The organism is Flavobacterium frigoris PS1 (assembly GCF_000252125.1).
Classification (GTDB): domain Bacteria; phylum Bacteroidota; class Bacteroidia; order Flavobacteriales; family Flavobacteriaceae; genus Flavobacterium; species Flavobacterium frigoris_A.
Map to the genome: position 1 here is coordinate 1 of NZ_AHKF01000031.1, position 57,671 is coordinate 57,671.

At 34.2% G+C, this 57,671-nt stretch carries 53 protein-coding genes (1 of these 53 running past the window's edge); 24 read left to right on the forward strand and 29 right to left on the reverse strand.

From position 1 onward, the window contains the following. Positions 1-521: 521 nt before the first annotated feature. Positions 522-1,193 carry a DUF4294 domain-containing protein gene (locus tag HJ01_RS15975; protein WP_007139537.1) on the reverse strand — a complete coding sequence of 224 codons (672 nt, stop codon included), beginning with the start codon at positions 1,191-1,193 and terminating at the stop codon, positions 522-524. Between the two features lie 81 nt (positions 1,194-1,274). On the opposite strand from HJ01_RS15975, the gene HJ01_RS15980 reads away from it, so the two are divergent. Next, positions 1,275-2,363 carry a M42 family metallopeptidase gene (locus tag HJ01_RS15980; RefSeq protein WP_007139538.1) on the forward strand — a complete coding sequence of 363 codons (1,089 nt, stop codon included), beginning with the start codon at positions 1,275-1,277 and terminating at the stop codon, positions 2,361-2,363. Between the two features lie 160 nt (positions 2,364-2,523). On the opposite strand, the gene HJ01_RS15985 is transcribed toward HJ01_RS15980, so the two are convergent. The 5 genes from HJ01_RS15985 to HJ01_RS16005 form a co-directional block, all read right to left on the reverse strand. After that, positions 2,524-3,477 (reverse strand): phosphoribosylaminoimidazolesuccinocarboxamide synthase, encoded by a 954-nt coding sequence (locus HJ01_RS15985; protein ID WP_007139539.1) that lies wholly within the window; start codon positions 3,475-3,477, stop codon positions 2,524-2,526. A 90-nt stretch (positions 3,478-3,567) separates the two neighbouring features. Beyond that, the gene (locus HJ01_RS15990) at positions 3,568-5,916 is read right to left on the reverse strand and encodes a S9 family peptidase (RefSeq protein ID WP_040474078.1); all 2,349 of its coding nucleotides are present in this window, start codon (positions 5,914-5,916) and stop codon (positions 3,568-3,570) included. Positions 5,917-5,986: 70 nt separating this feature from the next. Next, the gene (locus HJ01_RS15995; protein ID WP_040474073.1) at positions 5,987-6,814 is read right to left on the reverse strand and encodes an HAD family hydrolase; all 828 of its coding nucleotides are present in this window, start codon (positions 6,812-6,814) and stop codon (positions 5,987-5,989) included. Positions 6,815-7,004: 190 nt separating this feature from the next. Further along, positions 7,005-7,820 carry an SDR family NAD(P)-dependent oxidoreductase gene (locus HJ01_RS16000; RefSeq protein WP_007139542.1) on the reverse strand — a complete coding sequence of 272 codons (816 nt, stop codon included), beginning with the start codon at positions 7,818-7,820 and terminating at the stop codon, positions 7,005-7,007. 207 nt (positions 7,821-8,027) lie between these two features. After that, on the reverse strand, positions 8,028-8,978 hold the full coding sequence (locus HJ01_RS16005; protein WP_007139543.1) for a PhoH family protein: 951 nt from the start codon (positions 8,976-8,978) through the stop codon (positions 8,028-8,030). Between the two features lie 195 nt (positions 8,979-9,173). On the opposite strand from HJ01_RS16005, the gene HJ01_RS16010 reads away from it, so the two are divergent. The 5 genes from HJ01_RS16010 to dnaN all read left to right on the forward strand — a co-directional run bounded on the left by HJ01_RS16010 (position 9,174) and on the right by dnaN (position 14,072). Further along, positions 9,174-10,004 (forward strand): S-adenosyl-l-methionine hydroxide adenosyltransferase family protein, encoded by an 831-nt coding sequence (locus HJ01_RS16010; protein ID WP_007139544.1) that lies wholly within the window; start codon positions 9,174-9,176, stop codon positions 10,002-10,004. 55 nt (positions 10,005-10,059) lie between these two features. After that, the gene (locus HJ01_RS16015; RefSeq protein WP_007139545.1) at positions 10,060-10,356 is read left to right on the forward strand and encodes a putative quinol monooxygenase; all 297 of its coding nucleotides are present in this window, start codon (positions 10,060-10,062) and stop codon (positions 10,354-10,356) included. A gap of 76 nt (positions 10,357-10,432) precedes the next feature. Then, positions 10,433-11,158 (forward strand): gliding motility-associated ABC transporter permease subunit GldF, encoded by a 726-nt coding sequence (gene gldF / locus HJ01_RS16020; RefSeq protein WP_007139546.1) that lies wholly within the window; start codon positions 10,433-10,435, stop codon positions 11,156-11,158. Further along, the gene (gene gldG / locus HJ01_RS16025; RefSeq protein ID WP_007139547.1) at positions 11,158-12,843 is read left to right on the forward strand and encodes a gliding motility-associated ABC transporter substrate-binding protein GldG; all 1,686 of its coding nucleotides are present in this window, start codon (positions 11,158-11,160) and stop codon (positions 12,841-12,843) included. The genes gldF and gldG overlap by 1 nt, the downstream gene beginning before the upstream one ends. Before the next feature lie 110 nt (positions 12,844-12,953). After that, positions 12,954-14,072 carry a DNA polymerase III subunit beta gene (dnaN, locus tag HJ01_RS16030; RefSeq protein ID WP_007139548.1) on the forward strand — a complete coding sequence of 373 codons (1,119 nt, stop codon included), beginning with the start codon at positions 12,954-12,956 and terminating at the stop codon, positions 14,070-14,072. Between the two features lie 181 nt (positions 14,073-14,253). Here dnaN and HJ01_RS16035 read toward each other — a convergent pair whose 3' ends face one another. The 3 genes from HJ01_RS16035 to HJ01_RS16045 all read right to left on the reverse strand — a co-directional run bounded on the left by HJ01_RS16035 (position 14,254) and on the right by HJ01_RS16045 (position 17,937). Further along, complete coding sequence (locus tag HJ01_RS16035) at positions 14,254-16,026, reverse strand: MutS-related protein (RefSeq protein WP_007139549.1); 1,773 nt, start codon at positions 16,024-16,026, stop codon at positions 14,254-14,256. A gap of 97 nt (positions 16,027-16,123) precedes the next feature. Beyond that, positions 16,124-16,957 (reverse strand): universal stress protein, encoded by an 834-nt coding sequence (locus HJ01_RS16040; RefSeq protein ID WP_007139550.1) that lies wholly within the window; start codon positions 16,955-16,957, stop codon positions 16,124-16,126. A 146-nt stretch (positions 16,958-17,103) separates the two neighbouring features. Then, on the reverse strand, positions 17,104-17,937 hold the full coding sequence (locus HJ01_RS16045; protein ID WP_007139551.1) for a universal stress protein: 834 nt from the start codon (positions 17,935-17,937) through the stop codon (positions 17,104-17,106). Between the two features lie 170 nt (positions 17,938-18,107). On the opposite strand from HJ01_RS16045, the gene mnmE reads away from it, so the two are divergent. The 5 genes from mnmE to HJ01_RS16070 all read left to right on the forward strand — a co-directional run bounded on the left by mnmE (position 18,108) and on the right by HJ01_RS16070 (position 23,720). Beyond that, the gene (gene mnmE / locus HJ01_RS16050) at positions 18,108-19,508 is read left to right on the forward strand and encodes a tRNA uridine-5-carboxymethylaminomethyl(34) synthesis GTPase MnmE (protein WP_007139552.1); all 1,401 of its coding nucleotides are present in this window, start codon (positions 18,108-18,110) and stop codon (positions 19,506-19,508) included. Between the two features lie 232 nt (positions 19,509-19,740). Beyond that, on the forward strand, positions 19,741-20,304 hold the full coding sequence (locus tag HJ01_RS16055; protein WP_040474079.1) for a helix-turn-helix domain-containing protein: 564 nt from the start codon (positions 19,741-19,743) through the stop codon (positions 20,302-20,304). Then, positions 20,301-21,443, forward strand: a complete 1,143-nt coding sequence (locus tag HJ01_RS16060) for a tyrosine-type recombinase/integrase (RefSeq protein WP_007139554.1) — start codon at positions 20,301-20,303, stop codon at positions 21,441-21,443. The genes HJ01_RS16055 and HJ01_RS16060 overlap by 4 nt, the downstream gene beginning before the upstream one ends. Positions 21,444-22,215: 772 nt before the next feature. Further along, positions 22,216-22,608: a single-stranded DNA-binding protein gene (locus HJ01_RS16065; RefSeq protein ID WP_007139555.1), complete on the forward strand. Its 393-nt coding sequence runs from the start codon at positions 22,216-22,218 to the stop codon at positions 22,606-22,608. A 44-nt stretch (positions 22,609-22,652) separates the two neighbouring features. Beyond that, complete coding sequence (locus HJ01_RS16070; RefSeq protein WP_007139556.1) at positions 22,653-23,720, forward strand: DUF932 domain-containing protein; 1,068 nt, start codon at positions 22,653-22,655, stop codon at positions 23,718-23,720. A 322-nt stretch (positions 23,721-24,042) separates the two neighbouring features. Here HJ01_RS16070 and HJ01_RS16075 read toward each other — a convergent pair whose 3' ends face one another. The 10 genes from HJ01_RS16075 to HJ01_RS16115 form a co-directional block, all read right to left on the reverse strand. Then, on the reverse strand, positions 24,043-24,318 hold the full coding sequence (locus HJ01_RS16075; RefSeq protein WP_007139558.1) for a hypothetical protein: 276 nt from the start codon (positions 24,316-24,318) through the stop codon (positions 24,043-24,045). Positions 24,319-24,501: 183 nt separating this feature from the next. Then, on the reverse strand, positions 24,502-25,410 hold the full coding sequence (gene traN, locus HJ01_RS16080) for a conjugative transposon protein TraN (RefSeq protein ID WP_007139559.1): 909 nt from the start codon (positions 25,408-25,410) through the stop codon (positions 24,502-24,504). Positions 25,411-25,462: 52 nt separating this feature from the next. Beyond that, the gene (gene traM, locus HJ01_RS16085) at positions 25,463-26,722 is read right to left on the reverse strand and encodes a conjugative transposon protein TraM (RefSeq protein ID WP_007139560.1); all 1,260 of its coding nucleotides are present in this window, start codon (positions 26,720-26,722) and stop codon (positions 25,463-25,465) included. 58 nt (positions 26,723-26,780) lie between these two features. Continuing rightward, the gene (locus HJ01_RS17690) at positions 26,781-26,936 is read right to left on the reverse strand and encodes a hypothetical protein (RefSeq protein ID WP_157999927.1); all 156 of its coding nucleotides are present in this window, start codon (positions 26,934-26,936) and stop codon (positions 26,781-26,783) included. Positions 26,937-26,947: 11 nt separating this feature from the next. Further along, positions 26,948-27,571, reverse strand: coding sequence for a conjugative transposon protein TraK (gene traK / locus HJ01_RS16090; RefSeq protein WP_007139561.1), 624 nt, complete (start codon positions 27,569-27,571; stop codon positions 26,948-26,950). Between the two features lie 19 nt (positions 27,572-27,590). Continuing rightward, positions 27,591-28,583: a conjugative transposon protein TraJ gene (gene traJ, locus HJ01_RS16095; RefSeq protein ID WP_007139562.1), complete on the reverse strand. Its 993-nt coding sequence runs from the start codon at positions 28,581-28,583 to the stop codon at positions 27,591-27,593. 2 nt (positions 28,584-28,585) lie between these two features. Continuing rightward, on the reverse strand, positions 28,586-29,218 hold the full coding sequence (locus tag HJ01_RS16100; protein WP_007139563.1) for a DUF4141 domain-containing protein: 633 nt from the start codon (positions 29,216-29,218) through the stop codon (positions 28,586-28,588). 24 nt (positions 29,219-29,242) lie between these two features. Next, positions 29,243-31,747: a TraG family conjugative transposon ATPase gene (locus HJ01_RS16105; protein ID WP_007139564.1), complete on the reverse strand. Its 2,505-nt coding sequence runs from the start codon at positions 31,745-31,747 to the stop codon at positions 29,243-29,245. Continuing rightward, on the reverse strand, positions 31,744-32,076 hold the full coding sequence (locus tag HJ01_RS16110; RefSeq protein ID WP_040474075.1) for a DUF4133 domain-containing protein: 333 nt from the start codon (positions 32,074-32,076) through the stop codon (positions 31,744-31,746). Before HJ01_RS16110 ends, HJ01_RS16105 begins: the two co-directional genes overlap by 4 nt. Before the next feature lie 10 nt (positions 32,077-32,086). After that, positions 32,087-32,389, reverse strand: a complete 303-nt coding sequence (locus HJ01_RS16115; RefSeq protein ID WP_007139565.1) for a DUF4134 domain-containing protein — start codon at positions 32,387-32,389, stop codon at positions 32,087-32,089. Positions 32,390-32,742: 353 nt separating this feature from the next. On the opposite strand from HJ01_RS16115, the gene HJ01_RS16120 reads away from it, so the two are divergent. From HJ01_RS16120 to HJ01_RS16135, 4 genes are read left to right on the forward strand one after another with little or no spacing between them, the layout of a single operon-like run. Continuing rightward, on the forward strand, positions 32,743-34,293 hold the full coding sequence (locus tag HJ01_RS16120) for a type I restriction-modification system subunit M (RefSeq protein WP_007139566.1): 1,551 nt from the start codon (positions 32,743-32,745) through the stop codon (positions 34,291-34,293). Next, a complete protein-coding gene (locus tag HJ01_RS16125) occupies positions 34,290-35,573 on the forward strand; it encodes a restriction endonuclease subunit S (protein WP_007139567.1) in 1,284 nt (427 codons plus the stop codon). Before HJ01_RS16120 ends, HJ01_RS16125 begins: the two co-directional genes overlap by 4 nt. A 4-nt stretch (positions 35,574-35,577) precedes the next feature. Continuing rightward, positions 35,578-36,789 carry an AAA family ATPase gene (locus tag HJ01_RS16130; protein ID WP_007139568.1) on the forward strand — a complete coding sequence of 404 codons (1,212 nt, stop codon included), beginning with the start codon at positions 35,578-35,580 and terminating at the stop codon, positions 36,787-36,789. 9 nt (positions 36,790-36,798) lie between these two features. After that, a complete protein-coding gene (locus HJ01_RS16135) occupies positions 36,799-39,903 on the forward strand; it encodes a type I restriction endonuclease subunit R (RefSeq protein WP_007139569.1) in 3,105 nt (1,034 codons plus the stop codon). A 148-nt stretch (positions 39,904-40,051) separates the two neighbouring features. Here HJ01_RS16135 and HJ01_RS16140 read toward each other — a convergent pair whose 3' ends face one another. From HJ01_RS16140 to HJ01_RS16150, 3 genes are read right to left on the reverse strand one after another with little or no spacing between them, the layout of a single operon-like run. Next, positions 40,052-40,684 (reverse strand): hypothetical protein, encoded by a 633-nt coding sequence (locus HJ01_RS16140; RefSeq protein ID WP_007139570.1) that lies wholly within the window; start codon positions 40,682-40,684, stop codon positions 40,052-40,054. A 22-nt stretch (positions 40,685-40,706) separates the two neighbouring features. Next, the gene (locus HJ01_RS16145) at positions 40,707-41,111 is read right to left on the reverse strand and encodes a DUF3408 domain-containing protein (RefSeq protein WP_007139571.1); all 405 of its coding nucleotides are present in this window, start codon (positions 41,109-41,111) and stop codon (positions 40,707-40,709) included. Positions 41,112-41,123: 12 nt separating this feature from the next. After that, on the reverse strand, positions 41,124-41,891 hold the full coding sequence (locus HJ01_RS16150) for a ParA family protein (RefSeq protein ID WP_007139572.1): 768 nt from the start codon (positions 41,889-41,891) through the stop codon (positions 41,124-41,126). 694 nt (positions 41,892-42,585) lie between these two features. Between HJ01_RS16150 and mobA the strand changes: the two genes are divergently transcribed. The 6 genes from mobA (at position 42,586) to HJ01_RS17995 (ending at position 48,383) form a co-directional block, all read left to right on the forward strand. Continuing rightward, positions 42,586-43,032 carry a conjugal transfer protein MobA gene (gene mobA, locus HJ01_RS16155; RefSeq protein WP_007139574.1) on the forward strand — a complete coding sequence of 149 codons (447 nt, stop codon included), beginning with the start codon at positions 42,586-42,588 and terminating at the stop codon, positions 43,030-43,032. After that, positions 43,029-44,345: a conjugal transfer protein MobB gene (gene mobB, locus HJ01_RS16160; protein ID WP_007139575.1), complete on the forward strand. Its 1,317-nt coding sequence runs from the start codon at positions 43,029-43,031 to the stop codon at positions 44,343-44,345. Before mobA ends, mobB begins: the two co-directional genes overlap by 4 nt. 94 nt (positions 44,346-44,439) lie before the next feature. After that, positions 44,440-46,440 carry a conjugal transfer protein MobC gene (mobC, locus tag HJ01_RS16165; RefSeq protein WP_007139576.1) on the forward strand — a complete coding sequence of 667 codons (2,001 nt, stop codon included), beginning with the start codon at positions 44,440-44,442 and terminating at the stop codon, positions 46,438-46,440. A gap of 94 nt (positions 46,441-46,534) precedes the next feature. After that, a complete protein-coding gene (locus tag HJ01_RS16170) occupies positions 46,535-46,825 on the forward strand; it encodes a helix-turn-helix domain-containing protein (protein ID WP_007139577.1) in 291 nt (96 codons plus the stop codon). 49 nt (positions 46,826-46,874) lie between these two features. Then, complete coding sequence (locus HJ01_RS16175) at positions 46,875-48,131, forward strand: type II toxin-antitoxin system HipA family toxin (protein WP_007139578.1); 1,257 nt, start codon at positions 46,875-46,877, stop codon at positions 48,129-48,131. Between the two features lie 126 nt (positions 48,132-48,257). Beyond that, entirely contained in the window at positions 48,258-48,383 is a 126-nt protein-coding gene (locus HJ01_RS17995) for a hypothetical protein (RefSeq protein ID WP_007139579.1), read from the forward strand. Positions 48,384-48,646: 263 nt separating this feature from the next. Here the strand turns inward: HJ01_RS17995 and HJ01_RS16180 are convergent, their stop codons facing one another. From HJ01_RS16180 to HJ01_RS16190, 3 genes are read right to left on the reverse strand one after another with little or no spacing between them, the layout of a single operon-like run. Beyond that, positions 48,647-49,321 carry a hypothetical protein gene (locus HJ01_RS16180; RefSeq protein WP_007139580.1) on the reverse strand — a complete coding sequence of 225 codons (675 nt, stop codon included), beginning with the start codon at positions 49,319-49,321 and terminating at the stop codon, positions 48,647-48,649. Next, on the reverse strand, positions 49,299-50,306 hold the full coding sequence (locus HJ01_RS17230) for an adenylate/guanylate cyclase domain-containing protein (protein ID WP_007139581.1): 1,008 nt from the start codon (positions 50,304-50,306) through the stop codon (positions 49,299-49,301). The genes HJ01_RS16180 and HJ01_RS17230 overlap by 23 nt, the downstream gene beginning before the upstream one ends. Before the next feature lie 2 nt (positions 50,307-50,308). Continuing rightward, on the reverse strand, positions 50,309-50,809 hold the full coding sequence (locus HJ01_RS16190; RefSeq protein ID WP_007139582.1) for a Pycsar system effector family protein: 501 nt from the start codon (positions 50,807-50,809) through the stop codon (positions 50,309-50,311). A gap of 121 nt (positions 50,810-50,930) precedes the next feature. Between HJ01_RS16190 and HJ01_RS16195 the strand changes: the two genes are divergently transcribed. Genes HJ01_RS16195 through HJ01_RS16205 form a run of 3 tightly spaced genes read left to right on the forward strand, consistent with a single transcriptional unit; the run spans position 50,931 to position 52,717 of the window. Then, positions 50,931-51,614 (forward strand): hypothetical protein, encoded by a 684-nt coding sequence (locus tag HJ01_RS16195; protein WP_007139583.1) that lies wholly within the window; start codon positions 50,931-50,933, stop codon positions 51,612-51,614. Continuing rightward, positions 51,604-51,942: a hypothetical protein gene (locus tag HJ01_RS16200; protein WP_007139584.1), complete on the forward strand. Its 339-nt coding sequence runs from the start codon at positions 51,604-51,606 to the stop codon at positions 51,940-51,942. The genes HJ01_RS16195 and HJ01_RS16200 overlap by 11 nt, the downstream gene beginning before the upstream one ends. Further along, positions 51,929-52,717: an ImmA/IrrE family metallo-endopeptidase gene (locus HJ01_RS16205; protein WP_040474083.1), complete on the forward strand. Its 789-nt coding sequence runs from the start codon at positions 51,929-51,931 to the stop codon at positions 52,715-52,717. The genes HJ01_RS16200 and HJ01_RS16205 overlap by 14 nt, the downstream gene beginning before the upstream one ends. A 531-nt stretch (positions 52,718-53,248) precedes the next feature. Here the strand turns inward: HJ01_RS16205 and HJ01_RS16210 are convergent. The 4 genes from HJ01_RS16210 to HJ01_RS16225 form a co-directional block, all read right to left on the reverse strand. After that, positions 53,249-55,330: a type IA DNA topoisomerase gene (locus tag HJ01_RS16210; RefSeq protein WP_007139586.1), complete on the reverse strand. Its 2,082-nt coding sequence runs from the start codon at positions 55,328-55,330 to the stop codon at positions 53,249-53,251. A gap of 21 nt (positions 55,331-55,351) precedes the next feature. After that, positions 55,352-56,644, reverse strand: a complete 1,293-nt coding sequence (locus HJ01_RS16215; RefSeq protein WP_007139587.1) for a DUF3945 domain-containing protein — start codon at positions 56,642-56,644, stop codon at positions 55,352-55,354. 186 nt (positions 56,645-56,830) lie between these two features. After that, on the reverse strand, positions 56,831-57,169 hold the full coding sequence (locus HJ01_RS16220) for a helix-turn-helix domain-containing protein (protein ID WP_007139588.1): 339 nt from the start codon (positions 57,167-57,169) through the stop codon (positions 56,831-56,833). A 255-nt stretch (positions 57,170-57,424) separates the two neighbouring features. Next, positions 57,425-57,671: the 3' end of an RteC domain-containing protein gene (locus tag HJ01_RS16225; protein WP_007139589.1), read on the reverse strand. 602 nt of this gene lie beyond the right edge of the window; only the last 247 of its 849 coding nucleotides appear in the window; its start codon lies off the right edge, out of view; its stop codon occupies positions 57,425-57,427.

Consider the following 57,671-nt stretch of genomic DNA (forward strand, 5'->3'; position numbering starts at 1 on the left):
TTAAATTTTGCTTTCCATTAAACAAGTAAGAACGTCTGCGTTGTTGCGGGTGCAAAAGTACCACCTTTATTCACTAATTCAAGCTTTTTATTTACCTTTTTTTATTCTTTTCTTAACTTTCATTTTAAGTTGCTGGATTTGTGTCTTTTGGATACAAAATTTTCACTCTCCCCTTCCTGTTTCGAACGAAAAATTAGAAGCATTCTAATGAATACAAGCGTTCACCTTACGTTTATTCCCTTTTTCATTTAAACTACAAAACTCCCAGCAATAGAAAGACTGGGTGTTTTATCACTATTGTTGCCCTTTTAACCATAATCTTATATAATTAGGTAAGCTGTTGTTCTAATTAAAAATCCAAACCGCCATTATTAAAACGAATCCATAGCCCTGATAGAAGTAAAAATCCTCCTAGAGCCAGAGTTTGGCTCTAGGAGATTGTAGCGAATAGCAGGAAATAGCTCCCAATAAAAACTATTCTGACCCTATATATAAGGTAGAGTCCATATTTAATATGAATACTACAGGTTGGGACTTTTGGCTTTTGATTCCCAAAAATCGTTCAGACGATCGATATCTACTGGTTTTGCAGGTGCTTGGTTTTGCAGTCTTCCTGATTGGAAGGCTCTACTCAATATAGTTTCGATTAAAAAGTCTTCATTTACTTCATAAGGAGCATATTCTGTCTTTAAATTAATATCAAACATACTAGCAGCGGTATTAGACCAAAAGGCTTTCCAACCGCTTTTTAATGTTTTTACCAATTCAAAAGTCGTGGTTCCCGTTTGGCGATGAATTAATTTTACCAAAATTCTTCCCTGACTGCGAGACAATTTCTTAAGTTTCGCCTCAAATTCATTATTAACGTAATCCTCGACAATCTTAAAATATTTTTTCTTTTCCCTATTCGACGAAAGGCGTTCCATTCCTTTATTTAGAAGCGTTAGCCTTTCAGAGGCCAACTTGGCATATGGATAGGTTCTATAGACCCTGCTTTGAAGAATCAGGAATTGCTTTCTAGCATCAGGATCTAGCTTTTCCTTTGAAACTAGGATTTCTTCTAGTTGGATTGTATCATTGATAATATCATCGCTTTCCGTAAGCTCATAACCCATTTTCACGGGTTCTGGAGTCACAACTTGTGCATTAACTGCAATGGACATTAATAAAAATAGAAACGCAATAAACTTCATAAGGCATAATTTAAATGTAAAATTATACATTATATGCGCAACTGTAATGCCAAATTTATAATTTAGCAAAAAATATATTTTATGAGCACAAAATCGATATTAAAAAAATCCTCCATCACATTTTTAGAGCAATATTTAAATAATGCATCGCCGACTGGTTTTGAAGCCGAAGGTCAAAAATTATGGATGGAATATTTAAAACCCTATGTTGACACATTTATAACCGATACTTACGGAACGGCAGTGGGAGTTATCAACCCAGACGCGCCATATAAAGTAGTGATTGAAGGCCATGCAGATGAAATTTCGTGGTACGTTAATTACATTACAGATGACGGATTAATATATGTAATTAGAAATGGTGGATCTGATCATCAGATTGCTCCTTCAAAACGCGTTAATATTCATACTAAAAAAGGAATTGTAAAAGGCGTATTTGGCTGGCCAGCTATACATACCCGAAAAGGAGAAAAAGAAGAAACCCCTAAAATCAGTAATATATTCATTGACCTTGGTTGCGAGACTAAAGAAGAGGTGGACAAGATGGGTGTTCACGTGGGTTGTGTTGTTACTTACCCTGATGAATTCATGATTCTAAATGATAACAAATTCGTTTGTCGTGCTATCGATAACCGTATGGGTGGTTTCATGATTGCTGAAGTAGCTCGTTTGCTACATGAGAACAAAGTGAAACTTCCATTTGGATTATACATCACTAATTCCGTACAGGAAGAAGTGGGATTGCGTGGTGCCGAAATGATCACGAAAACCATCAAACCAAATGTGGCAATTGTGACAGACGTATGTCATGACTCCACTACTCCTATGATCGATAAGAAAGTTGAAGGAGAAACAAAGATTGGCAAAGGACCAGTTGTTACTTATGCACCAGCCGTTCAAAATAATCTTAGAGAATTAATTCTGGATACTGCCGAGGAAAAGAAAATCCCTTTCCAACGCTTAGCGTCTTCTCGTGTTACGGGAACTGATACTGATGCTTTCGCTTACAGTAATGGTGGCGTGGCTTCGGCTTTGATTTCACTTCCGTTGCGTTACATGCATACGACGGTTGAAATGGTACATCGCGATGATGTCGAAAATGTTATAAAACTAATATATGAGACTTTATTAAAATTAGAAAATAATGAAACCTATTCTTATTTTAAATAGAATTAGGAGCTAATCCCACTATGTGCTGTATTCCCGATAAAAAAACTACGGCTGAAAAAAGCCTTATTTTTCAAAACCGAGAGATGCCGCTGCTATAAGAGCTAAAAAACCGCAATTCCATCAAGAATTGCGGTTTTTTCTATATAGATCTGTTTTGTTTTTATCTGTTTTGCAGATAAGCCAGAACATTTTTCTCAATTCGCTCATTTATATTTGATATATCTGCTTTCACAAAATTTTCACCAAGTATTTTTTCGTACAATTCAATATATCTTTCTGAAACGGTTTCGATATATTCATCTGTCATATCAGGAATTAATTGTCCTTCTAAACCTTGAAAACCATTTTGAATTAACCAACGACGAACAAACTCTTTTGATAATTGTTTTTGCTCTTCTCCTTTATCTTGGCGCTCTTGATATCCTGCTGAATAAAAGTAACGTGAAGAATCTGGTGTGTGAATTTCATCAATTAAAACAATTACTCCGTCTTTAGTTTTCCCAAATTCATATTTAGTATCGACCAATATCAACCCACGACTTGCTGCAATTTCAGTTCCTCTCTGGAATAAAGCGCGAGTGTATTTTTCTAGAACCAAATAATCTTCCTCTGAAACGATCCCTTTTGCAAGAATGTCTTCACGAGAGATATCAGCATCATGTTCTCCATTGTCTGCTTTTGTAGTAGGCGTTATAATTGGGGTTGGGAATTTATCATTTTCTTTTAAATCTTCTGGCATTGAAACTCCGCAAATAGTTCTTTTACCAAGTGTATATTCACGAGCTGCGTGACCTGAAAGATAACCACGTATTACCATCTCAACTTTAAAAGGAGTACACAAATGACCTACTGCTACACTGGGATCTGGAGTTGCAATTAACCAATTGGGAACTATGTCCGCAGTCAATTCCATAAATTTAGTGGCAATCTGATTCAAAATTTGTCCCTTGTAGGGAATTCCTTTGGGTAGAACCACGTCAAAAGCAGAAAGCCTATCTGTGGCAACCATTACTAATAGTTCATCATCAATATTGTACACTTCTCTAACCTTACCGCGATAAACAGATTTTTGATTCGGGAAATTGAAGTTGGTGGTTGTAATTGTATTACTCATTATGGCTGTTGTGTTGTGTTGTTGTTTTCAAAATGCAAATTTAGAACTAATTCATACAGATTCATTAAAAAAAAGTAGTTTTTACTTACTCTATTTTTCAAGAAGTGTATTATTGAATAAGTTAAGAATACGGCTGTATTCGTCAATCCAAGAATACGTTTCTTTAAAACCGTGCGTTTCTACTGGAAATGAGGCTAAATTCCAATTTTTCTTTCCCAGTTCAATAAAACGCTGCGACAAACGAACAATATCTTTATATTCTACATTGTCGTCGACCATACCGTGTAGCATCAATAAATTACCTGTCAAATTATCAGCAAAATAGATTGGAGAACTTTTTTTGTACGCCAAAGGATCCGTTTCCGGGAAATTAAGAATGTTTCCTGTATAGCCATGATTGTAATGTGCCCAATCAGTCACCGAACGCAAAGCGGCTCCTGAAGCAAATTCATTTGGTGCAGTGAGCATAGCCATCAAAGTAATAAAACCACCATATGAGCCACCATAAACCCCAACTCGTTTAGGATCAACGCCTAAATTCTGAACCAAATAATTTTTACCATCTATTTGATCCGTTAAATCCTTACCTCCCATAAAACGGTAAATACCTGTTCTAAAATCACGCCCGTAACCATCGCTTCCTCGGTAATCGATATCCAGAACGGTATACCCTAAATCAGTCAATAAATTGTGAAACATATATTCCCTATGGTAACTACTCCAGTAATTGTGTGCATTTTGCAAGTATCCAGCCCCATGGACGAACACAATAGCTGCTTTATTAGCTTTATCTGATCTTGGTTTGTACAACCTTGCGTTTACATTAGTTCCGTCTTGAGCTTTAAAAGTGATAACCTCAGGAGCTTGCCAAGGATACTCCTCAAACTCTTTTGAGGTAGAATGGGTTATCGCTGTTAATACACTGTTTTTTTTATTTGCACCGGTGTAGAATTCCCAAGGTTTATTTTTATAAGAATAGCGAACTAGCAAAGTCCTTTCGTCTGGAGAAATCGTAACTTCATGAGCCCCATCTTTAGTTAAAACAGGTTGCAACTCACCACCGCTAGCAGCTAACTTATAAAACTCTCTGTTTCCTGGATTCGTAGTATTAGTGGTTAAATAAAAATTATTTTTATCTTTTGAGAGGGTTATGCCTCTCACTTCCCAATTTCCTTTTGTAAGTTGGATTTTCTTGTTGGTCTTTAAGTTATAGCTATATAAATGAGAGTAAGCTGTGGCCTCTGATTGAAAATAGATAGTTTCATTATCACTTAAAAAACCTAACGTACCTGAACTATAAGCGTAAGAAGGAATTCCAGGACCTCCTATCCAAGCTTCATCATGCTGATAATCTATTTCTTGGAACGTCCCTTTTTCTAAATTCATTTTTACGATCCACCTGTCTTTATTATCCCGACTTCTAATCTCAGTAATAGCATAAGATCCACTATCATTATAAGTGGGTTCCTGAACAAAAATCAGCTTATCTTCCTTTTCTTTGTTTTTTAAATTCTCATAGGAATTATAATATTCAGGTTTGTCTTGAATATGACTCAATGAGGAAAAGTCCAAAAAATAAACCGAATCAAGAGCGACTGAATAAATTCCGAATTTTGATTTGGTCAAATTTGCATTAGAGACTTTTTCTTTTGTATTAACTGATTGATTGTATCCGTCTTTTGTAATAAAATTTTCCATTATTTCACTTTTTTTCTCATTAACATCAACGAGTCTAAAAGTTACATAACTTCCTTTTGGATTTACTCTCAAACCTTCAAAACCTTCTTTTCCGTAAAAATAAGGTTTAGGGAAATTAGACTTGTTTTCATCAGCTTTGGCTTTATTCCAATTCTTTTTTGCTTCTTGATCTCGCACAAATTGAAACAATTCTTTTTGCTGATTATTTAAAAAAGTGTCTTTTTCCTCTTCTTTATCTTTCTCTCTTCCTGATTTAAAATTAGTAAGCTGCACGATTGTACCCTGTTTTGTGTCAAACTTTTGCAGGTTCTCATTTTGGATAAAAAACAAAACCCCCGTTTCTTCTCCTAATTGCAAGTTAGAAATGGAACTAGATTGTTGCAGTAATTTTTTTGTGGTTTTATTTTGGATAGAATAAGAATACAAAGCCCCTTTCTCTATGTAATAAGCTAAATCAGCGTTTGGTTTAATTTTAAAATCTAATTTGGAAAAAGAAGCTTCTTTGGAAGACGCTAATTTAGGATTTATCAGTCCCTTTTCCCAAAAGTATGTACTGGTTCCCAATTCATTATTGGGATTCCATTCAAAATATGTTTTTTTCCCATCCAAAGACCACCGTCCATTAGTGGGTTGTACTCCAATGAAAGCGTCGCCCTTCATGATTTCATCTAACTTCAGTTCCTGACTTTTGGCTGATACCGTAAAGAAGATAAAAGCGAGTATAAAAATGTTTTTAATCATTTTATGTGTGATTTGATTTACACAAAAATACACTTTGATAACCATAAAAAAAACATTTGCTATCTTTGAGTTAAATAACGGTAGAAACACCATCACACAACACTTTTTCTGACAAATATTTAGCGACACCATCTTCGTAATTCATTGAAATTACCTCAAGATTAAAAAGTTTGTTTTTTAGACTCTCAGGTGAATTTCCCATCAAAAGTCCCTTAGCGGTAGCATTCAACATTTTCTCATCATTATAGCCATCACCAAAAGAAATCGCTTGCTCAAAATTAAAATTTTCAATCTCTAAAATCTTGGCGATAGCAACACTTTTGTCCACTGATTTGTCCATAAACTCCAAGCAAAGTGGCAAACTGAATGCATGACTAAAAAGATCAGGGTGTTTTTTTAGAATTTGATCTCTCAACTCGATCAATTTTGAATGTCTATCATGTGTAAAAAACATTTTAATGGAGCTAAAGTCTGCCACAGTTGAAAAATCAACTACTTCTGGCAAATAATTTAATTCAGTCTGAAAACTGTTTAGCGACTCATTATGTCTATTCGTTTGCCATACATTTTCCCTAAACAATACGGTGGTAATTTCTGAGTCAATTCCTAAATCAAGTACTGATTTTATAGCATCACTATCTATATCAAAAGAAAAAAGAAGTTCTTTTTTTGGTGAATGAATGCGCGCACCGTTTGACGTAACCAAATATAGAGGAAAACCCAAGCCTTCAACAATAGGCATCGCGTCTAGATGATGACGTCCTGTGGCTACAATAATCAAATAGTTTTGATCATGCAATTCCCGAAAAACTGTTTTAGTATATTCTGATATTTTGTGTTCCTTATTTAGTAACGTACCATCTAAATCGCTTATTACTACTTTTATTTTATCTTTCACTTTAATCTCTTTCTATATCATTTTTAATAAATTCAAAAATATCCAATTTTGAACAGAATGCCAAAATTTAAGGAATAGTTTAAGAAAAAGAAAATCAAAGAAACAGTTATGGAAAAAGTTTGCATCCAATTATATTAAAGATAGCTACCAACATACAGTTTGTTAAACTAGATGTATTATTAGATAGCTTCTATTTCAAAACGGATTGTCTGATCAATCTTCCAAATAAACGATACCCCATTTTTGATCTAAGCATACTTAGACCATTGGCATCAAAACCGATGGTATATCTCTTGAAGTTTTTGGCTGGATTTTCTGCGATTTTCAATAATTCTCGAATAATAAGAGGTTTTAAATCTGTATTTTTATCAGTTTTATTTTTCAAAATTAAACTGATTTTCTCCATCAAAACAGTATAGGAACCTAACGATGAGCATTCTGATTTAACTACATTTTTCTGAAAATTGGAAGGTGTATTCCCAAATTGCATGGTTGAAACACTAATATTAAAATCAATTAATTCATAGGCCATACATTCCGAAAAACTTTCTACAGCATGTTTTGTTGAATGGTAGAAGCTTCCCAACGGCAAATTTACTAACCCCGCAATGGACGAAATATTTATGAAATGCCCCATTTTTTGAACCCTAAATACGGGGATGAATGCTCTGCAAACTTTCACGACACCAAGCCAATTGATATCCACAATGTTATTAATTTGTGCATCTTCCGCCAATTCAACAAAACTTCGATACCCAACACCCGCATTATTAACGACAAGATCTATGGTTTTAAAATCTTCCATTATTTCTTTCTTGGCAGCTTCAATACTTACTGTCGAAGTAACATCTAGTATATAACAACTAATATTCTTTATCCCTTGCAGTTCTTTGCCATGTTCCAGACACAGCATTGTAGCAATTACATTCCATCCGTTTTCGGCAAAATGCAAAGCAATATCTTTACCAATTCCGCCTGAAGCTCCTGTGATGATTACACTCTTCAATATTTATAGTTTTTTGCTAATATAATTTTTTTAACTGTACACATCTAACTTCAATCGCAAACAATTCAAAAAAAAACGGACAATTTATTAATAAAGAACGATCCCATTTGGGATCGTTAGTTGGAACTTGTTATTAATCAGTAATTTAAATAAATTTGTATTAATAACTATATTTTACTCTGACAAGCATTATATCAGAGATCCCTATTAATCTGCGTTCTCCGTGTATTTATATGCGTCAATTACTTTTTTAACTAATCTATGACGCACTATATCTTTATCATCAAGATAAATAATTCCAATACCTTCAATGTCTTTCAAAATCAACAAAGCTTCTTTAAGTCCTGATATGGTTCTCCTTGGCAAATCAATCTGTCCAGGGTCACCAGTAACCATGAATTTTGCACTTTTCCCCATACGGGTAAGGAACATCTTCATCTGGGAATGTGTCGTGTTTTGGGCTTCATCCAAAATTACAAATGCATTGTCTAATGTTCTTCCACGCATGAAAGCTAATGGTGCAATTTGGATAATGCCTTTTAAAATATAATCCTCTAATTTCTCATTAGGCAACATATCGCGTAAAGCATCATAAAGGGGTTGCATGTAGGGATCTAATTTCTCTTTCATATCACCAGGAAGAAAACCTAAATTTTCTCCAGCTTCAACCGCAGGCCTTGTCAATATAATGCGTTTTACCTGTTTTTCTTTTAATGCTTTAACGGCCATAGCCACTCCAGTATAGGTTTTCCCTGTTCCCGCAGGACCAACGGCAAAAACCATATCATTTTTATTTATTGCATCAACTAACAGTTGTTGATTAGGAGTCATGGCTTTTATTATTTTGCCCCCTACTCCATGCACAAGAATTTTATCATTAACGAGTGTTCGTCTATCGTCTTGACTGTCGCCTAAAATAACGCGCTCAATTACATTAGTATCTATTGTATTATAGCGTGTAAAATGAAGCATTAACCGTTGAAAGCGTTTTTCGAACTCGTCCAAAATTTCTTTTTCTCCAAAAGCTTTTAGCGTAGTTCCTCTAGCAACAATCTTAAGTTTTGGATAATATTTTTTAATTGATTCAAGATGAGTGTCTTGAGCGCCCCAAAATTCTTTAGGAGCGATGTCTATGAGCTCGATTATTCTTTCGTTCAAATGTTGTAGTTTTATATAAAATTAATCAATAAATACATCTAAGGTATTTTGGCTTTAAACCACAATATTTTTTGTCTTACTTATTTGGAATTTGTTTTTGTTTTTTGCTTTTTTGAATTTACTATTATTAGATTTGCATTTCTCAAATTTAATGAAAATTAGTTTTAGATTACACCAATAATTATAAAAAAATTTATGTCAATAATTACCCTTACTACCGATTACGGCTTGAAAGATCACTTTGTAGGTGCATTGAAAGGGAAAATTTTATCTGAATATTCTGAAGCTACTATAATCGATATTTCGCATCATATTGATCCATTCAACACTGTTGAAGCAAGTTACATTATTGCAGCAGCCTTTTCGAGTTTTCCAAAAGGAACAGTTCACCTGATTGGAGTAGATATGGAATTGAACAAAGAGAACCAACATATCGTTATGCAGTGGAATGATTCCTATTTTATCGCTGCTGACAATGGCATTCTAAGCATGTTGTCACAAAAAATTGTTCCTCAAAAGTTAGTCGCTATAAACATTCATGATCGTTTGCAAAGTGATGCGTCTGGTATGGATGTTTTTGTCATGGTAGCTTGTCATATTGCTAAGGGCGGATTGTTGAACGTTATTGGTAGAGAAATAAATAGCCTGAAACAAGTGTTTGAACTGAAAGCGGTAACTTCCGTTGATAATAACACCCTTAAAGGATATGTCATTTATATAGACCATTTTGGAAATGTGGTCACCAATATCACAAAAAAACAATTCTTAGAGGTTGCCAAAGGGCGCCCGTATGAGATTTTGATGAAAACTAAAAACATCAAAACCATTTTACCTAATTATTCAGCAATAGCCAGTTCTGATAAATATTCGATTAAGAATTATGAAGGAGAAAAATTGGCGATTTTCAATGAAGCAGGCTTCCTCGAAATTGCCATTTTCAGAAGCAACCCTTCAAAGGTAGGATCAGCAAATAGTTTGTTGGGCTTGAATTATCAAGATGTGGTTTCCATTCAATTTAAGAATTAAGATTTAGAATAAACAACAAATCGCTTGCTGAGCTTTGCGGTTAAAAAAACAAATAATGTTTGTACGAATAGTAAAATTGAGTTTTCACGAAGAAAATATCCCTGCTTTCCTAGAGAATTTCGAATCGGTAAAAGAAAAAATCCGTAGCGCCCCTGGCAACCGTTTTTTAGAACTATACCAAGACAAAAACAATAAAAGTATTTTTTTTACTTACAGTTATTGGGAAACAGAAGATGATTTAGAAAACTATAGAAAATCAGAGCTCTTTACCAGTGTTTGGTCCTTTACTAAAAAATTATTTAATGACAAGCCTGAAGCCTGGAGTGTCGACAAATTAGCCAGTTTAGAATAAAAAATTACTTTATAGCTTCAATTTTAAAGTTCCAATATTTAGAAACTTTAAATATTTAAAACATTAAACAAAAAATATGAAAGCCATTTTATTACGCGAAATCAAATCGTTTTTTGGTTCTCCAATAGGTTATTTGGTCATTGCGCTTTTTCTTATCCTCAACGGACTTTTTCTTTGGGTTTTTGAGGGGGAATACAATATCCTGAATACTGGATTTGCTGATATGACACCATTTTTTACCTTATCACCTTGGATACTGATTTTCCTAATTCCGGCAGTCACCATGCGCAGTTTTTCTGACGAAAAAAAACAAGGTACGCTTGAATTATTACTAACGAAACCATTGAGCATTTGGCAAATCGTAAATGGAAAATTCCTTGGAGCGCTATTGCTAATCATTGTGGCTATCATACCTACATTTATTTATGTGGTCGTGATTTCAAAACTGGGTATGCCTGAAGGAAATATTGATATGGGCAGTACGATTGGTTCCTATTTTGGGTTAGCATTCCTGATTGCGGCCTATTCTGCCATTGGGATATTCACTTCTACCCTATCTGACAATCAAATTGTCGCGTTTATTATTTCTGTATTCGTGTGCTTCTTTTTGTATTTTGGTTTCGAAGGATTAGCATCAATCATACCAAATTACTCTACTATGATTTCGGCATTAGGAATGCAAGATCATTTTAAAAGTATGGGGCGCGGTGTGATCGATACGAGAGACATCCTTTATTTTGTTAGTCTGACGGTTTTATTTCTTTCGCTTACCGTTTATAAACTTAAATCTTTGAAATTATAATGGTACCCATAAAGAAAAGTAATTTAAAAAACTTAGTCGTAATAATTGGCCTTCTATTGATCACCAATGGAATTGGAAATATGTTTTTCCACCGTTTTGATTTAACCTCGGATAAAAGATACACGCTTTCTGAAACTTCTTTAAACATCATCAAGCAGGTCAAAGAACCGTTGTCCATAAAAATATACATGCAGGGTGAATTGCCAGCTGAATTCAAGCGTTTACAGCAGGAAACACAGCAATTGCTTGAAGAGTTCCAGGCGTATAATAAAAACATCATTTTTACATTTGTAAATCCACTGGAAAATGAAGATACCAGCATGGATAACATTAAAGAGTTGTATCGAAAAGGGCTAACTCCTGTAAATATAACTGTAGATGACAAGGGAAAGCAATCTCAGGCTATGGTTTTTCCTTGGGCAATAGCAAGCTATCATAACAAAGAAGTCAACATTCCTTTATTGAAAAATAAAATGGGCGCTTCGACAACGGAGCAAGTGATTGGTTCCGTTCAAAATCTTGAATATTCTATTGCTGATGCGTTGAACAAAATTACCAAAGACAAGCAGAAAAAAATTGCAGTAATTAAAGGAAATGGGGAACTGCAGGATATTTTGATGGCTAAATTCCTTCTACAAATTAGAGAAAGCTATCACATAGGTCCATTTACCTTAGATTCAGTAGCTAAGAGTCCAGTTGAAAGTTTAGAAGCTTTACAGAAGTATGACTTGGCCATAATAGCTAAACCAACGGAAACTTTTTCGGATTCCGAAAAGCAAGTTTTAGACCAATTTATTATAACTGGTGGGAAAACTTTGTGGCTCGTAGATCAAGTATCCGTAGAAATGGATAGTCTTTACAATCCTTCCGGTTCGACATTGGCCTTCCCTAGAGATTTAAACTTGAACGATATGTTCTTTAAATACGGTTTCCGTATTAATCCAGATATCGTAAAGGACGAGCAAGGAAGCCCTATAAAATTAGCTACTGGAGAGCAAGGTAGTGCAACACAATTTCAGGAGTTCAACTGGAAATTTGCCCCTTTAGTTTATCCAGATAATAAACATCCAATAGTAAAAAATCTTGGTGGTATTAAATTCGATTTTGCAAATCCAATTGACACTTTAAAAAACGGAATTAAGAAAACCGTTCTATTAAAATCATCTCGTTATTCAAAAAAAATAGGTACACCGGTAGAAGTTAATTTGGAAATTGTAGCCGAAGAAACGAGCCCGAATCACTACATCAATACTGGTAATATTCCGCTTGCAATTTTGCTTGAAGGTTCCTTCCATTCCGTTTTTGAAAATCGGGTAAAACCATTTAATCAAAAGACTTTTGAGAACACCGGAAACGACACTAAAATGATTGTGATTTCTGATGGGGATTTGATAAAAAACCAATTGGACAAAAATTATCAACCTGTAGAATTAGGCTATGACCAAAGGTCTGGGAATTTATATGACAACAAGGATTTCCTATTGAATTGTGTCAATTATTTACTGGACGATACCGGACTTATTAACATTCGAAACAAGGATCTTGATCTGCCTTTATTAGATAAAGAAAAAGTTTACGAAAACTATACCTTAACCCAAGCCATAACTATCGGGCTTCCAATTCTAATTTTGATGCTTTTTGGACTTGTATTTACCTACCTCCGCAAAAGAAAATACAGTAAGTAGATGTTAATAAAAAAGTTTCAATACTAGAATAGTTTACGATATATTTGTAAAATGTATTGTATTTTAAAATCACACTAAAATAGATACCTCAAAAAAATAAAATAAAACAGATGAAATTTATAGTATCGAGTTCGTACTTATTAAAACAATTACAAGTTTTAGGTAATGTTATCAACAGCAGCAATACTTTGCCTATTTTGGACAACTTCCTATTTGAATTAAACAATAATGAATTAACCGTTTCTGCATCCGATTTAGAGACTACAATGTCAGCTAACCTAGCTATTGATTCTACTAGTAAAGGAAGTGTTGCGGTACCTGCAAAATTGCTTTTAGAAATACTTAAAACTTTCCCTGAGCAACCTTTGACATTTACGGTTGAGGAGAACAGTACAATTGAAATCAGTTCAAATTCAGGAAAATATGCCTTGGCTTATGCTCCTGGTGATGAGTTTCCAAAAGCGGTAAACTTAGAGGAGCCATCTGTAACTTTAGTTCCTGCTGATGTATTGGCAACAGCCATAAGCAAAACCATTTTTGCTGCCGGTAATGATGATTTACGTCCAGTAATGTCAGGTGTGTTTTTTCAATTCTCTCCAGAAGGATTAACCTTTGTGGCAACTGACGCACATAAATTAGTAAAATATGCTCGTACAGATGTTACAGCATCACAGGTTGCTGATTTTATCATGCCAAAGAAACCTTTGACAATTTTAAAGAATATACTTTCTGCTTCAGATGCAGAGGTAAAAATAGAATATAACGACTCTAACGCTACGTTCTCATTTGACAATTATATTTTAATGTGTCGTTTAATTGATGGAAAATACCCGAATTACGAAGCTGTTATTCCTAAAGAAAATCCAAACAAATTAATGATTGACCGTTCTCAGTTCTTGAGTTCTGTGCGTCGTGTGGCTATCTTTTCAAATAAAACTACACACCAAATTCGTTTAAAAATTGCTGGAGCTGAGCTGAATGTTTCTGCAGAGGATATCGATTATTCTAATAAAGCGGAAGAAAGATTGACTTGTGATTATCAAGGTGACGATATGCAAATAGGATATAACTCACGTTTCCTTACTGAAATGTTAACCAATCTTCAGTCAGATATGATTATGCTTGAAATGTCTTTACCAAACAGAGCAGGTATCCTTACTCCTGTTGACGGCTTAGAGGATGGTGAGACAGTAACGATGTTAGTCATGCCAGTAATGCTAAATAGTTAACAATAAATTATGATTTTGTTGTGTTTGATTTTTGATATTCAAATATAAAGCCTTATCATTGTAATTCAATACGCTATTAACCAAACCATTTTTATATTTAAAAGAACCGCAATTTCATATAGAAATTGCGGTTCTTTTGCTTTTGGTCCAATTAAGTATTTTTTTGGAGAGAGATGACAGTTTAAATAACCCCCATTTTCTTCATCAGGAAAGTGGCACTTTTATTTTTACAGATACCATCCCGAAGCTTATAATCAAAATTCAATTCGTCATTGTGGATTTCGACTTCAAAGCATTTATTTGTCAATACATCCGGATATTCATTTGTTGTCAAGCACACCTCAATATCATGCGTCGCTATTGCTCCTATCGCCTTTTTTGCAATCACTTTTTTGACTACTTCAATCGTACCGTTTCTTTTATCATCAGAATTTGTTCCTCTCAAAATTTCATCTAACAAAACAAAAGCAGGATTTTTTTCCAGTTCATCCATAATTTGCTTTAAGCGCTTAATTTCAGCAAAGAAATAGGATTCACTATCCGACAATGAGTCAGATAGTCTCATGGAAACTAAAATAGGTAAAGGATGCACATTACCGGCGCTGGCACAAACTACCGAACCAGTACCCGACAAAACCATATTAACGCCTAAGCTGCGCAGAAAAGTACTCTTACCAGACATATTAGAGCCTGTAAGTATCATAAACGACTGTGGATAAAAACTCACTTCGTTATCCACTCTCGTATTTGCGTTTAATAGTGGATGCCCTAAGCTTGAAAAGTCAACCTTGAAATCAGAATTTAATTTTGGAAAGACAAACTCTGGATTGTTATATGAAAAATTGGCTAAGCTATTTAACATTTCTAATTCACCTATAACCGCAAGCCATTCTTCCAATACTTTAGCGTGTCCCTCTTTCCATTCTAGCAAATGTTTTAAAACATGAAGATTAAAAAGGAAGGTTCCGTTGAATAATGATGCAGCAACCAGGTTGCCCACAGTATCCATATTAGAAAACAATCCAGATAATTTCTTAAGATGCCCACTTGCCTGCTCTTCTTTGAATTTTAGTTTTTTTTGTAAACCAATCAATTTTGGAGAATTAAATGTTTCCTGTTCAATTTTTTTAAGCAGTAAACCATACTGGCTGACAATTTTATCTATGTTTTCAGCATTGGCTATTTCTATTTGTATGCGCTGATGAAATTTACCGAAAATGAGTAAATTGATAACGAACAAATAAATAAGATAGTTTAGAAAAGCCGAATTTGATGTGACTAAATACGTAGCCAATATACCAAAAAACAAAAAAGGGGTTACATACGATGCTATAATTGACCATTTTGGCAATCGGAAAATGGGAAATTTACTCCATTTCAATAATGATTCATAACTAGATTGACTGTCATTAGTAATTTTGGCCAAAGCTAAAAACTCTTGGCGCCAATCCAACTTTTCCGAAAGTTCTTTTATAGCAGCTTGATTGTCTAAAATTTCCTCAGCAGACGACAAAATAAGCAATTGATTTGCCATTGTTTTTTTTCCAATAAAAGTCGCTGTTCTATTTAAATTTTGGAATAAAGAATGCTCTCCAAAGATATCAAGGTCGTACGCATATGGATGATGAAAATCATTAAATTCGATCCCGTTTTCAAATGGCATTGCGGTTTTCCCCAAGTAGGAGATCTCCTCTTCATTGACTTTTACCAATGCCTCTTTTATCTTCCTCTTGAAAAGTAATTTGCTATGGATGCGCATCAGTAACACAAACCCCATAAAAAAGAAAATAGCAAAAATGATAAATATTCCTTTGCTATCCTTCAAATAAAAATACAGAGAACCCAGAAAAAGAATTATGCTTATCAGCCTGAAGAAACTGACAGTATTGTATTTCTTATTGATGTTATTTAAGTCTTCCGAATGAATTTTACTCTTAGCGCTATATATTTCCATATCTGATTTAATGAAAAACAAATATAGCGCTACCCGAATAAAAAAGCTATTAGAATGCTAGTATAATACATCCTGAAAAAGTTAAAAAAAACCCAAGTTATTCTATGGGCATTGCCAAAATGGGAATGTCAAAACTATTCGCGAATTTTTTTGTTAAGCTAGGATGGAATATCCCTTCAAAAAAACTTCTTTTATAAGTCAGCATTGTTAAAACATCAATTTCTTGGTACAAAATAAAATCCAAAACAGTTTCTTCAACTTCGTCGCTGCTAATCACGAAAAACTCAACAGGCTCTTCTTCAAAATCATTCTCCCATTCTTTAATAATGTCCTTACTAACGTCAGATTTATCAGTTTTAACGTAAAGACACTTTACCTCTGCTCCAGCACGTTTTGCTATGTTTAATACTTTTTTCAGAGCTTTTTTATCCTTTGATCTAAATCTGGTGGTAAAACCAATCGTTTTTATTTTTTTGAATTCGGATTCTAATGGTATGCATAAAAGCGGAACTTCAACATCTGAAAGAACAGTTCCTGTATTTGTACCTGAAAAAAAGGCGGACCATCCTGAAGCTCCTTCCGTACCCATAACAACGTAATCAATTTTGTCCTCCTTGATTGCCTTGTTAATATTATAAATCAAACCACCATCCATCAATCGATGTGTCATTTTGATGTTGCCCAAATTATGTTTTTCGGCTATGGCTCGCAATTTGGGAATTTCATCCTTAAACATATCAAATCGCGATAATTCAACAGATTCATAAATAACCAGATAATTTTCAGGAAAAAACTGATTGTCAAATACAGGCAAATCAAATGTATGTAACAAAATAAGTTCCCCTTGAACTATTTTTGCAAATTCTAATGCGTGTAGAAATGCGTTGGTCGCTACTTCGGAAAAATCGGTTGGGAATAATATTCTTTTCATCTTACAAAAGTTTTATGTGATACATATACCAAATATAGATATAAAGTTACGCTATTAATATGATAAATATCAGCTGATTAGACTTGTTTTATTTCGTTTTAGCGGTAGTTTTTAAAAATAACAGACGCTTTTAATACCTATTCCCCTTAATCACTGTGAATTGCTAAAATAGGGATATCGATGTCGTATTGTGATTTGTCACCATAACTAGGTACAAATAAGCCATCAAAAAAACCTCTTTTGTAGGTAAGCATAGTTAACACATCAATATTATTAGCAGATACGAAGGCTAAAACTGTTTCTTTGATATCATCACTATTCACTATCTCAAACGATATGGGTTCGCTGCCGTACACTTTTTCCCATAAGTTAATAGTCTCACAAGTCACATCTGAAGTACTGGATTTTACATACAAACATTTTACTTTGGCATTTAGTTTTTTGGCGATTTCTAATACGCTACTCAGCGCTTTTTTATCTTTATTTCTATAGCGAGTAGTAAAACCAATGTTTTTGATTGGTCTGTGTTTTGCAGCTAATGGTACGCAAAACATTGGAACTTCAATTCCTAAAAGTACAGAACCCGAATTCGAGCCCACAAAAAAGGCATCCCAACTGGTTACACCAGAAGTCCCCATTATCACAAAATCAATTCTATCCTCAACAATCGACTTTTTAACATTATCAACCAGCGTACCTTCCATAAGGCGATGAGTCATCTTTATTTGATCGGCATGTAAGTCCTTAGCCATTTTATGCATTTTAGGCACCTCTTCTTTAAACATATCAAATTGTGACAATTCAACAGCATCATATATCATAGAGTAATTTTCATGAAAAAAGTGTTCATCAAACTCTAGTAATTCATAGGAATGCAATACAATAATCTCAGCCTGCATGACTTTAGCAAATTGTAGAACATGAATAAAAGCGTTAGTTGCAATTTCAGAAAAATCAGTTGGGAAGAGGATACGTTTCATTTTATAAAGGCTTGAAGTGAGTATTTGTTTAGAAGGAGGTTTTCTAAGTTACGACATTAAAATCATAATATTCAATAATTTACATTTTTTTTTTCATAGTAAAAAAGCATTTCCATTAAAAAATAGATACTTCTTAAGATTTACTACCTTTGCAACTTAGAATAAAAAATATGTTATACAACGATTCCATAGTAGCATTAGCTACACCTTCAGGAGCGGGAGCCATAGCGGTAATCAGAATTTCTGGAAATGAAGCAATTACTATTGGTAATAGTGTTTTTAAGTCCATTAAAAACAAAGATTTACTAAAGCAAAAAACACACACTTTACATCTGGGTCATATTGTCGATGATGCTAAAACCCTAGATGAAGTACTGGTTTCCATTTTTAAAGGTCCCAATTCCTATACTGGTGAAAACACTATCGAAATATCTTGTCATGGCTCTACCTATATTCAGCAACAAATAATTCAATTATTGCTTCGCAAAGGTTGTCGTATGGCAGACCCTGGTGAATTTACACTTAGGGCATTCCTGAACGGAAAACTTGATTTATCACAGGCCGAAGCAGTAGCTGATTTGATTTCATCAGATAACGAAGCATCGCATCAAATTGCTATGCAACAAATGCGTGGTGGCTTCTCTAATGAAATAGCCAAGCTGCGTGAGGAGTTATTAAATTTTGCTTCCCTTATCGAATTAGAATTAGACTTTGCTGAGGAAGATGTCGAATTTGCAGACCGTACACAGTTTCATGAACTTTTAAACCGAATCGAGTTTGTTCTCAAGAGACTTATCGATTCTTTTGCAGTAGGAAATGTAATCAAAAACGGAATTCCCGTGGCTATTGTGGGTGAACCCAATGTAGGAAAATCGACACTTTTGAATGCTTTATTGAATGAAGAGCGAGCCATCGTATCCGAAATTGCGGGAACAACACGTGATACAATTGAAGATGAATTGGTCATTGGAGGAATTGGTTTTCGATTTATCGATACGGCAGGAATACGTGAAACTAAAGATGTTATTGAAAGTATTGGAATTAAGAAAACCTTTGAAAAAATAGAACAAGCACAGGTTGTTTTATATTTATTTGATAGTTTAAAATTTAAAGCGCTAAGCTTAGAATACATCATTGAAATTGAAAAAATAAAAAATCAATTTCCGCTAAAACCATTAGTGGTTGTTATCAATAAACTGGATTTACTTTCAGAACAAGAAATTGCAATCATTCGTCAAGAACTTGAAACCTTAGACTTGAAACTAATCTTTTTAAGTGCCAAAGAAAACAGAGGTGTCGAAGAATTAAAGAATCAATTACTGTCTTTTGTAAACACTGGAGCTTTGCGCAACAACGAAACAATAGTAACAAATACAAGACATTACGATTCCTTACTAAAAGCTTTAAACGAGATTCAGAAAGTAAAATACGGACTAGAAACAGAGCTTTCAAGTGATCTGATGGCCATCGATATTAAAGAGGCTTTATACCACTTTGGGACGATTACAGGCCAGGTTACAAATGATGAATTGCTAGGTAATATCTTTGCTAATTTCTGTATCGGAAAATAAATCTTACAAAACATCACAAAATAAAACAAAGAATCCCAGTTAAAATGTCATAAAACGGCATTTTAACTGGGATTCTTCTTTCTGTTTATTTAGCTTTATTTACAGATAGTTTGTTCCTTTTTGTACCATTATTGTACCACGAAAATAATTTTCCTCATCGGAACTTTTTTTGGCGAAATGATGACACACAGAGAGACACATAGACACAATGGGACAAAAAACTAGTCACATTATGAGTTCTAACATTGAGGTTATCAGAATTTGTGAGCACTGTAAAAAACAGTTCACAGCCAGAACAACGCGAACGCGGTATTGTTCACCCATTTGCAACAGTAGAGGTTATAAATCACTTGTACGCAAAGGAAAAGTAGAAAAAAGCAATAACGAGATCGTTCAGCTTTTAAATACAGATTTGGAAAAAATAAAACCGTTGGAGTTTTTAAAAATTACACAGGCAATCCTGCTTTTTGGAATCAGCAGAAGTACTATTTACAGGTTAGTTAACAATGGACAGCTAGACATTGCAAAGTTTGGCAAACGAACTGTTATCCGCAGATGCGATCTTGAAGCTTTTTTTGCAATTCCTGGACAGGATGTAACCTTGAAAACGGGACAGCAATTTCCTGGTTTTGACAATTGCTATACTATAACGGAAATTCAACAGAAGTATAATATTTCTTCAGGAGCGCTCTATCTATTGATTCAACGGCAGGGTATAGTAAAATATTCCGTTGGAAAATTCACCTGTGTTGCTAAACAGGATATTGATATAATTTTTAATGCTGTGGGAAGATGAAAAATATAAATGTTACGCTAAGAAAGAGGAAACTGCCAAGTGGTAAGATTACACTATATCTTGATTTTTTCCCTCCAGTATACAATCCTAAGACTCATAAACTTTACCGTAGGGAGTATTTAAGTTTATACCTCGTTCCTAAACCAAAAAGTGCTATTGAAAAAGCTTTGAATTCCGAGAACTTGTTCAAGGCCGAGATCATTCGTGGCAACAGGTTTAATGAAGTAAATAAGGAGCAGATCTATACCCCATTTGAGCTTGAGCGCATTCATCTCAAGGAGGTTGGTGAAAAATCATTTATACATTATCTAAAGCATACGGCAGAAAGCCGGACTGGCAATAATGCAGATATTTGGAAGTACGCAATTATTCACTTTGAAATGTTTTTAAAAAATGAGGATATATTAATGCAGGACATTGACGTGACAATTATTGAGGACTTTAGGGCGTACATCTTGAAGGCAAAATGTCTCAGAAAAAAAAACCAGTTTCTGGCTCAAAACACTGCCCTATCCTATTTTAACAAGATCAAAGCTACTCTTCGAAAAGCATACAAAAAAGGATTACTGCAGACCGATGTCAATGCTGCAATTGAAAGCATAAAGGAACAAGAGTCTCAAAGGAATTTTCTAACCATGGAAGAAGCCTTAAGGTTATTTAAAACCCCTTGTAAAAAAGAAATTGTTAAACGTGTCAGTCTTTTTTCTCTGCTCACAGGCATGCGCTATTCCGACATATCAAAACTTACATGGGAAGAAGTACAATACAGCAAACAAGAAGGGTATTATATAAGATTTAAACAGCAGAAAACTGATAGGCCAGTCACCCTACCTATTTCTGTGGAAGCGCTTGAATTCTTAGGTGAACAAAGAATGGAACATGGGAAAATCTTTTTAAATTTAAAAAAATGGGATTTTGACCGTTTGATACCCATTTGGATTAAAGATGCAGCTATTGAGAAACATATCACTTTTCACTGCTTTCGCCATACCTATGCAACATTACAGATGGCGGCAGGTACCGACATTTTTACTGTATCTAAAATGCTGGGACACAAAAACATAAAAACCACACAGATATATACGAAAATCATCGACGAGAAAAAAAGGGAAACAACTAATAAAATTTCATTTAAATAAATTAAAGTTTTTAATTATAGTAAGAAAATGAATTGCAGTCTTTTACTTTAAGGTGGCTTTATTAACCACTTTAAAGTCGAAGGCTTATGCGACTTTTTTTTAAGTTTCGTTACACGGATTTTTTGAAAGCACGTAAATAATATTCCTAAACAGTCAAATCTATACTCGCTCAATTTAACCTTAACTCCAATCCTCAAAGCACATTTATACTTCCGCTACGCTTCAGCATAAAAGAGCTTAGTCGGATATGTAATAAAAGAATCCTGAAAATTTAAGCCACTACCTACATATAATTTTCAAGATCCTTTTACATAGCTTTTATAGCCATTTTATTATTTTGGATCAATAGTGGATGGATAACATTACATAGTACTCATTTGAAGATTTGCTTTTTCTTTATAATCCCAAAAAATCTTCTTTACAACCTTGCTTCCAATCTATTACTATTCAGAAACCAGTATGCTTTTGTCCCATTTCAAGAGCAAAGGTATACTAGTGTTTTACGCAAAAAAAAGGTCAAGCCCTACGGGTTTATCAAAAAATCTCCACCCATGCGGGTCGTATTTATTTGATAAAACCTTGTTTTTGCTAAACACTAACCTTTTATGCTCTCGAAACGAAACATAGCATACTCCGGCTCTTTGGACGAATAAAAAAAATGTCAACAATGAAATTTAATACTATTTATATTGGAACTAGACTGAAACAAAACAGCACCTCCTCTCATTACCGAATAAATTAATTTAAAAAATAATTCTAAAAAGTAAAAACTATGAACATCATCGGAAGATTAACAAGGGATGCGGAAGTACACACAACACCACAGGAAAAAAAAGTGGTAAATTTTTCAGTAGCGATCAATGATAGTTACCGAAATAAGCAAGGCGAACGCATAGAGCAAACTAGCTATTTTGATTGCTCCTATTGGATAAGTCCAAATGTTGCCAAAATACTCCTTAAAGGGGCTTTAGTAGAGCTAACAGGAAGAGTGAGCACAAGAGCCTGGACAGCTACTAACGGAGAATTAAGATCGAGTTTAAATTTTCACACCTCGACTATTAAATTACACGGAGGTAGTAAGAAAATAGAACAGGTGCAGGCTATCGTAAAACAAGAAAATACAAAGATCATCATAGAGGAGTCTGCAGATGATCTACCATTTTGACACTAAATACTTAATCATTTTTTTAACTCTTAAATTTTAATATCATGGCACACAATTTAAATTTCAACCAAAGAACAGGACGTTATTCCTTTTTTAGCGTACAAGAAAAAGCTTGGCACGGTTTAGGGCAAATAGTAAAGGACTATCCAACAAGCGCGCAAGCAATTAAACACGCAGGACTTGATTATGAAGTGGTAAAAAGTCCGCTTTATACCAAGACATCAAACATAATTGATCCTACTGACAATTTAGAGATAGGAGACAACGAGGTCAACGTACCCAATTATTTTGCTACTATCCGCACGGACAACAATGCTGTTTTGGGTGTAGTCGGTAAAGACTATCACATTGTACAAAATCGTGAAGCATTTAGTTTCTTCGATTCCATTGTAGGTGGTACAGATGGGATTTTGTACGAGACTGCAGGCGCTTTAGGAAATGGAGAACGTATTTTTATTACGGCTAAATTACCGGACTATATTCGTGTTGGCAATGGTGATGATGTTACAGAAAAATATATTTTCCTCACTACTTCACACGATGGTAGCGGAAGCATTACGGCAGCTTTTACACCCGTTAGAATAGTTTGCCAAAATACACTAAACGCATCGCTTCGTAATATGAGTAATGTAGTACGAATACGTCACACCTCAGGAGCAAAACAACGTTTGGAAAATGCACACAAAGTAATGGGATTAGCAAACGAATTTAGTAATCAATTAGAGGACATTTTTAATAATTGGGCAAAAGTGAAAGTGCACGATCATGAGGTTAAAAAAATGATACAATTCGCACTATGCCCTAACAAAGAAACCTTACAACATCTAAAGGCTGGAAATGAGGACGAAATATCCACAGTTTTTAAGAACACGGTTGAAGATGCTTTTGCCTATGCTATGACGAGCGACTCACAACAGATGAACACGACAAAAGGAACTTTGTTTGGAGCTTACAACGCTGTAACAGGCTACTACCAAAATGTTCGTAGCTATAAGGATAGCGAAGCCAAATTACAATCCATTATTATGGGAGGTACTGCACAATTAAAATCTCAAAAAGCTTTTGAAATCTGTACTAATTTTCAAAAAATGGGTATGAATTGCTTTAATTAATAATCCTTTTAAAAACTATAGACGGCCCACTTTGATAGTGGCCGTCTATTTTTATTAGTATCGTTTTTTTGTTTTACGGAATACATATATTGAAATCTTGAACTTCAAAAAGACCTTCCCTTCCAAATGGTCGGGAAAGTCTTTTTGAAGAAACTAGTTGAACCACTTCAGAAAAAAGTAATCAGTACGCATCGCTTCCTTCTATTTTTCCTGAAAAGGTTCGAGTTAAATGATAGGATATTCTTCATCCTATTACTTATTTCCGCCTTCTTTTCTTTCCACAAAAGCGTCAAAAGAAAAGAAGCAAAAGAATGCCGCTACATTATTTCGCATTTTCAACTTTGATTTGAGTTAGTTTCTTTTCGCTTGACTTCTTTTTCGAATAACTCCATAACATAAGTAGTCCAAAAATAATAAATCCAATGGAAATCCATTTGGTCACTCTTTCAAAGAATGTTATTACTACTGATTTTTCGTAACTCGAAAACCCTTCCACTCCCATTGGCCCTCTTCTGTAAAACTTTCGTCTGTTGATCCAATATCGAAGGCTAAAACCTACAAAGAGAGAAATTATACTTAAAAACAATGCAGGATTCATATGCAAATATTTAAAAATTCAACAATATAAATGTACATAAAAAAACTAATTATTTAAAAAACAAACAACTCATTTTTAAGTAGTTAATATGAATTTTTAATGAGCTAAAATGAAAGTGATTGTTAAACTATAAATAGTAAAACAATCACTTCATCAAACCGTTTTGATCCCTTGGAGGTCTTTTTATTTGACATCTCTTTCGAAGTATCTCTCTTTATCTTTCCTAACATTCTCCTGCTGGATTAGTTTAGATTTAAGTAAATGTGAGTTCTTAATTTCTAATATCTGCAATCGACTACCATTTTTTTCATGGAGTTCTATGCGAATTACTTTGTCGTCAGCGATCGTAAATTGATCCAAAACAAAAACATTTCTGGAAACCGTTTTTCCTTGTACCACATCGATAGCGCTATAAACTCTTATGGGATGTTTAATTACTTCTTGTACAACCGTGCGTTTCGCTTTCTTTTTATCGATCACTTTAAAATTGATGAAATCAATTGGGAATGAAACGAAGCTTAAATTCTTAATTTGTGTATGAAAATAAAATTTATTATCGTTAATATAAATACCTTTCAATAGAAATTCTATTCCAAATTTTCTGGTACAAATTTGTTTTATAAAGTGCTTGTCCTGATTATAGATCTCACCCATTAATTCGTCGACCAGGTAGGGCGAATTCCTCCCAAGTTCTTTAAACAAAATTGGTTTTGAATTCCATTCACGATCAGTCTTGACGGTTTTAGTTAAACTGTAATTAGTAACCCTAGGACATGAATTGTAGGAGACATTAAAACTATAGAAAGTTCCGTCTTCTGTAATTACTGAAAAATTGGTTTCTTCTTCAAAATCCCGAACAGATGCCTTTACTCGCAAAACATTATCAGCATCCTCAGCCTTACTGGCAACCAAGTTAGTACTACCTAAATCTACGTAACGAATACCAGAGGGAAATAATAGATGTGTAGTTTTATCGAATGTTACTTCTATATCGTATGGCTCTATTATAGTTAGGTTTTTCTTTGCACTTGTGCACAAGGCCTCCTGCCCATGCGTAATTGATGTGTATCCTAATATTAAAATTAGTATCATCAAAGTATTTTTTAGAGCTGTTTTCATTTTATACCATTTATTTTTTAAACAATTATTTTTTTGATACTAGCAGCACTTGCAGTCCTGCTTTTAGGGTAACTTTTGGAGTCTTAATTTTTTTTGAGAAATAATTTGAAACACCTTGAACTAATCCTCGGCTTAAATCCCCTGCGATCTGTTGTCCAGCAGAAGTTGACAACATTATACTACTACCAGAAGTTTGTCCCATATTGGCTGCCATGTCGGTCATAGCTTTACGTTCTGAAGAATAAGGCACTGCCAATCCCTGTTGTCCGTCCAAACCATAGATAGTGAGCTCAATGGGGAAAATATTTCCCTCAAACTCAATAGAGCTGATCTTCAGTTGTAGCCTACCTTGCTGAAACTTCGAATTTGCAGTTACTACAGTTCCGAGAGGGATCGTTTTGTTCTGTATCCTTGCGGGTTCCAATAAACGCAAGCTAACACTGGTTTCTTCGGAGACGAGTTGTGTTTCTTGAACAACAGCACGAATACTATTCTTTGTTTGCTGTTGATGATTAGTACTGGTGAATGTACTATTGCTAACCGCTACTACTAGGTGTTCCTCAACGCTTTGCTCCAGGTTAGAAACGACATTGTGCCTTTCTGGAATTATCGAAACAAAGACTTCTTTTGATGGTGAAGAAGGTCCAGTTGCTTTGCTTTCAGGCGAAGCCGAATTGATCGGCAAATATTTAGCCGCCATCTGATACGATTTCTCCATCAACTCCAATTGATTATCAACAACATTAGTTGGTGGTTCTTCTTTTTTTGCCAGTTCTTCTTTTAGCTCCTCTAGTTGTTTGCGTAATTCCTGTGTTTCAGAATTATCATTATTGTAAAAACTGCCCAATGTGTTTTGTGCATTACGATAACTACTTAATGAAGCTTTAGTATTCCCTTCTTTTTCAGGAACATCTTGCAAAGATTCTTCTGTACTACCTTCATTCCAGTAATCAGATAGAGATGTCAGGGCATTTTGTTTTCCTTGATTTTTCTGTTCTAATAATTCCTGTTCATAGGCTTTTTGTTTGTCATTTTCTAAACCAATAGTTGTAGCTTGAGGAACAGAGTCATTAAGCCCCATAATCTCGATATTTTTTACATTTTCTGCTGGTTTAAATATCAAATACATACAACCAAAAAATACTATCGCCATCAATCCAAAGATGATTGGCTTTTTAATTTTTTCGGCTTTACCCTCACTAATCACTTCCAGTCCTCCAGAAGCTGTATTTACACTGCCATCTGTAACATAGACTGCATTTTTCTTGTTTTCATTTTCTTTCATGTCTTTTCTTTTTTATAATTAGTACTAATGATCCTTTAGGGATTTCACGCTACTGGAACTAAATCAAACTGATAAGAATACCAGCTATGCTGATCATTAGATAGACGGCAAAACAAACTATGATATATTTATACTGCTTCTGCAATGGAAGCATCCTCCATTTCACCTCAACGTCATTGATCCATAGCTCAATATTTGTTCGAATCTCTTTCATCTTTGTTATTTTTAACGTTCAATAATTTCTAGATCTTTATTTTCCAAAACCGTAAACTTCTCCATATTGAAGCCTTGCGGATTATTATCTGAGCGAACGGAATTAACTAGATAGCAGGAAGTGACAAGATTTCTTTTTGTTACATTACTGGATCGAATGATGAACTGCTTAGAATACGTTTTCACAGCATAAGGATAGGTTTCAAAATCACATACCACACTATCCACTTCAAGTCGTTGTTGGACATTTCCTGAAATGATCCTATTGTAATATCCTTTTTCTGCTAAATCTTTGTAATAATCAAAAGCACTTTTATCAGCAAGATTAAATGCTCTTTTCATATTGTTCTCAATTGCATTTTTATCTGGAGCTAGTGTAAAGAAAAGCTCGTGAAACCGACGAACATGCTCACGAGCCTCTACAGGCCGATTGATAGAAGCATCCTGAGCAAGAGCCAACATTAGCGATTTTCCATTATCTAATACATAGACTTTCTGACGTTGTAATTCAGCGAACCGGTAAGATTCCCAAACAGCATAACCCGATATACCAACACACAGTACTGCAAATACAAGAGCGTAAAGCCTAATTTGACTGAAACTATTTTCGATATTTCTTAAAGTTTTAAATTCCATTTTACTTTTATTTAAATTGTTATTTCATTAATCTACCGCCAATATTTCCAGCAACAGAGCCAGTACTAGCCCCTACTATATTGCCAGTTTTAGTAGTCGTTTGATTTATATTGCGGACAAAGTTTCCTGCGCCACCAGCCTGAATGATCCATCCAGTTACCGTAGGAATGGTAAAATACCCTATAATGCCAATAATCATAAATATGATGTACACCGTACTTGATGAATCGGGAATAAAATTGGGATCGGATAAACTGTCGATGTCCTTTTGGAGTATTAAGGATTGGATCTTGGATAACATGGCACTAAAAAGATCTGAAACGGGTAACCAGAGATACACACTAATGTACCGAGTCAGCCACTGCGTTAAAGTAGACTGAAATCCATCCCAGACAGAGATCGCAAATGCCAAAGGACCCAATATTGAAAGCACTATTAAGAAGAAGGTTCGTATCGTATCTATGACTAGTGCAGCCGCTTGAAAAAGGACTTCAATAAATTCGCGAAATCCATCTCGAAACATTTTCTTTAGACTGTAGATCTGCCTTTCCGCGTACATGCTTGACATGGTGACCAAGTCGGAGGGCGTCCATCCGAGTTCATCCAACTTTTTATCAAATTCTTCATCCGATGCTAAATAGGCTGTTTCAGGATTACGAAGCATCGCTTCTCTCTCCAATAGGTCTTTCTGCTGTTGTAAAGCATTCAAATCTAAAACTTGACTTTCTAAGATGCTATGCGTTCCCTGCACCACTGGACTCAATACGCCGTTAAGAGTTCCTAAAACAACTGTTGGAAAAAATGTAATACAGATACCCAAAGCAAAAGGTCTAAGTAACGGGAATACGTCTATTGGTTCTGCACTGCTCAGCGCTTGCCAAACTTTTAATGCAACATAAAACAATGCACCCAATCCAGCCAAACCCTTAGCAACCGCTGCCATATCTGCTGATAACGGCATCATCTCGTCATAGAGCGAACGTAGTACTTCATGAAGGTTACTAAATTCCATGATTACCAATATTTCTGGTTAGCCGTTCCGTAAAGATCCAATACTCTTTGACTGTTATTGGCTTTCTTGGCACGCAGATAACTAACTGAAATATTTTTATTCGTAAAATAACGAACCAAATTGTGGTACTCTTTTACTTTTACATATACCTGGTCTATAATGTCCAAACGCTCTTTATCATTAAGCGACAAGCTAGAAGAGTTTACAATTTGTTTTAACTCTTTCAATAGTTCTGTGCTTTCGTTTAACAATATGGAATACCCATTCGCAATGGCTGTTAGTTCCTGTTCATTGAAATTGGGATCGTTCAACATTTTCCCAAAATTGTTTACATACATTTCAGAAACATCACCAACAAGTAATACAGTCTGTTGCACTTTTCGAGCATCTTTTACCAAGTTGTTTACCGCCTTCAGTTTGTCGTAATATTCTTTTCCTTGATTATACACTTTTTGGACTTCTTTAAAGTTGTTAATCATGTTGGTCGCTGTGGTCGAAGTCTGTATGATTTGTCTTGCTGAATTGACTATTCCTTGAGCCAAATTTGTAGGATCTGTTACCACCCACTGTGCTTTAGCATTCGGCATGACAGCAAATAGTATCACCATGCATACCATAATTTTTAGATTTTTCATTGCTATTCGTTTTTAAAATTTTTACTAATTGTTTTCTGTTTCCCTTTTCTCAAGGGCAATCCTCTTGATAGCCTGTTCTACATTTCCATCTAATTGGCTTGCCAGTTGCATGACTTCCAACTTTTCTGTTTCTTCAGTGGTATAGGCTAAATATTCCTCGAAACTAACTTCTGTAGCATATACTGCCGAATGCGTTCCTCCTAGTCCAATCCAAACTTCTTTGTAAAGTCGTTTGGGATCATTGTTCATATTGATGGAAAGTACTTGCGCTTTTTCTTTATCAGTCAGACCAAGCATGGCTTGGATATCGTCAAATTTATTCATGTACTTCCTTTGATCCAGCAGTATTTTACAATCCGAATTATTGATAATACTTTCTTTTACAATGGGAGATTGAATGATGTCATCTACTTCTTGGGTTACAACAATGGCTTCTCCAAAAAACTTTCGTACCGTTTTAAAAAGGTATTTGATGTACTCTGCCATCCCTTCTTTTGCGATCGCTTTCCAAGCCTCTTCAATCAGGATTAGTTTTCGTACTCCTTTCAAACGACGCATTTTATTGATAAAAACCTCCATAATAATGATAGTCACAATTGGAAAAAGAATTTTATGATCCTTGATCGCATCTATTTCGAAAACAATAAATCGTTTAGAAAGTAAATCCAGCTGCTTTTCGGAATTCAATAGATAATCGTACTCACCTCCTTTGTAATAAGGTTCTAACACATTTAAGAAGTTGGCAATATCAAAGTCTTTTTCTCGTACCTTTTTATCTTCTAACACCTTTCTATAATCTCCTTGTACAAATTCATAAAACCCATTGAAGGAAGGAAATTCATCCTGCTGCTTGATTCGTTCGATGTAACCGCTCACCCCATTTGAAAGTGCCACTTCTTCGGACCGTGTTGGTGGCTCATCATCCCTTTTCCATAAGGTTAAGATCAAAGTTTTAACGCTTTCTCTTTTTTCAATATCGAAAACGCCATCATCGGTGTAAAAAGGATTAAAGGCAATCGGATTGTCTTCGGTATAGGTGAAATAAACGCCATCTTCTCCTTTGGTTTTCCCTTTGATTAATTCACACAATCCTTGATACGAATTACCTGTATCCACCAACAGCACATGCGCGCCTTGTTCGTAATATTGTCTCACCATATGATTGGTAAAGAAGGACTTCCCTGAACCGGATGGTCCTAATATAAATTTGTTCCTGTTGGTGATAATACCGCGCTTCATCGGCAAATCAGAAATATCCAAATGAATGGGTTTTCCTGTCAGTCGGTCGGCCATCTTGATTCCAAAAGGGGAAGGCGAACTTTTATAATTGGTTTCTTCAGTAAAAAAACAAAGCGCAGGTTCTATAAAAGTGTAAAAGCTTTCTTCACTCGGAAAGTCTCCTGCATTGCCTGGCATTCCTGCCCAATAGAGCGTCGCAACATCTGTAGTGTTGTGCCTTGGTTTACATTCCATCAATGCCAAAGCACTACCTGTGTCGTTCTTCAATTGTTTTAATTCCACTGGATTGTCGGACCATGTCATTACATTGAAGTGCGCTCGAATAGAAGCATGTCCAAAAGAATGTGCTTCATTCAAATAGCGTTCGATCCATTCCTTATTGATTTGATTGGCTCGGCTATAACGAGCTAAGGAATGCATATTTCTTGCTGATTTTTCGAACTTGCGCAGGTTGTCTTCACTGTTATCTAAAAAAAGATATTGGTTGTAGATGTGATTGTAGCTTAACAACAATCCAACTGGTGCAGCAAAAGATAAAAGACAGTCACTTCTATCGGTAGACAATTTTTCGTAACGGGTTTCTGCTGATACTGAACTAGGCAAATCATCGGAATCGGACAACGTATGCAGACAAAGCCTTTTGTTTCCTATACGAACTTCTTCTCCGCCCAAAGCAATATCCTGCAATGGTGTTCCCTCCTCTCTTGAAAGGCTTAGGTATTGTTCCAATAATCCTTGTTTACTAGCTGTTCCAATGATATCATCCTCGCTTAATCGTTCCAGTTTTATAAAATCGGAATCGTTCACAATTCGCTCAAATTGCGCCACCGATTCCATAAAGCGAGAAAGGATTTCTTTATCTCTTAGTTCTTTTGGGATCAGTACCCCTTTGCAAAGCGAAGAGAAATTACTCTGCATTCGCATACGCTCTTTGGACGTTTTTGTTAAGAACAGATAGCAATAATGATTCAGAAACGGACGCTCATTAAAATGTTGCTGGTAGGACTTTGCCAGAAAACTCAAATCTTCTTTGGCAATCTCAGGAGCATAATTTTCCTTGATGTACCAATCTTGTTTGTGCACCACCGTATAATCAGGCAATGTTTTGATTGCCTTGTGCCATGCCGAATGAATGGCTTCATATTCCGCAGAGGCAATTGTGAAAAGCTCTGGTAGCTGTACTCGAAAACAAGCGGTGATATCAGCATCCTTGGAGATAATACAATTATTTTCTACTGCTAGCAACGGAAACTTACTTTCCAATGTAGTCGCTTTTGATTTATTTCTCATGGCTGATGGATTTTGGAATTCAACTGAAAATAGCGATACACAGGCTTGCAACAGATGATATATCGTGGATGTCGTTTGTTTGCTCCCACTTTCATCAAACCATGTTCGCCGTACTTTTTGTTCAGTGAAAAAGTTTGCCATACTAATAGCGATCCTCCACCGATTCCTATAAACAGACACAGATAAGAATTGACTCCAGTCATGTACAAGATCATTATCAGGATAAGCATCCCGAGCAATCCACCTGCGAAGAGGAACAAGTACTGCGCTTTCAGTCCTTTGAACTCCACCGTTCTTCCAATACCTTTATTAATATTATACCTATTCATACCGCAAATACTAAAGGAAGAAAGAGCGTAAAACAGTTGCCGCTACAATCAAAAAGATACAAGCTCCAAACCAACTCGCCGCCGTCTTGCTCGTGTCTGGATCACCGCTACTAAACTTGTTATACACCTTCACCCCACCAATGAGCCCCACAACTGCTCCAATAGCATAAATAAGTTGGGTAGCGGGATCAAAATAAGAAGTGACCATTTGCGTCGCCTCCGTAATTCCTGCCGTTCCGTTTCCTTGTGCAACTGCACTAATTGTTGATAGCACAGCCACTACCAGCACTACTTTTTTAACTTGCTTTTCCATGATTTGAAAAATTTAAACTGTTTTTCGATCCTACACTTTGCAGGATTTAAGATCAAATATCATATGGAAACAGTTGCTGTTTAATATGTTGTCGTTAAGTGGAGTTGTTTGGCAGAAGAAGACTTGACAACTTAGTTTGTGATAGTAAAAATCACTAAATTTGGGCAATCAATAATGTTATATTGGAAATCGCAATATGCAATATAGCGTGATGAGAGACTATTAATTAGAGAATAACGTTTTCAAATGTTGATTGACAAAGTAGAATTAACTACAAGTTGAGAGCCAATGAAGAAAAATATTTTTTTATAATAGATTAGTTAAAAATAAAGAGTTACAAAAATAAATAATAAATGACAAGCAATAACCAAAGAGCAGAGTTACAAAATCAAATATGGAAAATAGCCAACGATGTTCGTGGGTCTGTAGATGGATGGGATTTCAAACATTTTGTATTAGGAACACTTTTCTATCGTTTTATAAGTGAAAATTTCACCAATTACATTGAAGGTGATGATGAAAGTGTAAATTATCCAAATCTATCAGATGATGTAATCACTCCAGAAATAAAAGATGATGCTATTAAAACAAAAGGATACTTTATATATCCTAGTCAACTTTTTGTCAATTTAGTTAAGAATGCCAACGATAACCAAAATCTAAATACAGATTTAGCTGCAATATTCTCTGCAATAGAAAACTCTGCAAATGGTTACCCTTCAGAAGAAAATATTAAAGGGTTATTTGCAGACTTTGATACTACTAGTAATCGTCTAGGTAATACGGTAGAGAATAAAAATAGCCGATTAGTACATGTTTTAAATGGTGTAAAAGGCTTAAAACTTGAGGGTGATTTCAAAGATAGTAAGATTGATCTTTTTGGTGATGCTTATGAATTTTTAATTCATAAATATGCTGCAAATGCAGGTAAATCTGGAGGTGAATTTTTTACACCAACTAACGTATCTCAATTGATTGCACAATTAGCAATGCATAAGCAAGAAAAGATAAATAAAATTTACGACCCTGCTGCAGGTTCTGGTTCTTTACTATTGCAAGCTAAAAAACACTTTGATAATCATATTATAGAAGAAGGTTTTTATGGGCAAGAGATAAACCATACCACTTATAACTTAGCGCGTATGAATATGTTTTTACATAACGTTAATTATGATAAGTTTCATATAGTGCTTGGTAATACATTAATAAACCCGCAATTAGGTGATGATAAACCTTTTGATGCAATTGTTTCAAACCCTCCTTATTCTATAAATTGGATAGGTGATGCTGACCCTACCCTCATTAATGACGACCGTTTTGCTCCTGCTGGTGTTTTAGCACCAAAATCTAAAGCAGATTTTGCTTTTGTTCTCCATTCATTAAGTTATTTATCTAGTAGAGGTAGAGCGGCATTGGTTTGTTTTCCTGGTCTTTTTTATCGTGGTGGCGCAGAACAAAAAATAAGAAAATATTTAGTAGATAATAACTATGTAGAAACTATTATAGCCTTAGCACCTAATCTGTTTTACGGTACATCTATAGCGGTAACTATTTTAGTGCTTTCTAAAAGTAAAACAGAAAATAGAACACAATTTATTGATGCTACTGGTGAAGATTTCTTTAAGAAAGTAACCAATAACAATGAGATGATGGATTCTCACATTGCGAAAGTTATGGAAATGTTCGATTCTAAAGCAGAAGTTCCACACATAGCCACTACCATTGACAATAGTAAAATTGAAGAAAACGATTATGATTTATCGGTTAATAGCTATGTAGAACCTAAAAACAATAGAGAAAAAATAAATATTGAAGTGCTGAATAAAGAAGTTATTACAACAGTTAATAAGATAGCCAAACTACGTACAAATATTGATAACCTTATAAATGAAATTGAGGCATGAGTTATTTAAAGAGTTTGTTGGTGAGTGTTGATGTAGAATGGAAAGATTTAGGTGAAGTTGCTGAATATGTACGTGGTTTAACTTATAGTAAAAAAAATGAAAGTAGTGATGATTCAGGATTTAAAGTTCTACGAGCAAATAATATTACTCTATCAAGTAACACAATAAATTTTGATAATGTCAAAATAATAAATTTTGACACTAAAATTAAAGATTCTCAGAAACTTTATAAAAATGATATTTTTATAAGTGCGGCAAGTGGAAGTAGAGAGCATGTAGGTAAGGTTGCATTTATTTATTCCGACATTGAGTATTACTTTGGTGGTTTTATGGGTGTTATTAGAGTTTCTCCCCAAATTGAATCAAGGTTTTTATTTCATTTATTGACATCTAATCTGTTTACAAATTACTTAGACAGAGTAATGAGTAGTTCTACTATTAATAACTTAAGTTCAAAAATAATTAATGGTTTTCAAATTCCAATTCCGAGTCCAAACAACCCAGAAAAATCGCTCCAGATCCAAAAAGAAATAGCTCGCATTTTAGACACATTTACAGATCTTACAACACAACTCACTATCGGACTCACAACAGAACTTAATTCACGTAAAAAACAATATAGCTATTATCGTGAGCAATTACTAACGTTTAATGAAAGTGAGACAAAACACCTGCAGATGGATGACAAAAGTTTAGGTGAGTTTATTAGAGGTAAACGATTTGTAAAAACGGATTTAATAAAAGAAGGAGTTCCTACTATTCATTATGGTGAAATGTACACACATTATGGTACTTGGGCAGATGAAACTATTTCATTTGTAAGTAAAAAGTTGGTGAATGATAAAAACCTAAGAGTTGCCAATAAAGGAGATGTTGTCATAGTAGCAGCAGGTGAAACAATTGAAGATATAGGTAAAGGTACAGCTTGGTTAGGCGAAGAAGGTGTTGTTATTCATGATGCTTGTTTTTATTATAAGAGCGATTTAAATCCTAAGTATGTAGCTTACTTTACTCGAACAAGACAATTTCATGACCAAATAAAGAAACATATCCGTACAGGTAAAATTTCTGCTATTAATGCTTCTGGTTTAGGTAAAGCAATAATACCTGTGCCTTCAAAAGAAGAACAGGAGAGCATAGTGAATATTTTAGATAAATTGGATGTACTTACAGCTTCTATAAGCGAAAATTTACCAAAAGAAATAGAATTACGTAAAAAACAATACGAGTATTATAGAAATAAATTACTAACGTTTTCTAAAGATGCTGTAGAAGTATAATTGTATGAGTAAGTCATTATCACAAATAGCACAATCACTAAAAGATAGCCAGAGAAAGGTACAGTTAATCTATGCTTTTAATGGTATAGGTAAAACACGTTTATCAAGAGTATTTAGATTGTTGGTTGACCCGAAAGATACAGATGAGGAACAAGAAGGGTCAGGTATTAAAGTAATGTACTATAATGCATTTACAGAAGACCTTTTTTATTGGGATAATGATTTAGATGCAGATACTAATCGAAAGCTAATAATTCGTCCTAATAACTTTACAGATTTAGCGTTGGGATTTTTGAAAGACCAAGGTTTAGATAATAATATTGTAACCAATTTTCAGCACTTTACAACCGATTCCATAACACCTCTCTTTAATGAAGAGTATACTACTCAAGATAAAAATGGAAATAATATTGTAATAAAAGCATATTCCGAAGTAACATTTTCTGTGGCAAGTGGTGACGACCAAAGTGAAAGTAATATTAAAATTTCAAAAGGAGAAGAAAGCAATTTTATTTGGTGTGTGTATTATAGTTTAATAGAACAAGTAGTTGAACTTTTAAATACTCCAGATCTTGAAGATAGAGCAACCAATAAATTCAATGATGTAAAGTATGTGTTCATTGATGACCCAATAAGTTCACTCGATGAAAATCACTTAATAGAACTAGCAGTAAATTTAGCTGAATTGATTAAGAAATCAAATGGGCTAAAATTTATAATATCAACACATAACCCACTTTTTTACAACGTACTTTATAATGAACTAAATCTTAAAACCAAGAAAGATTCTTGTTTTATGTTAAGTAAAAAAGAAGACGGTACGTATGATTTCCAAAACAAATATGGGGATTCAAATAAAAGCTTTTCTTATCATCTTTACCTAAAGGAAACAATTGAAGATGCAATCAAATCAAATACTATTCAGAAATATCATTTTATGTTGCTTCGTAATTTGTATGAAAAAACAGCTAATTTCTTAGGGTATCATGAATGGAAAAAATTATTACCCGAAGATAGACAACTATATTATAATAGAATAATTCAATTTACCAGTCATTCTACATTGTCAAATGAAGTTGTGGCTGAACCAACTAATCCTGAAAAACAAACTGTAAAATTATTACTTGATCATTTGATTAATAGTAAATATTGGAAAGAAGAAATTGCAGTCGAACCAGTAGCAGCAGAAGAAGAAACAGAGGAAGTATCAATATAGAAACAATTAATGAAACAGTATAAAACCATAGTAGAATCAAACAATTTTATTGTTTTAGATAAATATACCAAGTATTCAGAGGTAAATGAGGCACCAGCAATTTATCAAACGGAAGCAGCTCTTGAAAAAGAATTTATTCAGGATTTAATCAATCAAGGTTATGAGAATCTTAACCTATCTACTAATGAAGCTATGCTGGCTAATGTGAGAACACAACTTCAGTTTCTTAATGATATGGAGTTTTCACATAGCGAATGGGCTCGTTATGTGGAAGAGTATTTAGACAAATCAAGTGACAATATCTTAGATAAAACAAGAAAGTTACATGAAAATTATATTTACGATTTTGTATTTGATGATGGACACATCCAAAACATCTACCTCGTAGATAAAAAAAATATTACTCGCAATAAAGTGCAAGTAATATCACAATTCGAACAAAAAGGGAGCCATTCAAATCGTTATGATGTAACTCTCTTAGTGAATGGCTTGCCATTGGTGCAAATAGAATTAAAAAAACGTGGAGTGGCTATCCGTGAAGCATTTAACCAACTGCATCGATACAGTAAAGAAAGTTTTAATAGAGAAAATTCACTCTTTAAATATTTACAAATATTTGTAATATCAAATGGTACAGATAGTCGTTATTTTGCTAACACAGTTAAACGAGATAAAAACAGTTTCGATTTTACGATGAACTGGGCAAAAGCTGATAATTCTTTGATTAAGGATCTGAAAGACTTCACAACAACTTTTTTTGAAAAAAAAACGTTGTTAAATGTATTACTAACATATTCAGTTTTTGATACGAGTGATACACTGCTGATCATGAGACCTTATCAAATAGCGGCAACTGAAAGAATGTTGTGGAAAATTTCAAGTTCATTTCAATCGAAAATTTGGTCTAAAGTAGAAAGTGGTGGTTATATTTGGCACACCACAGGTTCAGGTAAAACGCTGACCAGTTTTAAAGCGGCTCGTTTAGCTACTGATTTAGATTTCATTGACAAAGTTTTCTTTGTAGTAGATCGTAAAGATTTGGACTTTCAAACAATGAAAGAATACCAAAGATTTTCGCCAGATAGCGTAAACGGTTCCGACAGTACCGCAGGTTTGAAGAGAAATATTGAAAAAGAGGACAATAAGATAATTGTTACAACCATTCAGAAACTAAACCACTTAATGAAAAGCGAAAGTGATTTAGCCATTTATCAGAAACAAGTAGTATTCATCTTTGATGAAGCTCACCGCTCTCAGTTTGGTGAAGCGCAAAAGAACTTGAACAAAAAATTTAAAAAGTTTTATCAATTTGGTTTTACAGGAACTCCAATTTTTCCTGAAAATGCTTTAGGTGCAGAAACAACAGCAAGCGTATTTGGTCGCGAATTACATTCGTATGTAATTACAGATGCCATTAGGGATGAAAAAGTACTAAAATTCAAAGTAGATTATAATAATGTACAACCAAAGTTTAAAGGCTTTGAAACAGAAGTTGATGAGAAAAAATTAACGGCTGCAGAAAACACAAAAGCTTTACTTCATCCTGCTCGAATCAAAGAGGTTTCGCAATACATTCTAAAGAATTATAGAATAAAAACACACAGAAATTATGCAGGAAATCAAGGTTTTAATGCCATGTTTGCCGTAAGTAGTGTTCTAGCAGCAAAATGTTATTACGAGGAACTAAACCGTCTCCAAAAAGATACCGAAAAGCCTTTAAAAATTGCAACGATATTTTCTTTTGCAGCAAATGAAGAACAGAGTGCTATCGGGGAAATTCCTGATGAAAACTTTGAGCCTTCTGCTATGGATAGCAGTGCAAAAGAATTTTTAACAGCTACAATACACGACTATAATGTAATGTTCAAAACTAGTTTTGGAGTGGAAAGTAAAGAATTTCAAAACTACTATCGTGATCTTGCAAAACGTGTCAAGAGTAAAGAAGTTGACTTAATTATAGTAGTAGGTATGTTTCTTACTGGTTTTGATGCACCAACACTGAACACATTATTTGTAGATAAGAATTTACGCTATCATGGTTTAATGCAAGCTTTTTCTCGCACAAACAGAATATATGATGCTACAAAAACCTTTGGAAACATTATTACTTTCAGAGATTTAGAAACAGCTACGGTTGATGCTATAACCTTATTTGGAGATAAAAACACTAAAAACGTAGTACTTGAAAAAAGCTACAAAGAATATTTAAAAGGTTTTACAGACATTGCAACAGGACATGCACGTAGAGGTTTCATAGATGTGGTAAATGACTTAAATGAAAACTTCCCAAATCCAGATGAAATTGTAACAGAAAAAGACAAAAAAGAATTCTCAAAACTCTTTGGCGAGTATTTACGAGTAGAAAACATACTACAGAACTACGATGAGTTCACCAACCTCAAAGCACTTCAAACGATAGATATAAAAGATACTGCAGCCCTTGAATCATTTAAAGAAGCTCACTTTGTAACAGACGAGGAATTAGCTACAATGCAAGAGATAAGCTTGCTACCTGAACGAACAATTCAAGATTATCGCTCAACTTATAATGACATTCGTGATTGGTTTAGACGTGAGAAAAATGGCAAAGAAGCAGAACAATCAGATATTGATTGGGATGATGTTGTATTTGAGATAGACTTGCTTAAATCTCAAGAAATAAATTTGGATTATATTCTTGAATTAATTTTTGAGCATAATAAAAAGAACAAAGACAAAGCTACTTTAATAGAAGAAATCCGTAGAGTGATTCGTGCAAGTATAGGTAATAGAGCAAAAGAAAGTTTAGTAGTCGATTTCATTAATGAAACAGACCTTGAAATTATTCAAGATAAAGCGAATGTTATAGACTCATTCTTCAAATATGCTCAGGAAAAACAGAAAAAAGAGGTTTCCGAATTAATTGTAGAGGAAAATTTAAATGAGGATGCAGCAAAACGGTACATTACAGCATCTTTAAAGCGTGAATTTGCGAATGAAAACGGTACTGAACTCAATAGTATTTTACCAAAAATGAGTCCTTTAAACCCTCAGTATTTGACAAAAAAACAAAGTGTGTTTCAAAAAATAGCCACTTTCGTAGAAAAATTTAAAGGTGTTGGTGGTCAGTTATAATTAAATTTTCAAAAAAACAGATTAAACAAAACATTCTGACAAGTATGTGTGTTCTAATTGATTTGAATACTGATTGAATATTTATCGTTATAATTAGATATTTTTTGATTTTGAAGAGTGCGCAGAAAAAAAATGATAATTGGGGAGCTCACACAAACTCCCCAATATCAAAATCTTCCAAATCATTTTTATGCATAAAAGAAGAACCAGAATCCGTCTCTGAAGAAAGTGTACCGTCTAACAGCTTGGCTATTTTTTGAGAAGCATCTTCGATGGAATTTTCCAATAGGTCGAATAATTCGGTTCCTTGTATTTTCTGAAGTAGGACTGTTGCTGTTTCCTTTTGAGAGGGTCTCATTTTCTCTTTTTTTAACAACGTTTTTACAGTGCTTAATTCTTCGAAGGTAACCCCTTGGGCAAAACCATTATCGCCATCGGATATTCCATAACTATTCCATTCTTCCTCCTCATTCTCAAAATCAGGTACATTTCCAAAAACTTCATCCAGCTCTTCTTGTGGAATTTGTAATTCGACTTTATCTTCGTCGATTTCTATATCAAAATTATCATTAAAACGATCTTCTTTTTGCACTTGACTGTCATTGGAATTCTTTGGCACAGCAAGGCTTCTTTGAGGCTTAGGCTGTCCCATAATATCAGGGAGACTTGAATTAACTCTCTCTTGTCTTGGCTGTTGATCCTTATATTTTTTAATGACAATTTTATCCTTTGCCAAAAGGAAAATGACGATGAGCAAACAAATTACAATTACAGTTTCCATTCTATTTAGTATTATACATTGATTAAAAAATCGGCTTGTTTCTCTCATTAAAAAATTCCTGGATTTCGGTTCCAAAATCATTAAAATGCTGTTCTAAAATGTTATCGATATAGGAATACAATGTTGTTTTCTCTTCCCTTGTCAATTGAACAATCCGAAGGAGTCGTTCGTGGTATTCAGGTCTTATGTACACTACTTTTCCACTACGACCAGACGGATATCTGTTAGTGAGAAATATCTCTTCATAATTCCGTTTCTTTGGGGTGCTTATACGAGTTTTCTCCTTCGGCTTATTTTCGGTAGCTTCGACACTTTGGCTTGGGTTTTTATCATTGTTAACCGCTTCATCCCCACTCATAATATTCATGAGGTAATCTTCATCTACAACTGGTTTTTGAAAACGGTTGTGCTTTTTATCAGATTCCATACAAGAAAAGATTTAAGGGTTTATGATTTTGAGAAATTCATTTACAAAAAGATCCAGTTTAGTTATCTTCATCAAATTAGGCTCAGCAGGAAGCAAGCTAGATCTAAAAATATAATTACTAGTATCATCCGTTTCCTTGCGAAAACGCTTACTATCCATTATTCTTGACTCCATTATAGAAAGCCCCAGTTCTTCTATTACACCTTGATAGGCTTTATACAAACTAGTCTTTTCCCTCCTATCTACTTGATTCCAAAACAACCAAAATTTTAAGTTCTTGTTGCCTCCATCTGTTTCTGGAAGTTGTAGAAATGCTTTGGCAAATCCCAAAGTGCTTTCTACTACCAATCGGTCGGCAGTAATGGGAGAAAAGATAAAGTCCATTGCTTTTAATGTGGTCAGAACGCCCTTGGTGTTGGCAGTTCCTGGAAGATCAAACAAAATAATATTCCAATCACTATTGGACTGATCTATATATTCTGACGCCTTTTCTAGCGCATTCTCGGCCTTACAACGAATGACCGGAAATGCTTTTTTATCAATCGTCTGAAACTGCTTCATAGCCGCTCTCTTATGATGTTCATTTTGCATCACCGTTTTAAGATCTCTATCTCTCATATTGCTGAGACTATGCTGCGGAAAATCACAGTCCAACACCAGTACATTAAATCCCAATCGATAATGAAGCACACTAGCCAACAAAGTTGTCATTGTAGATTTCCCTACTCCACCCTTTTGGGTAGAGAAACTAATTTTTAAAGTTTTATTTATTGTTTCCATTACTTATAATTTTAAAGTTATCTATTTACTAAATTGTTTCGCTATATACCTTCTTGTATTTCTATACAAGGTTTTAACCTATTTATTTGCTTTAAATATGTACTTACCTACAATTGTAGATTCATACAATTTCCAACAGCTATGTCTTGTTTATGGGTAATATGTACGCTCATTTGTTTTACTGCTTTTATGCTTTTATAGTTGTACAACTGTATCGTTTTATACTTTACTATTTTACTAGATACTTGCTTACTCTTAAAACTTAGTATTTGTGTTTGAAGTTGGTTATAGAATTGTTTCTAAATATTCTTTTACAACTTCGAAACAAAGAAAGCTGGTAACTCCAAACCATCTCAGAACGATGAACTCATTGGCGTTCAAAGGCAATGTTTGGCAACACTTACTATTACACCATTCTAAAAATCAATGATTTACTTTGTTATAGAAGTAAATAAATGAGAATATGAAAGGTCCAAATCTACATTTGAATAAGAACTGGAACGGCTTAAAGCCGTTTTTCCCTGCTTTATTAAATCTGTTCCGCCGACAGGCGGACGGATTATCTGTTCACCAGAACAGAGCAAGTTGTGTTTTGAGGCACCGGAAATGAATTCCGTGCCTCAAAACAACTTGCCGCCGCCGCGGGGCTAAAAACTCCCTCCGAAGTCGGGGTTTTCTAAAAATTAAAATTGGAATGATGATGGAGAATCAACAAAACAAAAAGCAACACAAAGGCGGTAGAAATCCTAAAAAGGATCCTAGCATCCACCGTTATGTTTTTCGACTAACAGACCAGGAAAATGCTAAATTCCTTTCTCTTTTTGAAGCTTCAGGAGCGGATAATAAGGCGCTATTTATCACTTCTCTCTTATTTGAAAAGCAAATAAAAACGGTAAAAGTAGATCTAGCAGCAATGGATTATTACATGCGCTTAACCACTTTATACGGTCAATTTCGTGCTGCTGGCGTTAATTACAATCAAATTGTCAAGATATTGTATCGCAATTTTTCTGAAAAGAAAGCGGCAGCCTATCTCTTTAAATTGGAAAAACAAACGATCGAGTTGGCTCAATTATGTCGTGCCATAACGCAATTAACAGCAGAGTTTGAAGTAAAACATTTGAAAAAAGAAGAAAAATGATAGCAAAAATTGGTCGTGGAGCAAATATTATTGGCGCACTTTCTTATAACCAATTAAAAGTAAATCAAGAAAATGGATCAGTTTTATCAACTCATAGAATAAGAGAAACGGTCAATGGAGAGTTTACTGTTAACCAATTATATAGTTCCTTCGAACCGTATTTAATGGCAAACAAGCGAACAGAAAAACCTGTTTTGCATATTTCTCTTAACCCAAACCCAAAAGATAGCGTAAGTGATGAAGACTTTAAAAAAATCGCACAAGACTATATGGAACTTATGGGCTATGGAGACCAGCCTTATGTGGTTTTTAAGCATACCGATATTGAACGAACCCACATTCATATCGTTTCGACCTGCGTTGATCGTTACGGTAAAAAGCTATCTGATTCCTATGAAAAATTACGTTCCATGAATGCCTGCCGTGCATTGGAACAAAAATATCAATTACTCGCTGCAACTGAAAAGAATCAAAATCCGAAGGAAGTAATTTTTAAACCTGTTGATTACAAAGAAGCCAATGTAAAAAGTCAAATAGCATCGGTAATTCGACATCTGCCTAAGTATTACCAGTATCAAAGTTTAGGAGCTTATAATGCGCTACTTTCACTTTTTAATATTACCGCTGAGCAAATAACAGGTGAATTACAAGGTCAGTCTAAACAAGGACTTGTTTATTTTGCACTAAATGAAAAAGGAGAAAAGGTAACGAATCCTTTCAAATCCTCTCTTTTTGGAAAGCTGGCTGGCACGGAAAGTTTGCAAAAGCATTTCGAACATTCTAAAGAGAAAATGAAAACAGCACCTGCTAAAGAAATCCTGAAAAATTCGATAGAGGTTACCATGCATACCACGAATAATGAAACTGATTTTAAGAAGCAACTAGTCGATCAGGGAATTAACACCTTTGTTCGAAGAAATGATCAAGGTCGTATATACGGAATTACTTTTATTGACCATGAATCGCGCACTGTTTGGAATGGATCCCAACTAAGCAAAAATTTATCTGCCAACGTTTTTAATGATTTATGGAAAAATGAAGGGACTCAAAAAGTTCAGAATGAGAGACAGAAAACCAAAACAATTTCGTCCACAGCTAGTAAAAATGAATCCTCACCAGAAACAGAAAAACCACATGCTCATTTTGATTTTCTTAATGGAAATGACTCAACCCATTCTAATACTGATTTCGGACTTATAGAAAGCCTTGCAAATTTATTGCCAATTACTCAAGGTGAAGATTATGAAGAACAAGTATTCGCGAATCAAATAAAGAGAAGGACAAAACGCAACAATCAACGAGGCAAGAAATAGTTTAGCGAGACAACCAACGCCAACGGAAGTCAATTGACTTAGATTCTTTAACGTTCGATTTACTTTCGCTCGTTACATTTTTAACTTTTCAATTATGCAAGGAGAAGACGATTTAAGAGGACTCGCCAAAATAATGGCTTTCATGCGCGCTGTAAGTATACTTCTAGTACTCATGCACTTTTACTGGTTTTGTTATAGTTTTTTCTTAGAAAAGGGCTGGACGTTACAAGTCATTAACAAGATCCTAGGCAATTTTCAACGGACTGCAAGTCTATTCTCTCACACCATATACACCAAGATTTTTGCTTTGGTATTGTTAGCATTAAGTTGTTTAGGAACGAAAGGAGTTAAAAACGAAAAAATTAGTTGGTCGAAAATATCCATTGCCTTAGTCATGGGATTTATACTCTTCTTTCTCAACACACCATTACTAAAGTTGTCTGCTGGTACAGCGATTTCTTTATACATATTTACTACTTCAGCGGGCTACATTTCGTTAATGATGGCTGGAGTCTGGATCAGTCGACTACTGCGTACCAATCTTATGAGCGATGTTTTTAATAATGAAAATGAAAGTTTCATGCAAGAAACCAAATTGATGCAAAATGAATATTCTGTTAATCTGCCAACCAAATTTTATTACAAAGGCAAATGGAATGAAGGATGGATTAATGTGGTAAATCCATTTAGAGCATCCATCGTTTTAGGAACACCTGGATCTGGAAAAAGTTATGCCATAATAAACAACTATATCAAGCAGCATATCGAAAAAGGATTTTCAATGTACATCTATGATTTCAAATTCGATGATCTTTCCACCATTGCGTATAATCATTTACTAAAACATTCCGAAAACTATACCGTTAAGCCAAAATTCTATATCATCAACTTTGACGATCCTAGTAGAAGCCATCGTTGCAATCCCATCAATCCAGATTTTATGACAGACATCTCAGATGCTTATGAATCTGCCTATACTATCATGTTGAATCTTAACCGCAGTTGGATACAAAAACAAGGCGATTTCTTTGTGGAATCTCCCATTATATTACTAGCCGCTATTATCTGGTTTCTGAAAATTTATGATAATGGAAAGTATTGTACGTTTCCACATGCCATTGAATTACTCAACAAGAAATATGTTGATGTTTTCACCATCCTTACTTCCTACCCTGATCTCGAAAATTATTTATCTCCGTTTATGGATGCTTGGCAAGGTGGCGCACAAGATCAATTGCAAGGACAAATCGCTTCCGCAAAAATTCCGTTGTCTCGAATGATTTCACCTCAACTTTATTGGGTGATGACTGGAGATGACTTTTCGTTGGACATCAATAATCCGGATGAACCTAAAATTCTTTGTGTGGGAAACAATACCGATCGGCAAAATATTTATTCTGCTGCCTTGGGTTTGTACAATTCCAGGATCATAAAATTAATCAATAAGAAGGGGAAATTAAAAAGTTCGGTGATAATTGATGAGTTGCCAACGATCTACTTTAGAGGACTGGATAATTTGATTGCCACAGCTAGAAGTAATAAAGTAGCGGTATGTTTGGGATTTCAAGATTATTCGCAATTGACTCGTGATTATGGTGATAAGGAAAGTAAGGTTATCCAAAATACGGTGGGTAACATCTTTAGTGGTCAGGTTGTGGGAGAAACGGCCAAAAGCTTATCCGAACGGTTTGGTAAAGTATTACAGAAACGCCAAAGTTTAACCATCAACCGAAATGATAAATCCACCTCAATATCTACACAACTAGACAGTTTGATACCAGCATCAAAAATCTCCACGCTTACGCAAGGAGTGTTTGTGGGAGCTGTTTCAGATAATTTTGACGAACGTATTGAACAGAAAATTTTTCATTCTGAAATTGTAGTCGATAATAGCAAAGTAGCTAGTGAAACCAAAGCTTATAAAAAGATACCTGAGGTCCTCTCTTTCGTTGATGAAAATGGTGCCGATAAAATGAAAACCGAAATAGAGGCTAATTACAGACAAGTAAAACGTGATATAGTTCTAATAATCGAAAGTGAATTGGAACGTATCAAAAATGATCCTGATTTGCAGCATTTGGTGCAAGAGGGATGAAATAAATGTCCGTAAATAGAAGAAATCTCTATTAAATGTTTGTTATTATGTACATATTTGCTATTTTTGTTCATATTAACGAACATTGTTACAAATGAGTGCAAAAAAGCAAATCTTATTCCCTAAGCACCAACTCCTTTTAGAGCAAATGGGAGAGAATATTAAATTGGCTCGAAAAAGAAGAAAGCTCACTGCAATACAAATTGCTGAAAGAGCCGATATCGCTAGAACCACTTTATACCAAATAGAAAAAGGAAATTCTAGTGTGGCAATAGGTGCCTATTTTAATGTTCTGAGAGTACTAGGTTTGCAAGACGATTTTTTAAAAATAGCAGCTGACGACGAACTAGGAAGAAAACTTCAAGACCTTGACCTATTAAAGTAACCCCTTGCTAGAAACAAATTAAACTGATCACTTATTCAAAACACAAAACATGTCACAAAGTAAAACCGACATCTACGTTTACGCCCATTGGCAAGAAATGCAGGAACCTAAACTAATTGGTATCTTATCTGCACAACAAGCGAAAGGTAAAAAAGCATTTAGTTTTGAATACGATAGAAACTGGCTCAAAACAGAACAAAAATTCCTTTTGGATCCAGACATCCAATTATATGGTGGTCCACAATACCCAAATCAAAAAGAAAACTTCGGCATTTTTTTAGACAGCATGCCTGATACTTGGGGACGCACCTTAATGAAACGTCGAGAAGCCCAGCTTGCAAGAGAAAAGAACGAAAAGCCAAAAACACTCTATGATATTGATTTTCTATTGGGTGTATATGATGAAAGTCGTATGGGAGCATTACGATTTAAAACCGACCCGAATGGAGATTTCTTAGATAATAATAAAACTACTTCCACCCCGCCCTGGTCCTCCATCAGAGAACTCCAAAATGCAGCCGCTAATTTCGAAAACGACAAAGATAATGAAGAAGTAAATAAATGGTTATCGGTTCTTATGGCACCTGGATCTTCATTAGGTGGTGCAAGACCCAAAGCCAATATTTTAGACAACGACAAAAGTCTTTGGATTGCTAAATTCCCCTCCAAGACAGATACTGTAGACAAAGCAGCTTGGGAATTTTTAGCCTATAAATTGGCTATTAGTGCCGGAATCAATATGGCGGCCTTTCGAATAGAAAAAATAATGGGCAAGCACAATACTTTCTTTACTAAACGCTTTGACAGGGAGAATGGCGAAAGAATTCATTTTGCTTCGGCTATGACTATGACAGGCAACAATGAAGATACTATAAGAGACAATCCCGCAAGTTATTTAGATATTGCCGAATTCATCAGTAATCAAGGTGCAAACGTAGAAGAAAATTTACACCAAATATGGCGCAGAATCGTTTTTAATATAGCCATTTCAAACACCGATGACCATTTGCGTAACCATGGATTTATTTTAACCAAAGAGGGGTGGATACTCTCCCCTGCTTACGACCTTAACCCCTCCATAGACAAAGATGGTTTGGCTCTTAATATTGATATGGATAACAACGCACTGGATTTTGAATTAGCTAAAAGTGTTGGGGAATACTTTAGATTGAATACTTTACAAATGGAAAACATTATTCAAGAAGTCACCCAAGTTACAAGCAACTGGAAAACGATAGCTGGAGAAATAGGTATTTCTAGAGCAGAGATGGAAATTATGGAAAAGGCTTTTAATCTTAAGCAGTAATTCATCCTAGATATTTGTTTTGAACCTAAGATTATTTCTTTGAAAAAAATATTTTTAATATTACTAAGTTGAAAGTAAAACTTTTTTTTTATAACTTTGATTAACAACGATTTAAAAAACAGAAACATGGCACTTAAAACTGGACCAAAAAGAATAGCAAAATCTACTGGACAACCTGATAAACGTCAACGTGATAATAAAGACACACCAGGTAACACGCCTTCACTAAAACCTCCTAAAAGAAAATCTTAATACAATTTTTGTTTTTTGAAATAGGAATATTGTAAGTTATAGTAGCTGTTTTTTATACCTGCAAATAATGACATACCTAATATTTGTTTATTTGAAAAAAACTTAATTGAATCTATAAACTTTAGTTAGATATATCAAATCTACTTGATAACGATATGTTAAACTAAAAAAATTTGATCATTTAGCCTGATCATCTAAGTAAAAACACTTAAATAAACGCCACCAATTTCTATTTCATTTTTCTTTTGAAAATAAAGAATAAATTACAATTTCTCGACTTCCTTTATTATAATTAGTTTTCTTAGCAGCCATTTTAATGCCAGTATATCATATTCAATTCTTTTTTTCGACAAATTTTTAATAATACTATAGGTTTGTATATGGCATCGTTTCAGTTTTTCTTTTTTGCCACAAAAACAAGTATCATTCCTATTCATTCTATTCTTATTAAGAAAAGATAAAAGCTCATATATTTCTTCAATACTATCTAATTCAAAAAGTTCTCTATAGTACTGCAAAATTCCTTCAGCACCATGGTCATAATCTCCGTTTGCCCATTCTTTCTCAATATTAAAATATAACTGATTCGCTAAATAAGGAATAACATATCCCAAAAAGAAATCCTTCATAGAAATTCCCTTCTGACTTATCAAATCTACTTCTTGTAGTGAGCAAACACAACAACTTTCATCCTCATTAAAATGACGATCAGGAATATGTTCCAACTTATTACTAGTTTCAAACAACAATGGAAATCCGTATGGGTAATTCCTTGGAATAACTACATCAATATCAAAACTATCTACATAATTATTAGCAACATCAAATATGTCGATTTCACCACGTACCGCTTTCTTTATATCTCTCTCAATTAGTTTGAGCTTCGGAAACATCACCAAAACTTCGTGTATATCTTTATCTAAACTTAACTTTTGCATAAGGTCTGTTTTTACCCACAACTTCTTTTAATGAAGCTATACTTGGGATAGTTAATAATTGAGGCTTAATAGTGATTTCTCCTGTAACAGATGTTGCAATATGTTGCGAAGACTTTAGATATTTAAGCCAATCAAACACGTATTGTGTATAATAAAATGCATTATCTTGATCTGAAAAAATATACCTTTTAGCCTCCACTACGATATAAAACAGTGTATCAAAATTAGCTTTATCTTTAACATATTGACCAACAACAATCTCATTGCTTCCTGCAAATGCCTGCATTTTAGCAGCTAAACTTGTATGTAGACTATAAGTAGCTATTTCACTAGTATTTTCTTTACCAGCCACACCCCACAATACTTTATCATCATCACCAAAATCAATTCCAATTTTCGTAAATATTCTTTCTATACCATGTTGCTCAAAAACGCTTTTCAAATCATTTTTAACAAAATAACTGAATAAACTTAAAGCGGTAAGACAGTGCTGTGTTGATTTAGTTTTATCAATATTTTTTCCTCCAAAATAAACAAACAAACCATCTCCCTGAATCCTTTGTATAAATCCTCCAAAAAGCTGACAGACATTTATAGCTGCTAATTGAATAGTATTAGTGATTATCATATTCGTCTCTTCGTCGTACTTTTTGAAAAGATTTGTTGATCCTTTAATATCAATGAATGCAGAAATGATATAATGTTTCTCTGTATCTGTTGTCCCCTTTAAATGATTAAAATGCGGATGGTGACCAATAATTTGATTATCAAAGGGAATAACTCCCATCTTATTTGCAATTCCAACCAGATCAGTCGAAAGTGATAAATGAGATTTATTAATCATATAATCACTCATAGTATATTTATCTAGAGATGCTTTGTTCGAAAATGTTGAATAGGAACGTGATTCATTTAAGTTCTTATAGATTTCGTTTCTATTAAGAGCTTTTTCTATAATGTTTTGGTATTCTGAAAATGTATTCATAATTATATAAATTTTGTTATTAATGTTACTAAGTAGATAAATAGGAAGATAAATTCAGTAATGATGATTCTTCCAGCATAATAAAGTTTTTGATATTTTGCTTTTAGTCCTCCCGCCAAACTGTATGCTTGACATGTAAGGTCTAATAGTAATTTTTTATCCGATATAGCATTGATCTTTTCTGCATACTCTTTGAAGGTGTAATTGGTGACATCTTGAAAAAAAATAACTGAAGCACTTTTTTCCGAAGCACTTTTAAGGTATGGAGTGATTGCAATTAATGTTATAGTTATACTTAAAACAGCTAATAGAGCAATAATCGCCATGATAATAAGTGCAAAATGCGTAACATCTTCTGGTTTGGTTGAAGCTGCAATTGTAATAATACCTGCAAGTATAGCAGTATTGAGAGCAAGGTAAAGATTGCTTTTTGTTTGGGTACTTTCAATATAGGTGTCGAAACGACCAATAATGAATTTTATTTGTTCAAATTTTTCTTTCATTTTTTTTAAAAATATTTTTTTGTTATGTTAAATATCAAACTTCAAATCATATATTTGAGAAGTATATGAGTAAAGCCTCACTCATATACCAAAACCGTTACTAACGCTTTTAGGTATATAGATGGAAACTGAATTAAATAGTAAGATAGATTTTGATAAAATTTGTAGTTCTGAACTACTGGATTATGTTTCCTTTAAATCAGAATATCCAGAAGAAGCAGAATATGCTTTTATTGAATTTTGCCGTCGCTTTGAGAAAAAAGTGATTCAAAAAGCTGAAATATATTCTTCGAAATTTGGTTATAGTGCTGTAGTCGCTTTGGAAATAGCACATTGTGCTTTTGCTCGTGTATGGAAATACCCAAGTTTTAACTTAAAAAAAGCTAAAAGTAAAGATGTTAGTAAAGCTATATTATTATGGCTATACCCGATAATGTATACACAACTTGTAAAATATGGTGAACATAACACTTGCGCAGATCCTACAGTCGACGAAGATCTATCAATAATTACTGATTTAGATGGGCTTGTTAATATAAAATCTCACAGTGATGATATAGAACACAAAAAGAATCTGAAAATTAAGCTAGAAATTTTAAATAGTGCTTTTGTTGGTCTAAGTGAAAAACAAAAAATTATTTATCTAACATATAAAGCATACGAAGTACCTGGTAAAAATATTCCGAGAAGTATCAGTAAAAAATTGCAAGATATACTTGAACTAACTCAAGGTACAATAAGATTATATAAAAGAGATGCTAATCTTCATGTCGACAATTATATAAAGCAAAGAAATGGCGGATAATAAAAAACAAATTTTCGATTTAGAAACTCTAGATTATTATCTAGGTTCAACTGGCTTTATATGTCCTATCAATGAGCAGCAGCTAGATTTATTTGAACAACTTTATGAAGATTTTGATTTTAAACTAAAAGACGCAACAATTGATGTGGCTGCTATTATAAAAAATCAATTAACTAAAAAATCAGTAATTCAACTTTCAAATGATAATAATCCAAATGAAATAATTGAATTAAAGATGGCAGCTAGAAAAGGCAGTCAAGGTTTATCACAGGATATTATTGATAAAATGTATGGAAAGCATCGAAAAAAATCAGATGATAAAGAATAGTTCACTTTTAGGTATTAAACATTTAGCTGAATCAATAGCTTTAGAATTTTCTGAAATAATTACCCCTTTAGATAAAATTCTTGCTGAAGAAGAACTAGATTTATTTTACGACTCATACGGAGATAATTTTGATGGCATGACAATTTATGATAATTCTCAGTTTTTTATCCACGTAAATATTGTTAAAGGAAATAGACCAAACACACCTAGGTCTCGTTTTACAATAGCGCATGAACTAGGGCATTATTTCATAGATAATCATAGGATTGGTCTAAAAATAGGACTTCTAACTCCTCATCCATCCAAAAACAATGAAAACACACATTTTAAAATAGAAAGAGAAGCTGATTATTTTGCTTCATGTTTATTAATGCCCGAAGAAAGATTTAAAAAATATATTCAGCGAAAAAAATTCGAATTTTCAATGATCAAATCTTTATCAGAACATTTTCAAACAAGTATCACAGCAACGGCAATCCGTTTTGCAGATATTGGAAACCATCCGCTTATGATTGTTTTTGGAGGAAATGGAGAAATAAAATGGAAATGGAGCAGCGATGATTTCCCTTTCAAATATTTACTGTATAATGATAAAATTCCTGAGAATTCTGTAATGGGTGAATATTTTCAAAAAGCAAGACTTCCAAAAAATACAGAAGATGTTTGGCCAATTGATTGGTTCAATTATGTAAAAGATTATGATGTTCATAGAAAATTTAAAGAACATTGTATTGCTCATAAACACTTAGCATTAAGTATTATATGGGAAGTATAATAAACATATAATTTTTGGTGGTAAACTTCCTTTATCAAAAAATTTGGCATTAATTCTAGGACATTTTAAATAGTAGTTTAATTTTTACCATACCTCTTACTTATAACAAATCAATCAGTCTCACTCCAGTCATTCTCTTTGCTTCGTTCGGCTGCTCCAGTCGGTATACCTTCATGATTAAGGTGTAAACGAAAAACTGTTTTTCGGCATACCTACCCTTCGCAGGCACTTCGCAGCCCATAAAAAAAACAGCAACTTAAAAATAAGCAACTGTTTTTTTTTGGATGTTCCGTTCCTCAGCTCCACACGTTCATTCCTTGCGTTCGGTCAGGCTTATATAAGCAGGATAAAGCTTCATTACTTTACGCTCCGTGCCTACGCTCCACTGCATTCCAGCCCTATCCTACTTATAGCCTTTCTTTTAATAATTTGAGTTGGTACTCAAATTTATTAGATTTATCTTTTCTGCGAGCGTTACTGATTCCTTGATAGTTACTTTTTACTAAAACAAGTGCAAATCAATCAACTTATTTATTTCCTTTTCTTCTTTTGGGGAAATATAAAAGAGGTTTCTCCTCCTTCATCCATAGCGATAAAAGCATCGAATTTCTTTCCTGATTTACTTATCATCCCTTTTAATAAATTGGTCTTTCCTTTAGTTATTAGTGTTTCCAAATCCACAAGACTGAGATGTATGCCACATATATTTCGGAACTGAACCCAATTACAATTATCTTCCATGCATTTAACCAACTTGTCTCGAATAATCAATTTTTGCACCTTACATTTTGGACAAATAAGCTCTGGTTGTCGTTCTACTTCTATGGCCAAATCAAGTATTTCTTGAGTTAAAGATCTTGTAAAAGTTTCTATTTCTTTCTGGAAAGTTGCTAAATTAGATTCATTATTTTCTATTTTTTGCAAAGCTAGTTCCCAGTTTGCAGTCAACACAACATTAGCAATATTTTTGTTTTTTACCAATTCATAGACCTTTAATCCTTTTTCTGTCGGCAGTAGTAATTTCTTATCGCGTCTGATATATTCCCTCTTAAAAAGTGTTTCAATAATGGCTGCTCTAGTAGCTGGGGTACCAATTCCTAAACCTTGTATTATTTTACGCTCCTGCTCATTTTCAATCTGATTGCCTGCGTTCTCCATTGCAGATAATAAGCTTGCTTCCGTATAAATAATTGGTGGTTTGGTTTTCTTTGCTACTATTTTTGCTGTCTTAATCTTTACTTCATCACCAATTTTTAGTGCTGGTAATTCTTGAGTAGGATCCTTTTCTTCATCGCTAAAATCACCTTTGATAACTCTCCAACCTGCATCCAAAATTTTAACTCCTTTTAAGGCAAAATCATAGTGTGCAACTTGCAGTAGAATGTTCGTTATTTCTTTAGTACAAACCGGAGAAACTGACTCTAATAATCGATTGGCAATCATTTCGTAAATTGCTTTTTCCTTGGCGGATAAAGCCGATGGTATTTTATCCGTGATTAATATACCATGATGATCGGTTACTTTTAAATCGTTGACAATCCTTTTATTCAAACGATTTAATCTCACTTTAGCAACTACAGCTTTGAATTTCTCAGTCTCATCCATTATCCTTATCAACTTAGGGATTTCTTCCCACATGTCTTCAGGAATATATTTACTCCCAGTACGTGGGTAACTAATGAATTTCTTCTCATAAAGACTTTGAGCAATATTGAGTGTTTCTTCAGCTGTTAGACTTAACCTTATGTTAGCTTCCTTCTGCAATGCGGTAAGATCAAATAATAATGGTGGTTGCTCATTAACAGTTTTAGTTTCTGTGTCCATTACTGAAGCCTTTCCATGCTTATGCACCGTTTTCAGTACATACTCAGCCTTTTTACCTTCATCCCATCTAAGTGTGGAAAGACTTTTAAAATCAATGTATTCTTTGTTATGCTCTAATTCAATTTGCCAATACTGTTCAACTTTGAAGGACTGGTTTTCTAAAAACCGTTTACAAATTAATGCTAATGTTGGAGTTTGAACCCGACCCAACGAAAAAACACCACTACCACTCGCAACAGTAAGTGCTTGCGACGCATTGATTCCTACTAACCAATCTGCACGGCTCCTTCCTACTCCTGCGTCATGCAAACTATCAAAGTCTTTTCCTGATTTTAGATTCTCAAATCCTTTAAGAATTGCCTTTTCGGTTAACGAACTAATCCATAACCGTTCAAAAGGTTTAGAGCAATTTAAATATTCATAGATGTACCGAAAAATAAGCTCGCCTTCTCGTCCTGCATCGGTAGCCACAATAATACTATCGCACTGTTTAAATAGTTGATCAATAGCATTCAGTTGTTTCAATGCCCCAAGATCACGAATAATAGTCTTGTCTTTCTTTACTTTTCGTACTGTCAATAAGAATGGATTAGGTAGTATAGGCAAAGCCTCTCTTTGAAACCCACTAATTCCGTAATCTTCGGGCATAGCTAAAGACACTAAATGTCCGAACGCCCAGGTTACCTGATATCCATTTCCCATCAAGTAACCTTCTTTCTTTTCTGTAGCTCCTAACAAGAGAGCAATCTCCCGAGCAACACTTGGTTTTTCTGCAATTACTACTTTCATCTGAACAATTCTTTAGAGTAATTACATTTTTCGACCTTTAGATTTAGCAGCTACTTTGGGTTTCTCTTGTAGTTCTTGCTGCTTATCCGTTTCAGGGCTATTCTGTTTGCTTTTCAAAGGCTCTTTACTATTTTTAGTCGCCTCGTTGGTTTTACCGTCAGAATTTACAGCAACTTGGGTTTTACTTTCCTCTTTAGGTTCTGCTTTTTCTTTGAGCTTATTAGGATTGTCAAAAGAAAAACCTGTTTTTCCTGTATCCTTATCAAATGTGATGTACCCTTGGTATTCTTTACCTTTCTTATCAACTAATCCGCTTACATAAACCGTTTGTCCTTCTTTGAATTTTTCAAATTGTGCAGTATCCAATTCTTTCCCTCGAAATGCTTTTGGAGCTTCAACATCTTGCTTTTCTGTTTGCTTATTGCTATTTGCTCTATCGAACAAAAACTCAACATATCGCTTATCTGCATTAAACTGTACTGAGGCATTAAAAGGTTCTCCTTTTTTAGAAATCATACCTTCTAGATACAAAGGTTTTCCTTCTGACAAAGTCCTTTTTTGTTGATCATCAAGCTTAATGCCTTTGATTCCTTCTGGAATTTTAATGAGGGTTGTTCGAAGTGCAATAAGTTCATTTGTTAACTTGTCGATACTTATAATTGACGGAATTGTTTCCCCTGTTTTGGGGTTTGTCAAGTCAACTACTCGCCCCATATTTCCATTTTTTAACAAATTATCTTTGTCCTCTTTTGTAAATTCATGGCCGAAGAACTTAAAGTGCAATTGGGGTTCTTTTCGAATTCCGTGAATAGCCAAAACTACTTGCCCATCTTCTTTTGCTTGTAATGAAAGCCTAGCATCCATTTTAGTGATTGATGACCCTAAATCAACAGTAACAGGAACTAATTCATTTGTTTTGTAGCCCTTAAGCAAAGGTTCAAGGACATTCATTTTTTCAAGTCGTTCTTTAGTTAATCCGAGATTAGACATTGATTTCCAATCGATTTGTTCTACTTTGTAACGGTTTTCCGTTTCCGTTGTCAATTTTGTTGTTTCCATAGTATTCTTATTTTCTTGTTTATAATTTATTTTTATTTCATTTTTGACTGCTATTTTTTCCACATCTTTGCTAAGATTTTTAATCGCTTTTATTATTTCATTAGCTACAGCAATTGCTTGCTGTGATGAAAAGCTTAAAAAGGGAAAATGGGTAGGATCTTTAAATTGATGGTAGAAATTGGTAAAAAAATTAGTAAACAGATCTCCTTGTTTGTCTATACGTATAAACTGGTTTTCATTCTTTTTTTTAGGCATTACCGTTTGTAGCTCTTGATCCTTTCCAATATCCCTAACTACATCAATTTTCTTTTTTTTGTATCAAGTACTAGTAAGACATCCGAAAATTGTTCTGAAAATCCTGGTCTATCAATAGGTTGTTCGTTCATTACGACAGTATTTAAAATTTCATTACCCGAAAATAATGGGACAAGAACCTTCCAATCAAATAATAACTTCAACTGGCTTGACTTGTCCTATTTTGTCTTTACATCTTTCAAAGGGTGCATTAAAACTATCCCGTATAAATTGATGAACATCTGATAGTTTATAATAGATCTTGCCGCTAATTGTATAGTAAGCCAGTTTACCTGAAGATCTATACCGCTGTAAAGACCTATTACTGATTTTTAACATTTGAAGGACGTCTTGATTATCTAGCAATTCTTCTCCATCAATATTGTTTCTACTTTTTTGGACATCATTAATTTGATCATTCATTAAATCAAATCGTTCCATGATACGTTCCATCCAACTTATAAATTCCATTCTATCGATATTCATATAGATATGTTTTAATCATTTATACAAAGTTGGAAAACATTTGTACTATATTTTGCCAAGGTTAGCCAATTGAAAAGAAGATTTTTGAATTTCTAAAAAACATATAGTTGATTATTTTTAAGATGATTACGTTATTCTTTTGCACGAGAAGTTTTATGCAGAGCGAGCTTTACCAATGGGTATATATGGGTAGCTATTATAAAAAAAGCAGTATTTTTGAAACACTGCTTTTAAATGAGGTAAGATTATAATTATTTATAAATCTTTATCCATATACTGCTCTAAAGAAGATTTGAGTTGGTCTAAAAATAAAGTGCGATTACCTGCACGGTCTTTCATCCGATGGAATGCATGATGAATATCTCCCAATTGGACACGAAATAATAGCTGAAAAATTAAACTGATTTTACGGATTCCGACCTTACCATTAGAAATTGCTCCAGATGCGTAAAGGGCATAAATCAATTCTATCACTGCATTTTTGGATTCTGTCCAGAAAACA

Bases quoted from the DNA above. Each gene is read 5' to 3' on its own strand.
- traM (WP_007139560.1), bottom strand. From the start codon at position 26,722: ATGAAAGAAAATGAAAACAAGAAAAATGCAGTCTATGTTACAGATGGC.
- mobC (WP_007139576.1), top strand. From the start codon at position 44,440: ATGCAAGGAGAAGACGATTTAAGAGGACTCGCCAAAATAATGGCTTTC.
- HJ01_RS16190 (WP_007139582.1), bottom strand. From the start codon at position 50,809: ATGAAAGAAAAATTTGAACAAATAAAATTCATTATTGGTCGTTTCGAC.
- HJ01_RS16100 (WP_007139563.1), bottom strand. From the start codon at position 29,218: ATGAAAAATCTAAAAATTATGGTATGCATGGTGATACTATTTGCTGTC.
- HJ01_RS17230 (WP_007139581.1), bottom strand. From the start codon at position 50,306: ATGAATACATTTTCAGAATACCAAAACATTATAGAAAAAGCTCTTAAT.
- HJ01_RS16215 (WP_007139587.1), bottom strand. From the start codon at position 56,644: ATGCCTAAAAAAAAGAATGAAAACCAGTTTATACGTATAGACAAACAA.
- HJ01_RS16110 (WP_040474075.1), bottom strand. From the start codon at position 32,076: ATGAATAGGTATAATATTAATAAAGGTATTGGAAGAACGGTGGAGTTC.
- HJ01_RS16150 (WP_007139572.1), bottom strand. From the start codon at position 41,891: ATGGAAACAATAAATAAAACTTTAAAAATTAGTTTCTCTACCCAAAAG.
- HJ01_RS15985 (WP_007139539.1), bottom strand. From the start codon at position 3,477: ATGAGTAATACAATTACAACCACCAACTTCAATTTCCCGAATCAAAAA.
- traN (WP_007139559.1), bottom strand. From the start codon at position 25,410: ATGATACTAATTTTAATATTAGGATACACATCAATTACGCATGGGCAG.
- mobB (WP_007139575.1), top strand. From the start codon at position 43,029: ATGATAGCAAAAATTGGTCGTGGAGCAAATATTATTGGCGCACTTTCT.
- HJ01_RS16135 (WP_007139569.1), top strand. From the start codon at position 36,799: ATGAAACAGTATAAAACCATAGTAGAATCAAACAATTTTATTGTTTTA.
- HJ01_RS16060 (WP_007139554.1), top strand. From the start codon at position 20,301: ATGAAAAATATAAATGTTACGCTAAGAAAGAGGAAACTGCCAAGTGGT.
- HJ01_RS16175 (WP_007139578.1), top strand. From the start codon at position 46,875: ATGTCACAAAGTAAAACCGACATCTACGTTTACGCCCATTGGCAAGAA.
- HJ01_RS16070 (WP_007139556.1), top strand. From the start codon at position 22,653: ATGGCACACAATTTAAATTTCAACCAAAGAACAGGACGTTATTCCTTT.
- HJ01_RS16145 (WP_007139571.1), bottom strand. From the start codon at position 41,111: ATGGAATCTGATAAAAAGCACAACCGTTTTCAAAAACCAGTTGTAGAT.
- HJ01_RS16105 (WP_007139564.1), bottom strand. From the start codon at position 31,747: ATGAGAAATAAATCAAAAGCGACTACATTGGAAAGTAAGTTTCCGTTG.
- gldF (WP_007139546.1), top strand. From the start codon at position 10,433: ATGAAAGCCATTTTATTACGCGAAATCAAATCGTTTTTTGGTTCTCCA.
- HJ01_RS16130 (WP_007139568.1), top strand. From the start codon at position 35,578: ATGAGTAAGTCATTATCACAAATAGCACAATCACTAAAAGATAGCCAG.
- HJ01_RS16120 (WP_007139566.1), top strand. From the start codon at position 32,743: ATGACAAGCAATAACCAAAGAGCAGAGTTACAAAATCAAATATGGAAA.
- HJ01_RS15980 (WP_007139538.1), top strand. From the start codon at position 1,275: ATGAGCACAAAATCGATATTAAAAAAATCCTCCATCACATTTTTAGAG.
- HJ01_RS16220 (WP_007139588.1), bottom strand. From the start codon at position 57,169: ATGAATATCGATAGAATGGAATTTATAAGTTGGATGGAACGTATCATG.
- HJ01_RS17995 (WP_007139579.1), top strand. From the start codon at position 48,258: ATGGCACTTAAAACTGGACCAAAAAGAATAGCAAAATCTACTGGACAA.
- HJ01_RS15975 (WP_007139537.1), bottom strand. From the start codon at position 1,193: ATGAAGTTTATTGCGTTTCTATTTTTATTAATGTCCATTGCAGTTAAT.
- traK (WP_007139561.1), bottom strand. From the start codon at position 27,571: ATGGAATTTAAAACTTTAAGAAATATCGAAAATAGTTTCAGTCAAATT.
- gldG (WP_007139547.1), top strand. From the start codon at position 11,158: ATGGTACCCATAAAGAAAAGTAATTTAAAAAACTTAGTCGTAATAATT.
- HJ01_RS17690 (WP_157999927.1), bottom strand. From the start codon at position 26,936: ATGAAAGAGATTCGAACAAATATTGAGCTATGGATCAATGACGTTGAG.
- dnaN (WP_007139548.1), top strand. From the start codon at position 12,954: ATGAAATTTATAGTATCGAGTTCGTACTTATTAAAACAATTACAAGTT.
- HJ01_RS16015 (WP_007139545.1), top strand. From the start codon at position 10,060: ATGTTTGTACGAATAGTAAAATTGAGTTTTCACGAAGAAAATATCCCT.
- HJ01_RS16140 (WP_007139570.1), bottom strand. From the start codon at position 40,684: ATGGAAACTGTAATTGTAATTTGTTTGCTCATCGTCATTTTCCTTTTG.
- HJ01_RS16010 (WP_007139544.1), top strand. From the start codon at position 9,174: ATGTCAATAATTACCCTTACTACCGATTACGGCTTGAAAGATCACTTT.
- HJ01_RS15990 (WP_040474078.1), bottom strand. From the start codon at position 5,916: ATGATTAAAAACATTTTTATACTCGCTTTTATCTTCTTTACGGTATCA.
- HJ01_RS16210 (WP_007139586.1), bottom strand. From the start codon at position 55,330: ATGAAAGTAGTAATTGCAGAAAAACCAAGTGTTGCTCGGGAGATTGCT.
- HJ01_RS16125 (WP_007139567.1), top strand. From the start codon at position 34,290: ATGAGTTATTTAAAGAGTTTGTTGGTGAGTGTTGATGTAGAATGGAAA.
- traJ (WP_007139562.1), bottom strand. From the start codon at position 28,583: ATGGAATTTAGTAACCTTCATGAAGTACTACGTTCGCTCTATGACGAG.
- HJ01_RS16045 (WP_007139551.1), bottom strand. From the start codon at position 17,937: ATGAAACGTATCCTCTTCCCAACTGATTTTTCTGAAATTGCAACTAAC.
- HJ01_RS16200 (WP_007139584.1), top strand. From the start codon at position 51,604: ATGGCGGATAATAAAAAACAAATTTTCGATTTAGAAACTCTAGATTAT.
- HJ01_RS16115 (WP_007139565.1), bottom strand. From the start codon at position 32,389: ATGGAAAAGCAAGTTAAAAAAGTAGTGCTGGTAGTGGCTGTGCTATCA.
- HJ01_RS16040 (WP_007139550.1), bottom strand. From the start codon at position 16,957: ATGAAAAGAATATTATTCCCAACCGATTTTTCCGAAGTAGCGACCAAC.
- HJ01_RS16195 (WP_007139583.1), top strand. From the start codon at position 50,931: ATGGAAACTGAATTAAATAGTAAGATAGATTTTGATAAAATTTGTAGT.
- HJ01_RS16205 (WP_040474083.1), top strand. From the start codon at position 51,929: ATGATAAAGAATAGTTCACTTTTAGGTATTAAACATTTAGCTGAATCA.
- HJ01_RS16170 (WP_007139577.1), top strand. From the start codon at position 46,535: ATGAGTGCAAAAAAGCAAATCTTATTCCCTAAGCACCAACTCCTTTTA.
- HJ01_RS16035 (WP_007139549.1), bottom strand. From the start codon at position 16,026: ATGGAAATATATAGCGCTAAGAGTAAAATTCATTCGGAAGACTTAAAT.
- HJ01_RS16055 (WP_040474079.1), top strand. From the start codon at position 19,741: ATGAGTTCTAACATTGAGGTTATCAGAATTTGTGAGCACTGTAAAAAA.
- HJ01_RS16065 (WP_007139555.1), top strand. From the start codon at position 22,216: ATGAACATCATCGGAAGATTAACAAGGGATGCGGAAGTACACACAACA.
- mnmE (WP_007139552.1), top strand. From the start codon at position 18,108: ATGTTATACAACGATTCCATAGTAGCATTAGCTACACCTTCAGGAGCG.
- mobA (WP_007139574.1), top strand. From the start codon at position 42,586: ATGATGATGGAGAATCAACAAAACAAAAAGCAACACAAAGGCGGTAGA.
- HJ01_RS16075 (WP_007139558.1), bottom strand. From the start codon at position 24,318: ATGAATCCTGCATTGTTTTTAAGTATAATTTCTCTCTTTGTAGGTTTT.
- HJ01_RS16180 (WP_007139580.1), bottom strand. From the start codon at position 49,321: ATGCAAAAGTTAAGTTTAGATAAAGATATACACGAAGTTTTGGTGATG.